Annotated in this window: 45 protein-coding genes (2 of these 45 only partly in view); 21 read left to right on the forward strand and 24 right to left on the reverse strand. The window is 48.8% G+C overall.

The window, feature by feature from the left end; translation table 11 throughout:
• Nucleotides 1–39, forward strand: the 3' portion of a protein-coding gene (gene sigZ / locus ACJJI0_RS05575; protein ID WP_444885041.1) for an RNA polymerase sigma factor SigZ. Its footprint begins 534 nt before the window's first position; only the last 39 of its 573 coding nucleotides appear in the window; the start codon falls outside the window, past its left edge; the stop codon is at nucleotides 37–39.
• A 63-nt stretch (nucleotides 40–102) separates the two neighbouring features.
• Nucleotides 103–804 (forward strand): glutathione S-transferase family protein, encoded by a 702-nt coding sequence (locus tag ACJJI0_RS05580; protein ID WP_444885042.1) that lies wholly within the window; start codon nucleotides 103–105, stop codon nucleotides 802–804.
• A 393-nt stretch (nucleotides 805–1197) separates the two neighbouring features.
• Here the strand turns inward: ACJJI0_RS05580 and ACJJI0_RS05585 are convergent, their stop codons facing one another.
• Nucleotides 1198–2370, reverse strand: a complete 1173-nt coding sequence (locus ACJJI0_RS05585; RefSeq protein WP_444885043.1) for a dipeptidase — start codon at nucleotides 2368–2370, stop codon at nucleotides 1198–1200.
• A 189-nt stretch (nucleotides 2371–2559) separates the two neighbouring features.
• On the opposite strand from ACJJI0_RS05585, the gene ACJJI0_RS05590 reads away from it, so the two are divergent.
• Nucleotides 2560–3033, forward strand: coding sequence for an LEA/WHy family protein (locus ACJJI0_RS05590; RefSeq protein ID WP_444885044.1), 474 nt, complete (start codon nucleotides 2560–2562; stop codon nucleotides 3031–3033).
• A gap of 70 nt (nucleotides 3034–3103) precedes the next feature.
• Here the strand turns inward: ACJJI0_RS05590 and ACJJI0_RS05595 are convergent, their stop codons facing one another.
• The 12 genes from ACJJI0_RS05595 to ACJJI0_RS05650 all read right to left on the reverse strand — a co-directional run bounded on the left by ACJJI0_RS05595 (nucleotide 3104) and on the right by ACJJI0_RS05650 (nucleotide 18216).
• A complete protein-coding gene (locus ACJJI0_RS05595) occupies nucleotides 3104–4060 on the reverse strand; it encodes a lipid A-modifier LpxR family protein (protein ID WP_444885045.1) in 957 nt (318 codons plus the stop codon).
• A 56-nt stretch (nucleotides 4061–4116) separates the two neighbouring features.
• Nucleotides 4117–5826 (reverse strand): sulfatase-like hydrolase/transferase, encoded by a 1710-nt coding sequence (locus tag ACJJI0_RS05600; RefSeq protein ID WP_444885046.1) that lies wholly within the window; start codon nucleotides 5824–5826, stop codon nucleotides 4117–4119.
• Nucleotides 5827–6090: 264 nt separating this feature from the next.
• Nucleotides 6091–6657, reverse strand: coding sequence for a CDP-diacylglycerol--glycerol-3-phosphate 3-phosphatidyltransferase (gene pgsA, locus ACJJI0_RS05605; protein WP_252085819.1), 567 nt, complete (start codon nucleotides 6655–6657; stop codon nucleotides 6091–6093).
• 106 nt (nucleotides 6658–6763) lie between these two features.
• Nucleotides 6764–8578 (reverse strand): excinuclease ABC subunit UvrC, encoded by a 1815-nt coding sequence (gene uvrC / locus ACJJI0_RS05610; protein ID WP_444885047.1) that lies wholly within the window; start codon nucleotides 8576–8578, stop codon nucleotides 6764–6766.
• Nucleotides 8579–8617: 39 nt separating this feature from the next.
• A complete protein-coding gene (locus tag ACJJI0_RS05615; RefSeq protein ID WP_252085817.1) occupies nucleotides 8618–9271 on the reverse strand; it encodes a response regulator in 654 nt (217 codons plus the stop codon).
• Between the two features lie 481 nt (nucleotides 9272–9752).
• The gene (murB, locus tag ACJJI0_RS05620; protein ID WP_444885048.1) at nucleotides 9753–10769 is read right to left on the reverse strand and encodes a UDP-N-acetylmuramate dehydrogenase; all 1017 of its coding nucleotides are present in this window, start codon (nucleotides 10767–10769) and stop codon (nucleotides 9753–9755) included.
• A gap of 10 nt (nucleotides 10770–10779) precedes the next feature.
• Entirely contained in the window at nucleotides 10780–11547 is a 768-nt protein-coding gene (gene kdsB, locus ACJJI0_RS05625) for a 3-deoxy-manno-octulosonate cytidylyltransferase (protein ID WP_444885049.1), read from the reverse strand.
• Entirely contained in the window at nucleotides 11537–12571 is a 1035-nt protein-coding gene (gene lpxK, locus ACJJI0_RS05630) for a tetraacyldisaccharide 4'-kinase (protein WP_444885050.1), read from the reverse strand. Before lpxK ends, kdsB begins: the two co-directional genes overlap by 11 nt.
• An 8-nt stretch (nucleotides 12572–12579) precedes the next feature.
• Nucleotides 12580–14394 carry a lipid A export permease/ATP-binding protein MsbA gene (msbA, locus tag ACJJI0_RS05635; protein ID WP_252085812.1) on the reverse strand — a complete coding sequence of 605 codons (1815 nt, stop codon included), beginning with the start codon at nucleotides 14392–14394 and terminating at the stop codon, nucleotides 12580–12582.
• Nucleotides 14395–14510: 116 nt separating this feature from the next.
• Nucleotides 14511–14930, reverse strand: coding sequence for an ExbD/TolR family protein (locus ACJJI0_RS05640; RefSeq protein ID WP_444885051.1), 420 nt, complete (start codon nucleotides 14928–14930; stop codon nucleotides 14511–14513).
• 15 nt (nucleotides 14931–14945) lie between these two features.
• The gene (locus ACJJI0_RS05645) at nucleotides 14946–15569 is read right to left on the reverse strand and encodes a MotA/TolQ/ExbB proton channel family protein (RefSeq protein WP_252085810.1); all 624 of its coding nucleotides are present in this window, start codon (nucleotides 15567–15569) and stop codon (nucleotides 14946–14948) included.
• 73 nt (nucleotides 15570–15642) lie between these two features.
• Entirely contained in the window at nucleotides 15643–18216 is a 2574-nt protein-coding gene (locus ACJJI0_RS05650; RefSeq protein ID WP_444885052.1) for a DNA internalization-related competence protein ComEC/Rec2, read from the reverse strand.
• Between the two features lie 285 nt (nucleotides 18217–18501).
• Between ACJJI0_RS05650 and ACJJI0_RS05655 the strand changes: the two genes are divergently transcribed.
• Nucleotides 18502–19479 (forward strand): porin, encoded by a 978-nt coding sequence (locus ACJJI0_RS05655; RefSeq protein ID WP_444885053.1) that lies wholly within the window; start codon nucleotides 18502–18504, stop codon nucleotides 19477–19479.
• A gap of 130 nt (nucleotides 19480–19609) precedes the next feature.
• Here ACJJI0_RS05655 and ACJJI0_RS05660 read toward each other — a convergent pair whose 3' ends face one another.
• Nucleotides 19610–21094 (reverse strand): bifunctional 2-methylcitrate dehydratase/aconitate hydratase, encoded by a 1485-nt coding sequence (locus ACJJI0_RS05660; RefSeq protein WP_444885054.1) that lies wholly within the window; start codon nucleotides 21092–21094, stop codon nucleotides 19610–19612.
• 281 nt (nucleotides 21095–21375) lie between these two features.
• On the opposite strand from ACJJI0_RS05660, the gene ACJJI0_RS05665 reads away from it, so the two are divergent.
• The 12 genes from ACJJI0_RS05665 to pbpC all read left to right on the forward strand — a co-directional run bounded on the left by ACJJI0_RS05665 (nucleotide 21376) and on the right by pbpC (nucleotide 40688).
• Nucleotides 21376–21942, forward strand: coding sequence for a Crp/Fnr family transcriptional regulator (locus ACJJI0_RS05665; RefSeq protein ID WP_444885055.1), 567 nt, complete (start codon nucleotides 21376–21378; stop codon nucleotides 21940–21942).
• Nucleotides 21943–22059: 117 nt separating this feature from the next.
• Complete coding sequence (locus tag ACJJI0_RS05670; protein WP_444885056.1) at nucleotides 22060–22620, forward strand: cytochrome P460 family protein; 561 nt, start codon at nucleotides 22060–22062, stop codon at nucleotides 22618–22620.
• A 168-nt stretch (nucleotides 22621–22788) separates the two neighbouring features.
• Entirely contained in the window at nucleotides 22789–24132 is a 1344-nt protein-coding gene (gene trhP, locus ACJJI0_RS05675) for a prephenate-dependent tRNA uridine(34) hydroxylase TrhP (RefSeq protein ID WP_444885057.1), read from the forward strand.
• 499 nt (nucleotides 24133–24631) lie between these two features.
• Nucleotides 24632–25882 carry an efflux RND transporter periplasmic adaptor subunit gene (locus tag ACJJI0_RS05680; protein WP_444885058.1) on the forward strand — a complete coding sequence of 417 codons (1251 nt, stop codon included), beginning with the start codon at nucleotides 24632–24634 and terminating at the stop codon, nucleotides 25880–25882.
• A 35-nt stretch (nucleotides 25883–25917) separates the two neighbouring features.
• Entirely contained in the window at nucleotides 25918–26634 is a 717-nt protein-coding gene (locus tag ACJJI0_RS05685; RefSeq protein WP_353376269.1) for an ABC transporter ATP-binding protein, read from the forward strand.
• Nucleotides 26631–29066 (forward strand): ABC transporter permease, encoded by a 2436-nt coding sequence (locus ACJJI0_RS05690; protein WP_444885059.1) that lies wholly within the window; start codon nucleotides 26631–26633, stop codon nucleotides 29064–29066. The genes ACJJI0_RS05685 and ACJJI0_RS05690 overlap by 4 nt, the downstream gene beginning before the upstream one ends.
• An 89-nt stretch (nucleotides 29067–29155) precedes the next feature.
• Nucleotides 29156–30052, forward strand: a complete 897-nt coding sequence (locus ACJJI0_RS05695) for an alpha/beta fold hydrolase (RefSeq protein WP_444885060.1) — start codon at nucleotides 29156–29158, stop codon at nucleotides 30050–30052.
• Nucleotides 30053–30243: 191 nt separating this feature from the next.
• On the forward strand, nucleotides 30244–30561 hold the full coding sequence (locus ACJJI0_RS05700) for a heavy metal-binding domain-containing protein (protein WP_252085798.1): 318 nt from the start codon (nucleotides 30244–30246) through the stop codon (nucleotides 30559–30561).
• A gap of 243 nt (nucleotides 30562–30804) precedes the next feature.
• Nucleotides 30805–31683, forward strand: a complete 879-nt coding sequence (locus tag ACJJI0_RS05705) for a S1 family peptidase (protein ID WP_444885061.1) — start codon at nucleotides 30805–30807, stop codon at nucleotides 31681–31683.
• A 1087-nt stretch (nucleotides 31684–32770) separates the two neighbouring features.
• Nucleotides 32771–32929, forward strand: a complete 159-nt coding sequence (locus ACJJI0_RS05710) for a hypothetical protein (protein WP_444885062.1) — start codon at nucleotides 32771–32773, stop codon at nucleotides 32927–32929.
• A gap of 269 nt (nucleotides 32930–33198) precedes the next feature.
• Nucleotides 33199–38325, forward strand: coding sequence for an alpha-2-macroglobulin family protein (locus ACJJI0_RS05715; RefSeq protein ID WP_444885063.1), 5127 nt, complete (start codon nucleotides 33199–33201; stop codon nucleotides 38323–38325).
• Nucleotides 38322–40688, forward strand: coding sequence for a penicillin-binding protein 1C (pbpC, locus tag ACJJI0_RS05720; protein ID WP_444885064.1), 2367 nt, complete (start codon nucleotides 38322–38324; stop codon nucleotides 40686–40688). Before ACJJI0_RS05715 ends, pbpC begins: the two co-directional genes overlap by 4 nt.
• 205 nt (nucleotides 40689–40893) lie before the next feature.
• Here the strand turns inward: pbpC and ACJJI0_RS05725 are convergent, their stop codons facing one another.
• Nucleotides 40894–41805, reverse strand: coding sequence for a right-handed parallel beta-helix repeat-containing protein (locus ACJJI0_RS05725; RefSeq protein ID WP_444885065.1), 912 nt, complete (start codon nucleotides 41803–41805; stop codon nucleotides 40894–40896).
• A 1108-nt stretch (nucleotides 41806–42913) separates the two neighbouring features.
• Nucleotides 42914–43345 (reverse strand): MarR family winged helix-turn-helix transcriptional regulator, encoded by a 432-nt coding sequence (locus tag ACJJI0_RS05730; protein WP_444885066.1) that lies wholly within the window; start codon nucleotides 43343–43345, stop codon nucleotides 42914–42916.
• A 121-nt stretch (nucleotides 43346–43466) separates the two neighbouring features.
• Between ACJJI0_RS05730 and ACJJI0_RS05735 the strand changes: the two genes are divergently transcribed.
• The 3 genes from ACJJI0_RS05735 (at nucleotide 43467) to ACJJI0_RS05745 (ending at nucleotide 45075) form a co-directional block, all read left to right on the forward strand.
• Entirely contained in the window at nucleotides 43467–43796 is a 330-nt protein-coding gene (locus tag ACJJI0_RS05735) for a cupin domain-containing protein (protein WP_444885067.1), read from the forward strand.
• Between the two features lie 188 nt (nucleotides 43797–43984).
• Entirely contained in the window at nucleotides 43985–44491 is a 507-nt protein-coding gene (locus tag ACJJI0_RS05740) for a GNAT family N-acetyltransferase (RefSeq protein WP_444885068.1), read from the forward strand.
• A 119-nt stretch (nucleotides 44492–44610) separates the two neighbouring features.
• Nucleotides 44611–45075 carry an AgmX/PglI C-terminal domain-containing protein gene (locus ACJJI0_RS05745; protein ID WP_444885069.1) on the forward strand — a complete coding sequence of 155 codons (465 nt, stop codon included), beginning with the start codon at nucleotides 44611–44613 and terminating at the stop codon, nucleotides 45073–45075.
• A 131-nt stretch (nucleotides 45076–45206) separates the two neighbouring features.
• On the opposite strand, the gene ACJJI0_RS05750 is transcribed toward ACJJI0_RS05745, so the two are convergent.
• Nucleotides 45207–45809 (reverse strand): nitroreductase family protein, encoded by a 603-nt coding sequence (locus ACJJI0_RS05750; RefSeq protein WP_444885070.1) that lies wholly within the window; start codon nucleotides 45807–45809, stop codon nucleotides 45207–45209.
• A gap of 117 nt (nucleotides 45810–45926) precedes the next feature.
• Nucleotides 45927–46832 (reverse strand): LysR family transcriptional regulator, encoded by a 906-nt coding sequence (locus ACJJI0_RS05755; protein ID WP_444885071.1) that lies wholly within the window; start codon nucleotides 46830–46832, stop codon nucleotides 45927–45929.
• 103 nt (nucleotides 46833–46935) lie between these two features.
• Here ACJJI0_RS05755 and ACJJI0_RS05760 point away from each other — a divergent pair, with 103 nt between their 5' ends.
• Complete coding sequence (locus ACJJI0_RS05760; RefSeq protein ID WP_444885072.1) at nucleotides 46936–47880, forward strand: DMT family transporter; 945 nt, start codon at nucleotides 46936–46938, stop codon at nucleotides 47878–47880.
• A gap of 49 nt (nucleotides 47881–47929) precedes the next feature.
• On the opposite strand, the gene ACJJI0_RS05765 is transcribed toward ACJJI0_RS05760, so the two are convergent.
• Nucleotides 47930–48175, reverse strand: a complete 246-nt coding sequence (locus ACJJI0_RS05765) for a DUF2164 domain-containing protein (RefSeq protein ID WP_152453703.1) — start codon at nucleotides 48173–48175, stop codon at nucleotides 47930–47932.
• A 197-nt stretch (nucleotides 48176–48372) separates the two neighbouring features.
• Here ACJJI0_RS05765 and ACJJI0_RS05770 point away from each other — a divergent pair, with 197 nt between their 5' ends.
• Entirely contained in the window at nucleotides 48373–49209 is an 837-nt protein-coding gene (locus tag ACJJI0_RS05770) for a DUF4349 domain-containing protein (RefSeq protein ID WP_444885073.1), read from the forward strand.
• Nucleotides 49210–49352: 143 nt separating this feature from the next.
• Here the strand turns inward: ACJJI0_RS05770 and ACJJI0_RS05775 are convergent, their stop codons facing one another.
• The 5 genes from ACJJI0_RS05775 to prpC all read right to left on the reverse strand — a co-directional run.
• A complete protein-coding gene (locus ACJJI0_RS05775; RefSeq protein WP_444885074.1) occupies nucleotides 49353–51980 on the reverse strand; it encodes a TonB-dependent receptor in 2628 nt (875 codons plus the stop codon).
• Nucleotides 51981–52264: 284 nt separating this feature from the next.
• A complete protein-coding gene (locus ACJJI0_RS05780) occupies nucleotides 52265–52939 on the reverse strand; it encodes a 2OG-Fe(II) oxygenase (RefSeq protein ID WP_444885075.1) in 675 nt (224 codons plus the stop codon).
• A gap of 296 nt (nucleotides 52940–53235) precedes the next feature.
• Entirely contained in the window at nucleotides 53236–54417 is a 1182-nt protein-coding gene (gene prpF / locus ACJJI0_RS05785) for a 2-methylaconitate cis-trans isomerase PrpF (RefSeq protein WP_444885076.1), read from the reverse strand.
• Nucleotides 54418–57015 (reverse strand): Fe/S-dependent 2-methylisocitrate dehydratase AcnD, encoded by a 2598-nt coding sequence (gene acnD, locus ACJJI0_RS05790; protein ID WP_444885077.1) that lies wholly within the window; start codon nucleotides 57013–57015, stop codon nucleotides 54418–54420. It abuts the gene before it with no gap.
• A 129-nt stretch (nucleotides 57016–57144) separates the two neighbouring features.
• A protein-coding gene (gene prpC / locus ACJJI0_RS05795; RefSeq protein ID WP_444885078.1) for a bifunctional 2-methylcitrate synthase/citrate synthase crosses the window boundary here: on the reverse strand, nucleotides 57145–57671 show its 3' end. 601 nt of this gene lie beyond the right edge of the window; only the last 527 of its 1128 coding nucleotides appear in the window; its start codon lies beyond the right edge, outside the window; the stop codon is at nucleotides 57145–57147.

Below are 57671 nucleotides of genomic sequence, written 5' to 3' on the forward strand. Positions count from 1 at the left end.
GATTATGTGCCGAAATCAAAACACCATAAAAATTGTTAAATAGTTTCGTCTTTTTCAAAAAGCCTCCGTCATATAAATACAAACCAATGACGAGGACGAATTATGATCAAGGTTGTCAGCTTTAAAATATGCCCTTTTGTTCAGCGAGTAACCGCCCTTCTTGAAGCAAAAGAGATTCCCTATGAAATTGAATACATTAGCTTGAATGATAAACCTCAGTGGTTCCTGGATATCTCGCCCACTGGCCAGGTACCAGTTCTGATCACCGATTCTGGGGAGGCCCTCTTTGAGTCCGATGCGATTGTTGAGTACTTAAATGAAATAGCCCCACCTCTAGAGTCAGGGCTCACTCCAGAACAACGTGCGCGCGACCGAGCCTGGAGTTACCAGGCAGCAAAGAACTATTTGCTACAGTGCTCTGCTCAACGTAGTAAAGATGAGCAAACACTGGCTGAGCGCAGCGAAAAACTGAGCAAAGTTTTTGAGCGAGCTGAAAAGGCTTTAGGACAGGGGCCATATTTTAAAGGCGCGACGCTAAGTAATGTCGATATTGCCTGGCTACCACTTCTTCACCGAGCTGCCATTATCAAAGCACGTTCCGGGTACGACTTCATTGTCGACTACCCAAAAGTAAAGGCATGGCAAACTGCCATTCTGAATACTGGATTGCCAGAAAAATCAGTACCTGAAGATTTTGAAAAGCTCTTTACAGATTTCTACCTATCAGAAAATACTTTTCTTGGAGGTAACAAGGCAAGCACCCACAATCTAGATAACTCTTGCGCCAATGGGAGTTGCTGCTAATTTTCTCTACCGCACGCCCCTTGAAAGAGGGGCGTACTAAGAGAAAGCGTCTCAATTTACCCAGCACAAACATACTACATAACTCGAATAAATCATTAGTCCTTGTCATTTTATTCACTGCAACTACTTCGGAGCTCATAGTAGTCAACAAGTCAAAGCAACCCTATTTACCCTTGATGTTACAATGTTATGCGAGATCAGATATTTCTAGATGTCTGGATTAATATCTAGATGAAGTTAAATTGTTAGGAGATTGTCAGGCTCGGAACAAATGGATAGTGATTCACATGCCCTTCAAGAATCACCATCTCCCGAATACATCCCAATAACTCTGATCCAGTTCTTACAGGTTGGAATGACAACTCTCTCTCGAATAACCTCAGAAAGTAAATTTCAATCCCCTTGGGGTAAGTTCTTCAGGAAAAAGTCTCGCATATTTTCACCCATGACCTTTCGAATTTCCTCTTCAGTGAACCCTTGACTTAGCATTTCTGCGGTCAAAATCCCCAAATCACCAGCATCAAAAGAAACTTCAACAGTGCCATCATAATCTGAACCAAGGGCAACATGATCAACCCCTAATAGATCTATGGCATAGCGGATTGTTTTAACAATATTGTGAGGGCTATTATCACATACCGCTTCTTCCCAAAATCCAATGCCGATCAAGCCCCCTTGATCGGCAATCTCCTTCATTAGGTCATCGCTAATATTCCGCGGTGAATCACACATACCTTTCAGGCCAGTATGAGAAATAATTACAGGCCTTTTGGTCAGAGCCAACACATCCCTCACAACAGGCTCTGAGGAGTGGGCTACGTCGATAACAATTGAACGTTTATCCATCTCCTGCACAGCTGACCGACCAAACTCTGTTAAACCAGCCCCACTTTGCCCATGCAAAGATCCACCCAGTTCATTGTCAAAAAAGTGCTGTAATCCCATCACTCGAAAACCGGCCTCATAAAGGCGGTCAATATTGGATAACTCACCCTCTAATGGGTGGGCCCCTTCAATACCAAGAATTGCTGCGAGGGTGCTAGCGCCTTGTTGCCGGGCCTGGAGGACTTGCCTCAGATCTTCCGCATTACGCACAATGCGAAATTTCTCGGGAGAAGATTCCTGTAGCTTAGTGGCCCTTTCAGAGTGAAAAAGTGCCCGCTCCAACAAGCTATTCCATGTTCGCGGCGGCCAACCTTGAGCAATTGCCAGTAAGGTTATATTGTCACCAGCACTAGCAGAGTTTTCATTTAAGTTCATGCCCCGGGGAGACTTAGTGACAGAGGTAAAAACCTGCATTCCCAAATTACCACGCCGTGCCCTGGGTAGATCCAGATGGCCATAGTTTACCTCCTTTGACAAATCACGAGACCAGAGGAAGCTATCTGCATGCAAATCACCAACAATGAGTGATCTATGCAAAGCTTCAGCTTGTTCGGGAATTTTAGGGGGCTCACCAACACTAATCTTGTTTAAACTTCGCTCAATTCCTGGCAGCAAAAGCCATTTCCAGCTCGCGAACAATATTAATGCCACTGCTGTCAAACTTATAAGCCAAGTCTTCATTATGATTTCCTGATGCCAGTAGTCTTGTACACGATTGGGGTTATAACCTGAGACGTTGCGGCATGTCAGGAGCCAGCTAGGTTTGGAAACACTCAACGATCAATTAAAAATCAATACGTTCAAAATATATGCACAATATCACCTTAATCTGATGTCCAGGCCAATAATTAGGAAAACCAAGGAATCATAGTGACAAATTATTATCGATTTATTCTGATATTATTGATTGCAGTACTATTTAGTGGCTGTGCGGCACTTTCACCGAGCTTCCAAAAACCTGAAGTAGAAGTGGTTGCCGTGGAACCTCTTCCTGCAAGAGATGGCAATAATCTCAGATTCCGAATCCACCTTCGTGTTTTCAACCCAAACAATAGTGAATTGACACTCTCCGGTCTTTTCTACACTCTGCGGCTAGGTGGGCATAAGGTTTTGACGGGAACCTCAAATAACCTGATGCCCATCGCCCCCTACGGCCAGGATGATATCGCTGTGGATGCAACAGCCAGCATAGTCGGCTCAATCTTTGCCGCTGTAAACCTCATTAACTTAAATCAGCACTCAATACCCTATGAACTAGAAGCAAAAATAGGCTTGCGTAGATCACTACTTCCCTCAATTAAGGTGAATAGAAGTGGGGTCATTCACTTGAACCAATATCGGTAACTCTTTAGCTTGATTTACTACTTGTCGGTCTGTGGAGGGCGGCCTGCTTGCCCTCCTCATTACTCACCCGCTAAATTTGCTTGGTAAGGATCAGGGACATTACAAAGTTACCCATTGGTGCACTGTTATGACTGAGGAACCCCTCGTCAGGGTGGGACTGGGACTCATAAATTTTTGTGTTATACATGATCTTCAAGCCGAATTCGTAAGAGTTTCGACCAAAGAAAGCGCCGATATTCGCAAACGTCACCTCCTTCTCAGGGGTGACACCGTAGCTGAAGATTTTTACTCCTCCCTTAGTCTTTGAATTGCCCTCCATCAATACATTCCTTTGCACAGTTCTATGCTCTAACCCAGCCTGTAAATACCAGTAACGCCCACCCTCAAGGGGGGAGGACGCGGCACTAAAGGCGGGTAAAGAGCTTCCCAATAAAACTCGCACCCCTGCACCAAAGTCCCTGACGATATTACCTGTTTTCCAACGAAGGTAAGGCACTAGTCGATAGCTTGTGCCCCATATGACATTCTGGAGTAAGTGATAATCTAACTTAAGCTCAGGCATCAGTCCCCATTCATTGAAGACCTGGGAATCCCATCCTTTGGGGGGAGAAGACGAGACAATCCAGTGCATAAATTTCTGTGTTTGGCGAGCGCCCGCTCTAGAGCCGACTGTTCCGGCATCAAGTGTTAAATCAATCATCCACTGATTTAAAATTTGATATTTGTATCTTATGCCTAAATAGCTCCAACCTGCATAGGGATGCTCTTCATTAATGGGTTCAGATCTACCAAGATGATCTGGAGTATAAATCTCCTGACCAAACCTCAAGGTGTAGGGCTTTCCTATAGGGCTCCAACGAACAAAGAAACCGCCTGTATAGTCTCTGTCTGTCTGGAAAAGTGCATCATTTACTAGTTCAAGCTGTAACTTCCCTTTTGGTGAGTCATCCGCACAAAGCATTGAGGCGTGGCAGACAGACAGCAAACCGACAATAGAAGCTGAAAGTTTTTTTCTATTAATAAGCACCCTTAACCTGCCCTCTCGAATGATTGAACCAGTTTGTCCAGATCAAAATCCGGTGATTAATGCCCCCAATCCCCAACCTTATCGGCCCCAGGGATTTGAAACTCCAGGTATTCCTCAATGCTAAATGGCATTTCTTCCACGACTGCTCGAACTCGTTGGCCAATGGCTTTGGTCTCAGGGCGCGCATTGGCAAGCCCGGTGTAGGGGATACCCTTTCCGCTTGGCACATCAGGATACTTTTTCTTAAAGAGCCGATGCCGTGCAACCATATGATTGAACTGCCCTTGGGTGTATATCAAAGGCACTAATTGCGGATATTCCTCACGCGGGTCCATGTAAAGATCGTAGTAGGCCTCTGGCATCCCTGAAGACGCAACCTCACCAGCGCCTATCCAGTGACGCTTATAGCGCCCTTTTACCGTAGCTCCTAGTTGGTTGCCGGTATAGATAAAGACATAATCCCGACGACTATGGGTATCGCCATTTAGCAGCAGTGCAGTCTGATCCAAACCATCCACCACTCTGTCGGTTGGAATATACTCAGAGGCGCCAGCAAGCCTGGCAAATGTGGTGTACAGGTCGGCGATATGAATAATATCTCCCACTACCTGGCCGGGTTGAACCATACCTGGCCACCAGGCAAAGGCTGGGACTCTTACCCCTCCTTCAGTGAAATCCCCTTTGCCTCCCCGATATAACATGGGGAGCATACCCCAACCCGCAGGGGGACTGTGCACCATGGGACCATTGTCTGCCATGGCTACAAAGAGAGTGTTTTCTGCGATACCCAGCGCTTGTAGCTCCGCCATTAACTGGCCGGCGAAGTCATCCACTGCGGGAAATGAATCCGCCACCATCAGACCAGAAACGGATGGCTTGGGCATAAAGGCGGCCATAAAATTCAAAAAATTAGGCCAGTAGGCCACAAAGAAAGGCTTGTTGGCTTCAGCGTTCTTACGAATGAACGCTATGGTACGACGCTCCGCCTCGGGGTCGAACTTGCTGAAACACTCATTGGAAGTCCCGCACCACTCCCTACCAGGCTGTCCTTTTTCACCTTCAATATTCATGACCCAACCGGTGGGAACCAAACCGGGGTTATCCAGGCGATAAGGGTCTGGAGGGTATATCTCAGGAAACATACCCAGCACCGCATTTACGGCATTAGCTTGAGGGTTAAAAAGAGAGGTTATCTGGTTCATTGGGGTAAATAACGCCTCATCAAACCCCTGGTTGTGCAAGTAGCTCTCCTCAATATCTCCTAAGTGGCCTTTCCCAAAGAACCCAGTGGCATACCCGGCTCTGGACAGCACCTCCGCAATGGTTACTTCCTCAGCACGAAGCCCAGAAAATTCATGGGGCATCCCCACAGCCCCCATGCCAAAGCGCACCGGATGGCGACCGGTAAGCACAGCAGCGCGGGTTGGAGTACAGGAAGGTTCAGAGTACATGCGAGTAAAGTTGATACCCTCTGCGGCCATCTTATTTAAGTTTGGTGTTGAGTAACCGAAATTTTTTTGTAATGCAGGAAATCCAACAGCACCAAAGGCCGTGTCATCCCAGAGAAGGAAAACAATATTGGGGGGCTGCCCATATTTATCCCGTAGAGCCTGTAACCGCCTGGTTATTTCTGAGTCTTCTTGCTGCCAGCGCTCACCATTTTGCATTTTCAACACATAGTATTCAGCGTCATGTACTATCTGTGCCTGCACAGGCATCCAGCTCAGAAACACCAGCAACCCGATCAAGATTTGCCTCACTGTCACAGTCCATCCTCCCTCAGTAAGTGTGGCTGGAAGTGCAATACTTTTATTAACTGTGTTACAACCCCAATGCATCACTCTAGAAGAAAGGTGTCATGGGAGCGCTATAAGTGGCGACAACTAGAAAGTTTTTATGAGTGGCCAGGCCCTACAAAGGCCCAGTGGTTCCGACAGGAAGGAAAGAATTTAAGTCATGGAGGGATAGGTGCCCCACAGCATACAGAAGGACACCTAAAATAACGAGATCGGCAATAACAGGGATCTAGGTTACAGAGACTTATGATTATCTGCCATCAATACAGGCCAGGCTGCGCGTAAGTACATCACCATGGTCCAAAGGGTCAGAGCCGCGGCAATATACAGCAGTAGATAGCCCAGAGTTTCCATTACAGGAAAGTCGCGGACATCAAAAGCGAGAAGAACTATGATTGCCGCCATTTGTGCAGTTGTTTTTATCTTCCCGACATAGGACACAGCAACACTACTGCGCTGCCCCAGTTCTGCCATCCACTCGCGCAAACCTGAGACCGCGATCTCACGGCAGATAATAATGGCTGCAGCCACCGTGAACCAGGCACTTTTGTGCAGGCCCACAAGTAATACAAGCGCAGTAGCCACCATTAACTTATCTGCAACAGGGTCAAGAAAGGCGCCAAAGGCAGTGCTCTGATTAAGTTTCCTTGCCAGGTAGCCATCAAGCCAGTCGGTAACCGCGGCAGCTGAAAAAATAACTGCAGAAGCAATGTAACTCCACTTATAAGGTAAATAGAAAACCAAAACCAGGACAGGTATCAGTGCGACGCGAAGCAGTGTAAGTTGGTTGGCGAGTGTCATACTTTTCTCTGTTCTTGCGGAGGGCGTACGTTATCAAGCTGTGGGACAAATTGAAACGCTCAATGAGAAACCCGGAGAAAAAATCCGCCGCCTGTGCCCTGCATTTTTACTCGTGATGTAGTGCCGAGTATATATCCTGCGCAAGCTTGCGACTGATGCCATCTACACTAGCAATTTCTGTCACTGTAGCCTTCTTAATTTCCTGAAGACCGCCAAAATGGCGAAGCAATGCGCGTCTACGTGCAGGGCCCACGCCAGCAATACCCTCCAGAGGGGACTCCCTTCGTTTTTTGTCACGCCGCGCGCGGTGCCCGGTAATTGCAAATCGATGGGCCTCATCTCTAACCTGTTGAATCAGGTGCAATGCCGGGGAGTCCGCCGAAAGTACCAGTTCCTGATTACTGGAAACGATATGTAAGGTCTCAAAACCTGCTTTACGGGTAGTGCCCTTGGCCACTCCGATTATCTGAACACCTACAACGCCCAGGCCATTGAGGGTATCCACCGCCTGACTGACCTGCCCCTTGCCACCGTCAATTAACAGGATATTAGGGAACTTCCCCTCACCTCCTGATAGGCGCGTATAGCGACGCTTAAGTGCCTGCCCCATTGCAGCGTAATCATCACCAGCCTGAATGCCATCAATATTAAAGAGACGATAATCTGACTTAACTGGACCGCCTGAATCAAAAACCACACAAGAAGCAACCGTGGCCTCACCCGAGGAGTGGCTGATGTCGAAACATTCCAGCCGCTCAGGCAACTGTTCCAGTCCAAGCACTTCTTGAAGGGCCTCAAAACGACTAAACAACTTCTGCTGCGCTGCAGTGCGGCTACTTAAATTCTGCTGAGCCGCTTGCTGGGCCATTTCCACCCAGGTAGCGCGCTTGCCTCGCAGTTTATGGGTAACTGAAATGTCTCGCCCTGCCTGAGCACCGAGTGCCTGCTGCAGCGGAACCACATCTTCTATAGATTCCGAGGCTAGAATTTCACGGGGAATTTCTCTTGGACTACCGAGATAAAATTGAGCCACAAAGGCCGAAAGTAATTCAGGGTGGCTTAAGCCCAATCGCTCACTGGGAAAAAAGCTGCGACTACCAAGAATCCTCCCCTGTCGGATAAAGAGTACATGCACACAGCAGCTACCACCCTCGGTGGCAACACCATGGACATCAACATCCCCCGTATCACCCTCTGCCACTTGATCCGCTTGAAGACGCCGTAGTGCGGATATTTGATCCCTGAAGCGCGCGGCCTTTTCAAACTCCAACGCTCTTGAGGCTTCATCCATTTCATCGGCCAGTTCACGAATAATATTATCGCTCTTGCCAGTGAGAAACATTTCTGCGTGGCGTACATCCTGGCGATACTCCTCGGGACTGATGAAGTCTACACAGGGTGCCGTACAGCGCTCAATCTGATATTGCAGGCAGGGCCTGGATCGATTGCGAAACACACTGTCTTCACAGGAGCGAATACGAAAGGTCTTTTGCAAAAAATTCAGGCTATCACGCACAGAAGAGGCGTTGGGAAAAGGACCAAAATAGCGGCCTTTCTTTCGCTTAGCTCCACGATGGAGTGCTATACGGGGAAAAGTGTCAACACTGGAAAGAAAGATGTAAGGATAGCCCTTATCATCTTTCAGCATCACATTGTAAGGCGGACTCTGGGATTTAATCAGGCTCTGTTCGAGTACTAATGCCTCGGTTTCACTACGAGTAACAGTTACTTCGATGTTGCCGATCTTCTGCACCAGCGCCATGGTCTTGGCTGTGAGCCCAGAGCTGCGAAAATAACTGGCAAGCCGATTGCGTAAATTTTTCGCCTTACCCACATAAAGTATATGGTTACTGGCATCGAACATTTGATAGACGCCAGGCTTACGGGTAACTGTAGAGAGAAAACGCTTGCTATCGAACATCTGACAACCGGTCTTGCCGCTTCAGTAAATACACGGATATTAGAGCGCTGCTTCGGGGTCGAGTATCTGGTACTTGACGGCAAGCAAGGTCAATTCCACATCGCTGTTAATATTCAGCTTTTCAAATATCCGATAACGGTAGCTATTTACGGTTTTAGGGCTGACCGAAAGGGACTTGGCAATCTCAGCAACCTTGGCTCCATTCACAATCATGTCCGCAGTTTGCAACTCACGTTTAGAAAGTTTTTCAAAGGGAGAAAGGTTATCCGATTGACCTGAGACATTGCGCAGAGCCATTTTGGTAGCCATGGAGTTGCTGATAAAAACTCCACCATTCATTACTGTATGAATTGCACGCACCATCTCTTCAAGATCTGCCCCCTTGGTCACATAGCCCATAGCACCGGCTTGCATTAGGCGGCCAGGAAACAGGTCGTCATCCAGGGCGCTAACAGCCACTACTTTGACTTCAGGACAGCGGTTTAACAGCTTGCGGGTCGCCTCCAAGCCACCCATTCCTGGCATTTTTACATCCATCAAGATGACATCAACCGCAGTCTCACGCACGAATTCCAGCGCTTCTTCGCCACAATTCGCATCGCCAACAACTTCAATATCCTCGACGTCACTCAACATGCGCGAAATCCCCATTCGCACAAGGTCGTGATCATCCACCACTAAGACTTTGATCAAGCTATCCCCAACTACGGATAAGTGCAGTGGCTACGCGGCGTACAATCCCCTCGCGCGTGCTCTTGAACTGCGTTCTTCTTTTTACTCACGGAGAAACTACTCCGCGCAGATCCTCCCCAAGAATCCAGTCGCAACATACCAGACAAAAACGCTACTGCAAAGCGCCACAACCGTCTCAAATGCTGTTTAACTGATGTTTCGCCGCAGGATCTTGGCTTGTATATAGCGATTAATTATAACCTAGAAACGTAACAGCTAATCATTCTGCACTCAAGCCGGCCTTTGCCCCATGACTTGAGGAAACGAAAATTCAAGAAATAAAAAAAAATTTTGTACTTTGCAATAGTCAATAGATTTTATATTTCTAACAGCTATAGCAGAATTCTTTATAGAAACCAGTATAAAGTCCTGTCATCAAAACCAGACAGGACTTGGGGCTCGCACTTTGCGAATACTCGAAAGGCAGGTTATTTACTGAGTTTTAAGGGTAAAAGCGTGGCTCCGGCTCGAGGGAAACACCAAATTTTGAATGTATATCGGCAGCAATATCCTGAGCAAGCTGTACTAATTCACGGCCTGCTCCCCTACCAGGATTAATCAGCACCAGTGCCTGGCGCTCATGGACTCCAACCGCACTGCGTCGTAAACCACGCCAGCCAGCGCGATCTATTAACCAACCAGCGGCAAGCTTCCAATCCTCGCCGGCCGCGAAAGCAACTAGATCGGGATGCTCTGCTTTTAGACTCTGATAGAGATCCGTATCTACCACCGGGTTTTTGAAAAAACTCCCAGCATTGGGGATCTCAGTAGGCAAAGGCAGTTTGTTACTCCGGATATCAATAACTGCTTGAGCAATCTGAGTAGGTGTCGGGTGGTTTGCATCCCAATTGTGCTGCGAAATATATTGGCGCAGTGCCGGGTAGTCAACGCGCGGCTGCCAGTCTTGTGGCAACTGCAAATTCACCTGGGTAATAATATACTGGTCGCGCAGACGCCCTTTAAAAACACTATCCCGATAGGCAAAACCACAATCGTCTTTAGTAAAGTCGTGCAGCTCACCTGTGGCCACTTCCATGGCCTGCAAGCTTGTAAAGCGATCACACAACTCGATACCGTAGGCACCTATATTTTGGATCGGTGCCGCACCAATCTTACCGGGAATCAGTGCAAGATTTTCAAGTCCACCTATGCCACTGTTGACAGTAGCCATAACCAGCTGGTGCCAATTTTCCCCAGCCGCAGCTTCAATAGTATGCCCCTGACTATTGGGCTCTATTAAAAGTCCTCGCAAGTCGACCTGGATAACAAGACCTGGGAAATCATCGGTCAACACAACATTGCTACCACCCCCCAAGGGTAAGATTGGTAGTTTCTGTGTTCTGGCAAAGGTCAATGCCTCTCGCAGCTGATCCAGGTTTTGCACCCTGGCAAAGTGGGCGCTACGAGCCGAAATTGCCAAGGTGTTGTGGGGCTGCAGATCAATATCAGTTTCTATCATGCAGGTAACTTTAACCGAGAAGCTCACGCATTCGCTGGAGATCCTGCTCGGTGTCTACACCACCGGGCACCTCCGCGCAGGCAACAGCCACATGAATATTCTCATCGTGATACAAAAAACGCAGCTGCTCTAGGGCTTCAAACTGCTCCAGCGGCGCCACTGGCCAAGTAACAAAACTTTGCAGCAGCGCTACACGATAAGCATAGATACCGATATGACGGCGCGGTTCCAACCCCTGCGGCAACTCATTTGCGTGCACAGCAAAGGCATCGCGCGGCCAAGGTATCGGCGCACGGGAGAAATAGCGGGCTAACCCGGATTGTGCAGCAACCACCTTAACAATATTAGGGTTGCGGAAATCTTCCACCGCAAGAATAGGTTCGCACAGGGTAGCCACACCGGCGCGGGTATTTTCCGCAAGGTTAGCGGCTACCTGATTAATTACCTGAGCGGGAATTAAGGGTTCATCCCCCTGTACATTCACCAGAATACGGTCATCGGCTAAACCCAGGTTAACAGCGACTTCCTGTAGGCGGTCAGTGCCCGATGCGTGATCCGCAGAGGTCATACACACCTCACCGCCAAAGCCTCGAACTGCCTCCGCTACTCGCATATCGTCGGTGGCGACGATGACGCTCTCTGCATCACTCTCGCAAGCCCTCTCAAAGACATGCTGAACCATGGGTTTGCCGGCAATATCTGCCAAGGGCTTGCCCGGTAAACGACTGGAGCCAAAGCGGGCGGGAATAATGACATCAAATGAGTGTTTATTTTTCATCTTTGGAGAACTGTTGCAGGTGCTGGTGCACCTTCTGATAAAAAAGATCTGGCAACTTGGCACGCACTTCCAGCGCCCACCAGTGACTCTCCCAGAAATCGCGACACTTCACCGCGTCTTTCATCGTCATAATCACTGGCGTCTCGCCATCGAAATGCAGCTCCTGGGGGCTGAACTGGTGATGATCCGCAAAGGGCTGCTCCATCACCTTGTAGCCCATACGTTGCAGTGCGCGGAAAAAACGTTTGGGGTTTCCTATCGCTGCCACCCCATGGCAGGGGCCTGGCTCAGGTCCTGAGGTCAGGCGCAGCGTAGAGGTCTGATCAAGGTTAAACTGGTGCCAGCAGGCAGGCTCCAGAGTCATCTGGTATTCCAGTAGCGCACCGCACTGCTGTTTCACACTGGCTTCAGGCTCGCCATTACTCACCACCAAATCGACACTTTGTAAACGACTAATGGGTTCCCGCAAAGGGCCACGAGGGAGCATATGCTCATTACCGAGACCGCGACTGCCATCCACCACGCAGATCTCAAAGCTTCGCCAGAGGCTGTAATGCTGTAAACCATCATCGGAGAGGATCACATCACACTGGTGGTAATCAACTAACGCCCTCGCCGCTTCGCTGCGATTGGGGGAAACCATCACCGGTACCCCGGTGATCAAATGCAACATCAGCGGCTCATCACCGGATTCCAGAGGGTGAGACTGAGCAGTTACCTGGTAGGGATATTGCTCTGCACGACCGCCATAGCCACGGCTAACAATCCCGGGATTTTTACCCCGCTCTTTTAGCCAGCGAGCCAACTCTGCCACCAATGGCGTCTTACCGGCACCACCGACGGTGATATTGCCTACAACAATAACAGGTACCGATAGTGGTTCCGGTGGGGTGCGGGAACTGATCACCCTGCGCCGATTACTCACTCCGCTATAGAGCAACTCCAAAGGCGTAAGAAGAGATAAGGCAGGGCTTGTACCGTCCTTCTTGTACCAGCGCTTGTTGAACCAGTCTTCCAGTGACATCCAGTGCCCTAACCCATTGTCTGCTGTTGTAATAATGTGGCATAGCGCCCACCGCGGGCGAGCAGTTCGCTGTGCTTGCCGCTCTCTACGATACGCCCTTTCTCCATAACCAGGATTCGATCGGCACTTTCAATCGTACTGAGACGGTGGGCTATCACAAAGGTGGTGCGATTTTTCATAACTTCTGTCAGAGCCGACTGGATATGGCGCTCTGATTCATTGTCCAGTGCTGAAGTTGCCTCATCGAGAATCAATACCGGTGCATCTTTTAATAGCGCCCGCGCAATAGACAATCGCTGTCTTTGGCCACCGGAAAGCATCTGGGCATTGTCTCCCAACACAGTTTCCAAACCTTGAGGTAGCTCCTCAATAAAGTTAGCCGCATGCGCCAACTCGATAGCCCGCAAGACATTCTCTTTCGGTGCCCCTTCCAAATCGCCATAGGCGATGTTGCGATAGACGCTGTCGTTAAATAGGACGATATTTTGGGACACCATGCTGATATGTCGGCGTAAATCTTGTAGGGGAACCGTTGAAATATCGACTCCATCAAGAAGGATGCGCCCGCCAGTAGGCTCGTAAAAACGCGCCAGCAGACTGGCAAGCGTTGTTTTACCGGAACCCGACGCCCCTACCAGCGCAACTGTTTCGCCCGGCTCCACCGAGAAGCTAATATTCGACAGCACCTGGGGAGCGGCCTCATCGTAACTAAAATCGAGAGACTCAAAGGTAACCGCACCACGCACCGGCTTGGGCAACACCTCGCGGCCGCCCTCTGGCTCACTGGGGGTATCCATTACTTCGAAAATACTTTCCGCGGCGGCAATTCCCTTCTGAATATCTGCAAAAACTTCTGAAAGGCTGCGAACCGGCTTGGCCAGAGAAGCTGCGGCACCAATATAAGCGGCAAAGACCCCCGCGGTCATGGATTCCACCATACCCGGAGCCAGGGCAAACCACACAATAGTGGCAGTAGATAGGCCAACCAGAATCTGAATCACCGACACGCTGGCATTGTTGGCCACCACCAGCTTCATAAATTGTCGGCGGTTATTATCACTGGCAGATTCAAAACGTGAATTCTCATATTCTTGGCCACCATACATCCGTACTACTTGATAGCCATTAATCGCCTCCTGGGTAACATGAGTGACATCACCCATGGAGTTTTGGATGCGATGGCTCAGTTTACGGAATCGTTTGCCCACAGTACGCACGATTAGAGCAATCAAGGGGGCAAAAAGGAAAAAGGTCAATGTCAGCTTCCAGTTCACCAACAACAAGTAAGCCAGCAGCGCAACGGTAGTAAAAGTCTCGCGAAATAAAACCTTAACCGCCTTGGTAATGGAATTGGTAACCTGCTCAACATTGTATGAGACTTTGGAAATCAGGTAGGCACCCGTGTAACGATCAAAATAGGCACTAGGCAGCTGGCCAATCTTCTCAAACAACTGCGAGCGCAACTGGTGAATAATTGCGCGCCCAACATAGGCGAGACCATAACTGCCAACAAAATTACCAATCGCACGCAGCAGAATAATGATGAGCATGGCCAGAGGTACCAGCCAACGCGCAGTCTCCTGTGGCATTACCCCATCGGGATAATAGGAGGCTACGTATTTCGAGAGAAAACCTCTGCTTTCTTGGATGCCAGCGCCCACCGCATCTAAAAGCAGCTCCGTAACGGCAATTAAGCTGACGCCCATGGTGGAAAACAGGAAAAATCCCAGCACTGCAACAGCAAAAATCGCTAGGTGCGGCCGAGCGTACGCGAGTAAACGACGATAGGTGTGCGCCCCGTGCTGTGGTTTACGGGGGGGCATGGTTACTTTCTTCATACAGACCAATGACTGGACTCGCCCCAAACCCTAAGGCAGTGGGGCGAGTACGCTCGCAAGGCTAATCGTCCATCCCTGGCATTAAAGCAAAGCCCAGCGCGCTAGTTCTCTTCTGGTTGCCGTGTAGTAATGCTTAGGTTGACAAAGCCTAGCTGTCCAGCGGCATCCATTGCCCGCACCACAGCCTGATGGTGAGCTGTAGCGTCGGCGGTTATCACAAGCGGGCGATTGTACTCGCCTGCAGAAACTTCCGACAGCGCAGATTTCAAAGTGGTCAACTTTTTGTTGATCAACCCCTGGCCATTTATCGAATAAGAACCATCGGCACTGATCAGAATTTCAACAGAACGTGGCTGCTCTTCTGCCTGAGGCCCAGCGGCCTCGGGCAAATTCAACTTTAAATGGCTCTCTTTGGTGAATGTGGTCGACACCATAAAGAAAATCAGCAGAAGAAAGACCACATCGATTAATGGCGTAAGGTTTACCCCATCCTGCTCTTTGGTTTGGCGGCGAAATTGCATCGATTGCTACCTCACTCAGGCCGCTTTTTCAATTTTGCGGTCACTGTGTAAGGCATCTACCAGCTTCACGGCTTCCTGTTCCATGGTTACCACAATAGTATCCACTCGGCGCTGGAAGTATCTGTGCGCCATTAGCGCTGGAATCGCCACAGTCAAACCCGCCGCCGTAGTAATCAGAGCCTGGCTGATACCACCGGCCAAAATACCCGCATTGCCGGTGCCCTCCAGCATAATTGCCGTGAAAACCTGGATCATACCGATGACAGTCCCAAGCAAACCGATCAATGGCGCAATCGCGGCGATGGTGCCGAGGGCATTGAGGAAACGCTCCAGCTCGTGTACTACCTGGCTTGCAGTTTCCTCAATACTGTCTCTCATTACTTCACGGCCGTGGCGGGAATTGGAAAGTCCTGCGGCAAAAATTCGTCCGAGTGGGCTGGAATCACGCAGCTCCTTAAGTTTCTCACTATTGACCTGGTTGCTTTTTAGCCACCCCCACACTTCTCCAAGTAAAGTGCGCGGTGCAATACGCTGGGGATTCAGCGTCCAAAAACGCTCAATGCTGATAGCAATAACAGCAACGGAACACAACAGGATCGGCAACATCAACCAGCCGCCAGATTTTATTATTTCAAACACTTTTCTTGGCCCTAAACAGCGAGAGGGATTTCAGGAATTTCTTCTGCATCTTAGACGCAGGAGTCGCACTTTATCACAGCTGCTCTCGGCGGCTAAGTCTTCCACTAGGCTCAGCCTCACCATTGTGATCCGCATACCAAAACCGTGGCGCTGAACGACCCCAGCTGATCACAGGCTCCGAGGTGCCTCTTTGCCAAGAAAGCTCGACAGCTCCACTTTGTGCTGTATTAAAAATTTGCGTATCCATCGCACGATAACGTGCGACTACATTCGCATGGGGATGGCCAAAATGATGACGATAGCCTGCGCTGAATATCACTCGCTCAGGCCTTGCCCAGCTCAGTAAAGTCTGGGATGAAGAAGTCTTAGAACCATGATGAGGCGCCACCAATAAATCTACTGGCTTTCCCATTGGATAAAGCTCCACAAGACGGCGTTCTACGGAGCTTGTGATATCCCCAGTAAGTAAAATACGCACTTGTTGCCATTCAATTAGAGCCACACAACTTTGATCATTTTCCTCTCCATCAATTTTTTTTTGCAGTGGCCATAACCAACGTACAGAGAGCTCACCGAAATAAAGCCTTTCACCCGCGACACAGGAGTCTGCTCGTATATCAAAATCCCCCACCAGTTTTTTTCCCAGTTGCCCTGGAGCATAGAAATTATTGACAGGCAGTGACTGCAATAGCGCCGCCACCCCACCCGCATGATCACTGTCACCATGGCTGACAACCAACACATCGAGTTCTCTCACCCCGACTCCACTCAAATAAGGAGCAACAATGGCCCCTCCAGCACTCCAACCCGATGACGAGAGAGGTCCGGTGTCAAAGACAAGGCGCGCTTCTTGGGAGCGGACCGAGAGAGCCAGACCCTGGCCAACATCCAAAGCGGTGAAAGTAAGCCCCTGACGACCTGGTGTCGAAACAGGCAGCATAGATTGGAGCAAAGGAAGCAGAAACAAGCAGCCCAGATATCGTCCCGGCACCCCCCTGGGTAAGATTAATAACAGGGCGCCCAGTGCGGATAAGACAAGCAGGGTTGTGCTTTGAGGCGTTATCAAAGGCTGCCAGGTAGGAACAAAATCCCGGGCATACTTCAGCATTTCCATGAGAAGAGTCAGTTGCCAGTCGGCAAATTTAAAGCACCAGATTCCAAGGCCAGTCCCTAACAGTAAGGTGCCAAGCATCAAGGCCGGCAGTATTAGCAAACCAAGCCAGGGAATTGCCATCAGGTTCAGCAGCATTCCGCCAGAGCTGTACCCAGAAAAATACACTACCGAGGGTAAAATCAAACCCAGCGCCACCAGCCATTGGCTGCGCAATAATTGTACAAAGGTGGAGAACCAGCGTAAAAACCAAGCTTCCACGTGCCTTTTCATCCCCACATGAGCACTCGTCTCACTTCCCTCCACACCGTTCTCCGTTGTCCTCTCTTGCCTAACAGAGCTACGTCCAGAAAACCCCAAGAGAAGCGCACCCACAGCGGCGAATGACAGCCAAAACCCGGCTCCGAAGAAAGCCAATGGCTGGATAAATAGCACTAATGCCAAAGCGAGAGAGAAAGCCAAGCCAGCGCCTACCCGTCGCCGCCAATGCCAAGCCAGCAGCAATACCCAGGTCATCACCAGGGCCCTTTGGGCGGAGAGAGGAGCGCCAGCCAACAAGGTATAGGTTAGAGTGCCAATGAGCGCCAACAACATCGGAATCCACCTGGGACAGGTCCCCATCAATACCCCGAGAGCCCTCGCCAATACCTGCCCCAACAGCAGTAAAAACCCAGCCACCATGCCCACATGCAGGCCCGATATTGCCAAAAGGTGTGCCGTCCCTGTCTGCTTTAACAAATCACTGTCGGCACGGGAAAGGCCGCTGCGATCCCCTAGTAACAGTGCTGTAACCAGGGCGCTTTGGTTTATCGGTAGCCTTTGAAGCTTCTGCCTAAAAGCATCTCGCAGGGCGGATAGCCCCATGCCCTGACTCAACCACTGTGGGTCGCCATTTTGCGGGCGCACATACCCCGTTGCATAAACACCCCGCCGTAAGAGCCAGCCCTCATAGTCAAAGGTATGGGGATTTACACTACCGCGTGGACGCTTTAACCGCACCGGCAAATCCCAGTGGCTATTACCTCGCAGCAGCTTTTGCACCTCAACATCTGCGCGGTACCAGGTGAGATAAAGAAGGCTACCTGAATGAACTTCCCCCGGCCCCGCCTCCAGTATTCTCGCCTGGAAGCGTATATCCCGGGTAGCGCCCCTCTGTGACGCTGGATTACTCCTGACCTCGGGGGGGGATACAACCTCAACCCTTAGGCGTTGATCAATGCCATGAGCCGATTCAGGTAAACGCTGCTCAAGCGCGGCTTTATTGCTCGATAAAGCCCAGAGAGCACCGAGCAACGAGATGACAAGTAATAGGCAGAGAGCGCGTGTTTGAGGGAGGGAAACCAACAATAGGAAGGCAATAATAGATACCCACAGTACTCCCCCTATTTCTGGTAGAGACGGCAACAAACCAATAGCAGCAACTGATAGAGAGAAGACCCAAAGGGCCAGCGTAGGGCTCCATAGCCACAGAGTAGTCTTAGGGTCCCAATCCACATCCAGCCTGCACTTTTTTTGTACAGGGTTTATGGTTCTCATCCTTGTCCGAAGCCCCGTGATAGCAATAGATCAGAAAATTTGACACCGCACACAAAACAGGCACCATAGAACCAAAACATGTCTATAACCGGCGCGCCATGCCGCATAGTGACTGCCTTAACTGCTATACATGGCACCCGCTGGTCATATTTTTTTAAGAAAAATGCCATGTTTAACATGTTTGTAATATTCAGGTCGCAGAATCCGCACCAAATCGAGGGGCAACCAACAGACTGAACGGAAGGCTTCCCCTCAACCCACAACCATAAACTGTGCGAGACGACTATGAATAAGACCGCTCTCTCTCTGGCCATTGTTGCCATGATCCCGACTCTGGCCAACGCCCAAGAAGAAGGCGATGTCCTCGACTTTTACGGCAAAGCCAATGTTACCTTCCAGTCTGCTGACGAAGGTGACGGCTCTGTAACCGATGTTCAAAGCAACGCTTCCCGCCTGGGCGTTAAGGGTGAGATCGCCCTGACCGACGGCATCAAAGGTATCTACCGTATGGAATACGAAGTAGATATGGACGGCGACGCTGATGACACTTTCTCTCAACGCAATATCTACGCTGGACTGGAAGGCGGCTTCGGTCAGGTAATCGCGGGTAAGTTCGACACCCCGTTGAAAGTTGCCCAGAAGAAAGTTGACCTGTTCAACGACCTGGAAGGCGATATTAAAAGCCTGATCACCAGCAGCGACAACCGCGAAGAAGACGCTCTGCAGTACACTACCCCGTCTTTCGCGGGCTTCAAAGCTTCTGCTGCTTATATCAGCAATAAAGATGAGGTAATTGGTTACGAGATCATTGGCCAAAATGATGATGGCAGTGACATCTTAGGCAAAGAAATCAAGCGCAATAACGGCATCTCCACTTCTATTGCTTACGATAACAACGGCGTTTACATGGCCTACGCTTTCGACCAAGACGTTGAAGGCCAGGACGTTGACGTTCAGCGCTTTGTAGCCCAGTACAACATCGGCCCTGTACAGGTTGGTGCCCTGTTTGAAGACCAGGAAAACGCTGACGGTGAAAACGCTGACGGCTGGATGAGCTCTGTAGCTTACAAAATCGAGCAGTGGACTCTGAAAGCACAGTACGGTCAGTCTGACATTAAGAAAGAAGACGGCGAAACTTACAGCCTGGGTGTTGACTACAAGTTCAACAGCGCCGCTAAAGTATTCGGCTTCTACACCGATGAAACAGCTGATGGCGATTACGACCGCAGCTATGCCGGTATCGGTGCTGAATACAAGTTCTAAGAGCGCTTTTAACGACGATCATCCGAATTGGGAAGAGCTGTTTGACCGTCGTATGATTTGAGAGCTTGAATTAGGCGGCCTATGGTCGCCTTTTTTATTGGAAGTTCCAAAGCCGCAATACGGCAGTCCATCAAATAACCAACTTATCCATAAAAAGATGTACTGGCATTGCCTGTAACTGTTGTTGATCAGCAAATAAAGCTAATATTTTCTCTGCTTGGCCTGAAGGGAAACGTGCAGCCAGATTGGAATGGAATTTCTTCAACAAAAGCGGTATCCCCTCTTTACGGCGTCGACGATGACCGAGCGGGTATTCCACCACTACATTCTCTGTTGCCTTGCCCCCCTTAAAAAAAACCTGCACACCATTCGCAATTGAACGCTTATCCGGATCAAGGTAATCCTTCGAGTAGCAGCCATCCTCAACAACGGTAATTTTCCCGCGCAGCTCATCAATTTCCGGATGGGACTGATGGAATTCATCCTCATAAAAACTAGCCTGCAAATCCCCAAATAAAAGAGCCACAGCCACGATATATTGCAGGCAGTGATCGCGGTCCGCCGGATTGTAGAGGGGACCGGTTTTACTAATAATTCGTATTGCAGATTCGTGAGTAGTCACGACAATTCTCTCTATGTCTTGCACCCTACCCCTCACCAATGGATGTAAAACTATCGCGGCTTCACAGGCTGTCTGGCCATGGAATTCTGCCGGGAAGGAAATCTTGAAAAGGATATTCTCCATTACATAGGTGCCGAATCGACGCGGAAACCGGAACTGCCGCTCCTCCAACGGTTTTATTACCTGATCAGCATTGGTTTTACTGAAAGCCACGTCATAAAAGCCCCACTGCTTCGCAGTAAGTACGGTTGGTATACCCATCTCACCACGCATGGCCATATCCGCCAGGCGAACTCCCCTTGCCGTGGCATCTCCTGCCGCCCAAGATTTACGCGAACCCGTATTGGGGAAGTGCCTGTAGGCACGCAGGGCGCTACCATCTACCCAGGCCTGGGAAATCGCCGCCAGTAATTCTTCCCTGCCTCCCCCCATCAACCAAGTAGCAATCGCTGTAGAAGCCACGCGAACCAACAATACATGGTCCAAGCCGACGCGGTTAAAGCTGTTTTGTAATGCCAGTACACCTTGGATCTCATAAGCCTTGATCATCGCCTCCATCACCTTTCCCATTGTCAGGGGCTCTTCCCCTGCACTCAGCCGCTTCTGAGAAAGGAAATCGCACACCGCCAAGATAGCGCCCAGATTGTCAGATGGATGCCCCCACTCTTCGGCCAGCCAAGTATCATTGAAATCCAGCCAGCGGATAGTACAGCCTATATCCCAGGCAGCTTTAACCGGATCCATGCAAAATTGGGTACCCGGCACACGGGCCCCATTGGGCACCACCGTCCCCTCAACTAGAGGGCCTAATAGTTTCGTACACTCGGGAAAACGCAGTGAAAGAAAAGCACAGCCCAAGGAATCCATCAGGCAGTAGCGCGCTGTTTGCCAGGCCTCATTGGAATAAACTTCAAAATTGAGAACGTAATCGGCAATATCCTGGATTACCTGATCATAAATTAGATGGCCAGTTTGGTCTGAGTCGGTGCGCATAGCAGAAGGCCTGATGGTACTGTGAAGAAATTAAATAAGCCTAGTAATTTTTTAGCTGTATCTTTCACTTTGTAAATGGATAACAAGATTTGAGCGCTACGACATTGATGGCTTGCTTTTTTGTGTATATTGTCATCCTGTGAATTTCACTAATATTCGACCAAGATTGAAAAGGTAAGAGGGTTTGTGACTAGTCTATACACTCCAACCTCCAATAAGAAAATACTAAATTGCAAACAATAGCGACTAAAACAAAAAGAGTATGCTGTACCACAGAAACAGTGTTATTTCGTCAGGGAGTGGCCTCCCGAAATATTTATTTTATACATGCCGGTTATGTTCTTATCCATAAAGTGGACTTTAATGGCAACCGGGGACTTGTAGACCTGCATGGGCCAGGCTCCTGGTTTGGCCCAGGTCTTGGCGGAAATTCACAAGAAATAGAAGCAATTGCCAAAATAGGTTGTGAGCTAGAAGTCGCTTTTCCAGAAAACCTCAATGACCTGTTACACTCACTGTCACAAACCCAGCAAGACCTTATAGAGCATCTAGCCAACAGGGAGTCTTTATTACAACAGCGTATATTTCAGCATATAACCGCGCCCCTAGCTGTTAGATTGGCAAGTTTATTATCCCAACTCTTTCATTTTCAGGGGCAACCTTGCGCTCACGGGCATGAATTAGATGTAAAGCTTTCCCAATCTGAGCTAGCGGCTATGGCCGGCGGCAGTAGACAAACCGTTAGCCAACTACTTAGCACCTGGAAACACAAAGGCATTATTGATTACACACGCCAACATATTTGCCTACTAAACAAAGGCGCCCTCGAAGGCTTAGCGCAAGGCTAAATTTGGCTTTAGTGTCAGCTAGCTGACAGTTGATCGCCCCTCTCCTCCCTATACTTCCAAAAAATGAGGGCTAGACCTAGTCCCCACCTCCATGGAATCAACATAGGAAGAGGCATTATGCGCACAATCTGCTTAGTTACACTGGGAATACTGTTTAGCCTACAGGCCATAGCTCAAGAGAATCTAAAGTCCACTTTCAGTCATTTCGTTGACGCACAGGGAAACATCACATTACCCAAGGATTACCGCCAAGAATGGACATTTCTCGGCTCCTACCAAGTAAAGTCATCCAGTGGCAAGGGCTGGGATACTCACATTGTTTACACTCAACCTGAAGCAGTTAAAGCCTTTCGCAAAAATGGAAAATTCCCGGATGGCGCAGTCCTGGTAAAAGATGTCAACAGCACCAAATCAGAACCATTAACCACAGGCTTGGCTTACTACTCTACTGATCTCCAGTTCACCTTTATGATGGTAAAGGACACAGAAGGGAGATTTCCTAAGAATGAGGCCTGGGCAGAAGGTTGGGGATGGGCTTTATTCAAGCCAGGGGTAGCAAAAAGTGAAACCAAAACCTGGAAGGGCAGCGGGCTTAACAACTGTTTTGGATGCCACTTACCAGCCAAGAATAATGACTGGGTCTATACACAAGGCTATCAACAGGTCCTACAGAACTAAAAAGTAAACAGCAAAAATTAGAGGTTAGAGGTCTTTTATTCGGCTAGAGTAACAGGCATAGATTCCCTCCAGATCAGCTTATCACCCCCACCCCAGCGCTAATTGATTTATATCAATTAGCGCGATCTTGAATGCCGTTAACATACGGCCGCGTCCGACTATTCCACTATGAGTTTTTCCGTGTTTAAACCTGAGTTACTGTCCCCCGCAGGGACTTTAAAAAATATGCGATATGCGTTTGCCTATGGTGCCGATGCCGTTTATGCAGGCCAGCCCCGCTACAGCTTGCGTGTGCGCAATAATGAATTTAAAAATATTGAAACCCTGCGCCTAGGTATAGAAGAAGCACACCAGCAAGGAAAACAGTTCTATATCGCTTCCAATATCGCCGCCCACAACGATAAAGTTCGCAGTTACCTGCGGGACCTGGAAGAAATTGTTGAAATGGGACCTGACGCCCTGATTATGTCCGACCCAGGCCTGATAATGATGGTAAGGGAGCGTTGGCCTGATCTGCCAGTCCACCTATCCGTACAGGCCAATGCGGTAAACTACGCGACCGTAAAGTTCTGGCATCGCCAGGGGTTATCTCGGGTGATACTTTCTCGAGAACTGTCCCTGGATGAGATTGAGGAAATTCGCCAGAAAGTGCCTGAGATGGAGCTGGAAGTCTTTGTCCACGGTGCACTCTGTATCGCCTATTCCGGGCGCTGCTTGCTATCCGGTTATATGACCCATAGAGATGCCAACCAGGGCGCCTGCACCAACTCCTGCCGCTGGCAATACCAAGCTCATGAAGCCAAAGAGAATGAAGTTGGCGAATTGATTCATGTGCAAAATCAGGAATCTATCCAGCAACCCACCTCCGCCAGTGACAGTACTTCCCAAGCCTTTTTACTACAGGAAGAAGGTCGCCCTGGAGAATATATGCCGGCTTACGAAGATGAGCACGGTACCTACATCATGAACTCCAAAGATCTGCGGGCCGTACAGCACGTCAAGCGCCTCACGGAAATGGGGGTCCACTCTTTAAAAATCGAAGGTCGCACCAAGTCCCACTATTATGTGGCTCGTACTGCTCAGATCTATCGTCGCGCCATAGACGACGCTGCGGCAGGAAAAGACTTCGACATGAAGATGATGGACGAATTGGAAACCCTCTCGAACAGGGGCTACACGGAAGGTTTCTACCGTCGCCATCCACCAGCAGAATACCAGCAATATGAAAAGGGGTTGATATCAACTCCGGGCCAACAGTTCGTAGGCGAGCTTATTGACGGCAGTCCTGAGTATTTGACGATTGATGTTAAAAATCGCTTTGAACGCGGTGATCAATTGGAGTTAATGACTCCCAGCGGTAGCTTGTTCTTCCCCTTGGAGCAAATGGAGAATACGGAAGGCAAAGCGATCGATGTAGCTCCGGGATCCGGGCATATCGTGCAAATACCTCGACCAGAAGGAGTCGATGACGATCAGCTTCAACAGGCGCTATTAGTCAAAGCTCTGGGATAACCCTGGGTTTGTAATTTGCACTAAGGCTGATCAAGCCTCTCGTTTTGCAAACATATTTTGTTAAAGGTGTAGTGGTTTACAAAATCTACCGGATTCACTAAGCCACGACACCTTTATTCCCACTACATCTCCACAATTTTACTTGTGAACCTATCCTCAAAATGTATTGGGTAATCGTTAAACTTCTCAAGTGACTGCCCGCCTCACAATATTCAAACCGTCCTGTATTTCCCCACCATTCACCGCAAGCAACTGGTTCTTGTGCCAATTTTCCTGCATTTTCAGCCTCACCTAAAACCCTTATACAGCCCTGAGTTTTGATCACAAAAATATGCTCGACAGTACTAATTACAAGATAAGAACCCGCTCTCCCTCGGAGTTCCAACAGGAATACACCCGTTTTAAATAGTTATGATTTTCCACCTCTAACTCGCCTCCGCATCAAGGTTTCACAGCAGAAAAGCGTGTAACGATTGCTTAACCAAGGAAATGCCGCAATATGGATATTATTAAACCTAAGAAACGCCCCCTGATTAAGCACCCTTTAATGCTGGGTGGTGCTGCCCTAGCTTTTGTGGCATTTACCAGCACCCTCCTGTTACTTCCTGACAGCGCCTACAAAGTTGAGCGGGAACAGCTGATGCTAGGTACCGTCCAACGGGGAGACCTGCAGGTTGTGGTAGATGGCTACGGTAGGCTGCGTTCAGACAAGCAGACTTTAATTACCGCCCTAACCGCAGCGAATGTTGAAAAAATCATGTTGCGTCCCGGTGCAGAAGTACAAAGTGATAGCGTCATTATGCAACTGAGCAATCCAGAGTTAATGCGCGATCTGGATGCAGCCGAAACCTCCCTGGAACAAGAGGAAGCTAATTTGCGCCGGCTTGTTCTGAACAACCAGCGCGATGTGCTCGCGGAGGAAGCCATACTCGCGGAACTGAACTCCAATTACCAAGTGATCAAGTTGCGTCGCGAAGCTGAGGACGAGCTGGTAAAAAGTGGAGTGGTTTCCCAGCTCACCTACCAAACAACCGTCTTACGCCAGGAACAGATGAAAAAACGCGTAGACCTGCAAAAACAGCGTATCAATCACCTGCGCAAAGTCGCCGTCGAATCAGAGTTAATCCAGCGCGAGCAAATCAACCAGGCCCAGACCCAACTACAGAGTATCCAACAGCGGACAGATCGCCTCACAGTACGCGCCGGCCTGGACGGCATACTACAACGGCTGCCAGTAGAGCTGGGGCAAGGTGTCGATCCCGGCCAGGAGCTGGCTCTGATCGGCAGCGAGACAGATCTACTCGCTCTGGTTCAAGTACCACAATCCAAAGCAGAGCAACTGGAGGTTGGCCAGCCCGCTGAAATTGATACCCGCAGGGAAAAAGTCGAGGGTGTGGTAACCCGTATTACTCCTGAGGTTCGGGACGGCAATATTGAAGTGGAAATTGCTTTTAGCGCGGGCGCCCCGGAGTCTGCCAGGCCACAACTCAACGTCGATGCCCGGATCTTCACCGCCACGATGGAAGATACACTGTTCGTCGAGAGACCTATCAATGTACAGAGGCACAGTGAGACCAACCTCTTCCTGATTAACGAAAATGGGGAGGAAGCGGCACTCCAACCCATCAGCTTCGGTGAGGAGTCAGGTCGATATATCCAGATCACCCAAGGCCTCAATGAAGCGGACCGCATCATCCTCTCGGATATGGCCAATTTTAATGAAGCTGAGCATATCCAGATTGTTGACTAAAGCCTGAAACCCAAAGCGAGAACAGGGAGTTCGCTATGTCCAAGCCAATCCTTCATATGGCCGGGATCACTAAGGTGTTCAGCACCGAAGAAATGGAAACTCACGCTCTGCGGGGCGTTGACCTGAGTATTTACTCGGGGGAATTTGTTTCTATCTGCGGCCCCTCGGGTTGCGGTAAATCCACACTTCTCTCGATTCTCGGCCTGCTGGACCTCCCCACCAGCGGCAGCTATCAGATTGAAGGCACTGAAGTCGCTCAATTGACGCTAAGTGAGGCGGCGACAATTCGCAACGAGAAAGTAGGCTTTATCTTCCAGTCCTTTAACCTGATTGACGAACTCTCAGTCTACGACAATATCGCCCTGCCCCTGCGATACCGACGCAATCCAATTGCCAAGTCTGAAGCCGACAAAAAAGTAAAACATTGCCTGGAGAAGGTAGGGATGGGTCACAGGGCCTCTCACAAACCTAACCAGTTGTCCGGTGGCCAACAGCAGCGAATCGCCATAGCCCGGGCGCTAGTTGGCAATCCGTCCCTGCTGCTGGTAGACGAGCCCACCGGCAATTTGGATTCCCACAATGGCGATGCGGTAATGGAAATGCTGCGGCAGCTCAACAATGAAGGGACCACCCTGTGCATGGTGACCCATGACCCTCGTTATGCAGACATGGCCAGCCGCCAATTGCATCTGCTGGATGGAAAAATCTCAACGCCGCAGCCCATAAAAGAGCCTCACGAGATGGCCCTATGATCACCACAAAGGACCTGTCCATTGCCCTCCAGTCCCTCAATCGGGCACGGAGCTACGCCACCACTATTATTCTGACCCTGGGTATCACCCTCGGCGCCCTGGTAACGCTATTTAATCTCAACTACCAACTGCTAGCCGCGCCCCTACCCTACCCGGACGAAGATCGGCTGTATGTCGTGAATGGTAATCTCTACCAGAACAAGCAGCTGCGGCTGGAAAACAACAGCCAATACCCCGCCCTGGTTGAAATCTATAAGAACGACAGTTTCTTCGAATCCAGCGCCCTGGTGTACTTCTGGGAAGATGTGGTTCGCAACTTATCCGGATCACCACGGGTTAATGTTTCCTATGTCTCTCCGGAATATCTCCAGCTGGCTGGAGCACCCCTGGCCTTGGGCAGACAATTCAATACCGATGAAGGGCTCGACAGCCGGGTTCCCGTGGCGGTTATCAGCTATCAAACCTGGGAGCAGATGTTCCGGCGCAGCCCAAATGTCTTGGAGCAAAGCCTGCAATTTGGGGAGGTGGACTTTCGTATTGTCGGCGTCACCGCCAAAGACTTCATTGAACCCCAGATCTATAAGCAGGGCCGACAAACGGCGGTCTGGCTGCCCTGGGACTTTAACGATACACAAGTAGAGCGCAGAAATAATTGGAGAGGCTTCCTGCCTTTTCGCATGCTCACAGGAAAGCTGAAGCCGGGCATTGACCCCGCCAGTGCGGGGCATGAATTAAGCACATTAATGGATGCCCAGTATCAAGCGGCCCTAGCGGGAAGATCCTCTTCGGTAGAAAGGTCCGTTGAATACCGACTCACCCCCTTCGCCAATAAAATACTTGGCGACAGTGCCACGCGAACTCTAATGGTAATGGGCGGTACACTGGTGCTTCTGTTAATTGCCTGCGCCAATGTTACCAACCTGATTCTTTCTCGCGCAGCCAAACAACAACGCAATATGGCGATACAGGTCGCGTTGGGCGCACACAAAAAACATATCTTTTTGGCCCTGCTGTGTGAAATCGGCCTACTTATGTTAGGGGCTGCATTGCTTTCTCTACTTTTAGCCCTGGGGTCGACGGAAGTATTAAAGGTGATGGCTACGGAACAAATTCCTCGCATTCAAGAGCTCACCTTAAACTGGCAGACACTGGTTTTTGCACTGTTGTGTGCCTTACTTCTCGCCCTGTTCTTCTCAGCCATAGTCAGTCGCCAGGTTAATTACCGCGCACTGAATCAAATGCTGCAGAGCAGCGGCAAAGGTTCCGGCGTACAGATCTCGCCTCTAATCCGCAAGGTACTCATCAGTAGCCAAGTGGCAATGACCAGCTTACTCATAGTCGCCAGTTTACAGATATTCCTGCAAGCCAATCGCCTGATTAACCAACCATTTGGTTTCCCTTTGGACAACGTTCAGGTAATGACTCTGAATATCGGCAATCTTAGGAGCGCCCCCACTACCGAGCGAGAGAGTTATCTGAAGGCCATCAGGCAAAGATTGCTGGAGCACCCTAAAGTACAAAATGCCAGCCTGAGCTTAAACACTCCTATCTCTATCAGCCGGCCACTCTGGACCACATCCCTGAGTCAGGATGCCAGCCGACAAAACCCGGTGATGGCCAAGACCACAGTCGTCGACGAAAACTACCTTTCCATTTTGCGTATGCCACTGGTAGCTGGCCGCCATATCAGTGCGGCTGAGTTTTCCGATAACAATCGCATGATGCTCGTTAACGAAACCCTGGCCCAGCAGCTGGAACCGGATGGAGAAGTATTAGGTAAGCGCTACTACTGGCGAGGTGATTTGCCCTACCAAGTGGTCGGCATAGTGCGCAACGCAAGCCTGCCCGGCAAAAAGGAACCCGCCCGCTTATTTGTGCGCGGTATCAATGTGAGCTATCCCCTACTCGTACTCAGACATAAGCCTCACCAACCACTCAGCACCACAGAAATCAATCGGGAATTTGCCGGAGTAAACAGGCAGTACAAAGTTTCCGAGCTATTCTCCCTGGAGCAGGCGCGAGACCTACTCCTAAGCAATGACCGGGTCTCAATTTGGGTAACCACCGCCCTAACATTACTGGCACTCAGCCTCGCTGCCATCGGTATCTTTGGAGTGCTCAGTTACAGTGTACAACTGCGGCGCACTGAGCTTGGCGTGCGCATGGCAATCGGCGCCCGCCCAGCGACGATTTTCTATCACACGCTGATCGATAGCTTGACTCCCGTAATTATCGGTATCGCTGTAGCAACTTTGGTAGTGGTCCCACTAGCACTTTGGCTTGAGCAAAGCGAGTTCAGCATTGAAACCAGCCTCTGGGGCTGGCTGCTGCCACCACTGTTTATTATCGGCCTGACGGCCTCGGTTACCCTGCTTTCTGTATGGAAAATAATCAACAAGCCCGCGATTTACGCATTGCAAGGAACAAGATAAATACTTTCCATCTGATAGCCGCTGCTTGAGGTTGCGCGCTCATCGTGCAATCTTTACAGCAAGTACAACAATAAGAAATGGAGCAGCCAATGCAACCTCAGCAATGGTTATCAAATGGAAAGATATTTGATTATCAAAACCACCAACTCTTCTATGTCGATAGCAACCCAAGCTGTCGACATAAACCAGTACTGCTTTTGATTCACGGTTTTCCAACCAGTAGTTATGACTGGCAAAAGGTATGGACCCAACTGACAGAACACTATCGCTGTATTGCTATGGATATGCTGGGCTTTGGCTATTCAGACAAACCCAAACAGCATAACTACAGTATCCACCAGCAAGCTGATTTACATGAAGCTCTTCTACAATATTTAAACATCAATAAGGTCCACCTGTTGGCCCATGACTATGGGGATTCCGTAGCACAGGAGTTACTCGCCAGAGCCAACAACGGCGGCACTACAGGGTATATCTCGGTGTGCCTGCTGAATGGCGGTCTATTCCCAGAAACTCATCAAGCTCGCCTCGTGCAGAAACTCCTGCTTTCTCCTATTGGCTCTCTAATCAATAAACTCATGCGCTACCAGCAGTTTTGCCGCAGCTTCAGTGCCATTTTCGGACCAGAGACAAAACCCTCCGACAGAGAATTGCGAGACTTGTGGCAAATTCTCCAATATAAGAATGGCAACCGGCTCCTCTATAAACTGATCACCTACATGTACGACAGGCGCAAACATCGTCAGCGTTGGATCGACGCGCTAAACCAATACCCTGGCCCCCTACTGCTAATCAATGGCTCGTTGGACCCAGTTTCAGGGAAGCATATGGTGGATCGATTTCGTCAATTGATAGATCGGGCAGCAGACATTATTGAGCTGGGAAAGATTGGGCACTATCCGCATTGGGAGGCGCCTGATCATGTGGTAAGTGCGTACTTAAATTTCGTAGAGGCGGAGAAAAAAGAGCATTTAATGCTTTCTTGAATATCCTAGATAGTTCTCTATTGCGATCATGATGGCAAGAAGCTGGGTGTCAAAATCCCAGTCTAATTCCAAGCATCCCCAATAATAAGGCGTATTTTTAGTTTCATCAAAATGTAATACTTTCTTCTTTTCAAGGCATGTCCCATGCAATCATAGTAAGAACCATACCAAGCAACATTAAGAAATGTATCATGATCTACTCAACCACTGAAACCGTACCAGGATATGAAATCAAAGAGATACTCGGAGTGGTTACCGGTAACGTTGTTCAATCCAAGCATATTGGTCGTGATGTTATGGCGGGCTTAAAGAGTATCGTTGGCGGTGAGATAAGAGGCTATACAGAAATGCTATCCGAAGCCAGAAATAAGGCCCTTCAACGGTTGATTGATAGTGCCCAGCAGAAAGGAGCCGATGCCGTAGTAGGTATCCGATTTTCAACAAGTGCCATTATGGAAGGGTCTTGTGAAATGATGGTCTTTGGGACTGCCGTCAAACTAAGGAAGTGATATCCCCTAACCTACAATTAGTGCCTATTTTGAAAGATTCCGTAAAATATAGCTTTTACTGCTAGTTAGCTTCAATTCAGGGATACGAGGTTCCGAAATTAAATTCAATGGAGCCTCTAATTTACAGCCCAATATCTGGCGATAGGATTCACTGGTGGCAACTAGGCCAAGGCCTCTACGTCAGATCTATTTTTTTCAGACATCAATGATCTATATAACCAATAACTTACAGAAAGATCGCTCATGATACGCACAATTAAATATCTTTTTCTTTCCTTCCAATTAGTATTAACACCTGTGGTAATAGCAATAACCATTCGCGATGATGTGAGTGACTCAAGATACCGTATCGATGCCTCTGAACTCCCCGCACTTGTAGATTTACCGGGAGAAGGACACGGTGTACTTATCTCCCCAGAGTGGATTGCGACAGCTGCGCATGCCGTTACTTGGCAACACTGTATTGAAGAGGTCACCATTAAAGGCACTTCCAGAAGGATCGATAAGCTGGTGATACACCCCGGCTACAAGAAGATACCTCAAAGGATGATTGATGAGGCACTAGAAACGGGAGATGCCAGTGAAATTGAAGCATTATTGGCCACATCCGATGATATTGCCTTAATTAAACTCTCTCAGCCTATGATTGGTGTTAATCCGGTAGGAATTTACCGTGAAAGTGATGAGCAAGGAAAAATAGTAAAACTGATCGGAAAAGGAGCAACGGGTACAGCTGACCTCGGCCATGACCCCAAAGGCCCCAATCGAACAGAACTCCGCAGAGCATTTAACATAATCTCATCAACTCAAAATCGTTGGCTTGGCTATGACTTTGATCAAGCCCCGAATGCGTTGCCACTTGAAGGCATGTCTACGAATGGCGACAGTGGCGGCCCGGTACTAATTGAAATTGATGGCCAGTGGTTACTCGCAGGTCTCACATCCTGGAAGCACGCGGAAAATGTTGATATACGAACCTTCCGCCCTGGCACCTATGGCCAGACTTCCTATTCCATTCGCTTAAGTCATTATGCAAGCTGGATTGACTCAATGATTTCTAATCACTCATCTATTCAGCAATCTGTCAAAGCAGAATCTGATAGCTCATTAACTAACCAATAAACCGTTATTCTACAAACCCCACAACAAGAGTTATCCAAGGAAATATGATGTACAAATTAATACCTTTAATCCTGTTAACTTTTTTAAATTCATATGTATATGCCAATTCCGCTGAGGACAACACCAAAATACGCAGAGCCGTACTCGATTACATTGAGTCACAACAAAAAGTTGAACCAAGCCTAATGGAAAGAGGTTTAGATACGAAACTAGCCAAGCGAACCTACTGGAAATCCAAAGACGGCTCAGAATTCATCATGGATGACAGACTATGAAACCATGGTTTGGTTGGCCGAAAACTACAATAAGGAAGGCGATAAATTTACAGAGTCCCCCAGGGTTGATATCAACATACTTGATATTGATAACCGGGTAGCCTCGGTAAAGCTTACAGTCGATGATTGGATTGATTATATGCACTTATATAAGAATTATAAAAATAACTGGAAAATCATTAACGTTCTCTGGCAGTACCATGATACGAAAAGACATATTAACAAGAAATGAACTAGATATTAAAAATACCTTGTGGGCTTCCCACACAAATAGATACTATTTCTTAAGAAGTTCTTATTTATAAAAAAATATCCCCATAAGTTTAACAGGCTAAGTGCTAGAAAAAGTAGCAGCGAATACCATAAAAAATGATGACTGTTTCAAAAATCTGTCTTTGCCTTATAGCAAGCTCAATATCAATTCTTATTGCCACTATGGAATACTGGCTAGGCCTAGATGGTAACGAGTTGTTTCTAGCCAGAAGTGTTTCAGCTATGGTATCTGTCGGGCAGAGTAACCTAATTTATCCAGAACCGACTTTAGTTGCTGGCAATGGCAGTATTACAGAAGTTCGAGTCATCTTCATGGCGCTGTGTCTATCGACTCTCCTGGCCTTAGGCTCATTCTTATTGGCCACGGTTAATAGAATCAAACATGGTTCCTACAAACTCTATCTACCTTTAGCATTCTGCTCTGTAGTTCTATGCTTAAGCATTATTTATGTTGGGTTTCGGTCTGGCATTCAGTATAGTCTTTGAAGTGTGCCAAGCTTGAGCCTGTGCCCACACACAAAACAAAAAGGAGCACCAAATTGAAGAGGATCACCGTCGCCCTACTATTCTTACTAGCAGCCATTGCCTGCTATGTATTTGGTGTGCCTGTTGGCGGGGCCTTTTTTCTCGCTTTGGGTGTTGTTTTTGAGGGGATCTTTTGGGTAAAACTGTTCAAACGCAAGAGAAAGTCAGCCTAATAATTAGTATCTTGTTATTTCTACCTAGGCAAAGACGTGTTGGCAGTTTAGTCGAGCCTAAGCGACCCTACTTGCGCGCCTTCTTTTAGCAATAACGAACCATATTCTCCTATTGCCGATATCTCCTTGGCTCCTTACCCAACCTTCGCTAATACTCATTACCAAGCTCAATACCCTTACTAACTCACATTGAGCAATACGAAAGCTTGAGACAACGTTCAAGACCAACTAAATTGTCCGCCACTTTCTTCACCAACTAGGAAATATCCATGTTCCCTCACCGCTTACCGTGTTGGATTGCGGTCATTCTTCTCTGTCTTGTTGCTATAGCCTGCACGCCTGAGAGGCCAGAAAAGCTGAGCGAGCCCTCTACTGAAAAGGCATCTACCCATGGGGCACTCAAAAGCGGTGATGAAAATTCAAAGGAAGAAACACCCCCATTAGTCTCTGCCCCAAGGGCTAGTGTTAAAGAGGCTAGTAGTGAGACTGGATCAACAACTTCCGATACCAAACCCCTAAGGAAGTCCAGTGAAGAAGCTCCTTCGCAGGCTGCTACTTCCAACAACGACACGATGCCGCTGGTTGCGGATTCAACGGAAAGTGCTCTTACGGTGCTCCATATAGGTGAGCGGGTCTACAAAGATGCGCGAGCTATTGCGGTGATCTTTTCTGAGCCACTGCTGGGGAATGCCCATTTTGGTTCCTACCTAACCCTCACCCAGGAAAATGGTGAAGATGTCGATGGGGGCTGGGTTTTATCTGACAACCAGAAGATCCTTTACTTCACCAACATCAAGCCGAATACACGCTACAGTGTAGCGATATACCCCGGCCTGCCCAGTAAGGATGGATTCGAGTTACGAAAGTTAAAGAAGGACACAGTTCACACTCGGCGTATCGAACCCAGTATCAGTTTCTCCAGTAATGGCAGTATATTTCCAGTTACGGTAACACCTGGCTTACCAGTGACTGCCGTCAGCATTGAAGCGGTGCAAATCCATTTTCACAGAGTGAAGCCTGAACACTATTCCGCCTTCCTTAGTCTGGTCAACAATCAGTCCCTGAGGTACTACTACCAGCTAAGAGCACTGAACAATGTTGCTGAGTTAGTCTACAGTGCACATTTTGATCTAACCCAAGAAAAATATGTTCAGCGAGACTTCGATCTCTCCATAGGCCATATTGAACCATTAAAGCAGCCAGGCATTTATGTTGCTGTCATGCAGCCGGCCGGTGTATACAACACCAATCTTTTCGATGTCACCCACTTTTCTATTTCCAACTTGGGCTTACATGCCCGTTACTACCCGGAAAGCATTGACCTCTATGTTTCCTCTCTGGATGAGGGTCAAGCATTGAAAGGCATCCAGGTGGAGCTACTGGATAGCAAAGGAGGACTGATCAAGCAGCAGACGACCTCCAAAGAAGGGCATGTTCGTTTTCTGCTCAGCCAGGAGCAGGAGGACTCCCAGCGCTTCTTTGTTGCGCGAGACCCAGATACAGGCCATTTCTCTCTGTTAGATTTGCGCGAACCGGCGCTGGACCTATCGGACTTCAAGCTGGGCCAACGCCCTTCCAGGCCGATGGAGTTCTTTATGTACGGTCCCCGGGATTTGTACCGTCCCACAGAATCCATACAAGTTAGCGGCCTGCTACGCAATTACGACGGGCGCTATTTAAAAGACTTACCGATCAAGGCGGACTTGATTAAACCCGATAACACCAGTGCCCGTACTTTCACTTGGCACGCCAGCGCGCCGGGATACTACGAGAAGCTGCTTCCCCTACCTCAAAATGCTCCGACGGGTGACTGGCGCCTGGAAGTCGAATTGGCCGATGGACGCAAAGTGCGCTACCCATTCAAGGTGGAGGAGTTTCTACCGGAACGTATGAAGCTGGTATTACAGGATGGTGAAGAGCGCAGCCTGGTTCAGGGGCACGATAAAGCCTTGGAACTGGAAGTTGAAGGTAGCTATCTGTACGGTGCTCCGGCCGCCAACAACCGCTTGGAAACTCTGGTACAAGTCAGCCACTACCGGGAACCCTTCCCTCAATGGGAAGGGTTTTTGTTTGGGGACGCCACTGAGCGATTGCCCGCGCGCCAGTTTAATGCGTCCACCATTGAGCTGGATGCTGAAGGGCTTGGCAAATTACCGCTGCGATCCCGTTGGAATCACGCGAAGAGCCCGCTGAAAATTAATCTGGTTTCGAGCCTGTTCGAGTCCGGCGGCCGCCCCGTAACCCGGCAACACCCCGTTCTGGTTTGGCCCGAGCATCCAGTAGTCGGCATTCGCCCTAACTTTGGCAAGGAGAATCCCTCGGCCAATAGCCGACCGGAATTCGAAATTGTTGTAGCCGATGCACTAGGTGAACCGGTCACAGGCCGCAATCTCAGTGCGGTATTAATCTCAGAGGATCGCCAATATTTTTGGGAGTACTCCGCTAGCCAGGGTTGGCACTATGAATACTCCACTGCCGAGTTCGAATCTTTCAGCCGCCAACTGCAATTTAATGAAGAGACTCCCCTGAAACTCACGGTGCCTGTGGAATATGGCCACTACCGTTTGGAAATTACCGATACTAATAGCGGAGCCACCAGCAGCCTGCGCTTCCATGCTGGGCGCGACTGGTATTACTGGTGGCGTAAGGACCAAGTAGCGAAAGGCCAGGCGGCCCGCCCGGATACCGTGGCTTTATCTTTAGATAAACCCAAATACTCACCTGGAGATTTAGCACAACTCACTATAGTGCCGCCGGCAGACGGTGAAGCGCTGGTGTTGGTAGAGAGCGATCGATTGCTGTGGTCCGAGCGTGTATCGGTAGAGAAATCGGGCACCAAAGTTGAAATTCCCATTTCAGCAGACTGGGACAGTCACGATACTTATATTTCCGTAACCGCACTGCGCCCGGCCGATAAGAATGAGCGTATCGCCCCTAATCGCGCTTTCGGACTGGCTCATTTGCCACTGGACCGGGAAGCCCGACGCTTGCCTGTGCGCCTGGAAGCCCCGGCACGCGCCCTGCCCGGCTCAGAGATAGAAGCCACCGTAATCACGGACCTGGACTCCATCGGTAAAAATGGCGGCGCAGCCTGGACCACCTTGGCAGCGGTAGATGTGGGCGTGCTCAATATCACCCGCTTTGAAACACCAGATCCCTTTGAAGCCTTTTTCGGCCAGCGCCGCTACAGTGTTGATGTCCGCGATATCTATCACCGAATTATTGAGTCTGGTAATGGCAAGCTGTTGGAGCAACGTTTCGGTGGAGATGCTGAACTGGCGCGTGGTGGAGAAGAACCCAATTCCGATGTGCAGATCGTTTCGCTATTTTCCGGGCCAGTGGAATTCGATCAGCAAGGCAAAGCCAAAATTTCCCTTCAGCTGCCGGAATTCAATGGCAGCCTGCGCCTAATGGCGGTGTCATTCAGTAAAGAGGGGTTTGGCAGTACTGAAGGAGAACTGATAGTAGCCTCCCCATTAGTCACCCAAGCTGCCCTACCCCGTTTTATGTCTCCCGGAGATCGCAGCACACTGGCGCTTGACCTGAATAACCTGAGCGGCCGCACGCAGAAACTGACTGTGGAAATGCGGTCTGTGGGCGCTGTGGATATGGAAATGGGAGAGCGTCTGTTAGAGCTGGCCGATGGCGAGCGCAAGACTTTGCGCTTCCCCATTACCGCAAAAGAGGCCACTGGTGAAGCCGAATTCCAACTGAGAGTAAATGGTGCGTTAGATGAAGATAGCCAGGATATCACCATCGAACGCCAGTGGCGCCTGGGTGTTCGCCCAGCCTGGCCCGCCACCACGCATACCCAGCGCCGTCTTCTAGAGCAGGATGAGAGTTTCAGCCCGGATAAGGCTTTTCTGGATTCCCTGATGCCGGACACGGTACAAACATTAGTATCCCTGGATAGCCGCCCGCAATTGCAACTTCAGGACCACCTAGCAAATTTGCTTCGCTATCCCTATGGCTGCCTGGAGCAAACTTCCAGCCGTGTTTATCCACTGGTGATGGCAACGCCACTACAGCAACAAAAATTGGGCATCGAACCCCTGGACGAAATCGAGCGTGCGAGACGTATCGATGCAGGTATCGAACGTATCTTCAGCATGCAAAAAAGCAACGGCGGTTTTGGCCTGTGGAGTGCGGAATCAGCAGAGAACCAATGGCTCACCGCTTATGTGGCCGACTTACTTCTGCGCGCTCGTGATCAAGGTATTGTGTTCGATAACACACGCCTGGAGTCCACCCTCAAGCGTCTGCAGGAATATGCCCGCGAGCGTGGTAGCTTTTATCAACAGCGCTACAGTAGTGACCCTGACTTTTACGCTTATGCTGCCCGCTCCTATGCCGCCTATGTGCTATCCCGTGTGCAAAAAATCTCGCTCGGCCAATTACGCAGCCTTTACGAAAGCGGTGCTGACTTAACCCGATCCCCTCTACCACAGTTACATATGGCAATTGCTCTCCAGGCCATGGGCGATAACACCCTGTCTCAAGAGGCCTTACAAAAAGCCCTTTCCACTGAGCGCAAGCGCCTTAGTTACTACGGCGATTATGGCTCTAACCTGCGCGATACTGCACAGATGATCTCCCTATTGCTGGAGCATAATTTGGCTACCGACAAAGCCGAAGAGATGCTGTTTGAAATGGTGAATCTGCTCCGTGAACGGGAGTACCTAAGCACGCAGGAACGAGGCAGTATATTTATGGCCGGCGTTCAGTTACAGCTTAATGGCGGTGAAAATTGGTCTGCTTTACTAAAAACCATTGATGGTTTACGGGAAGTGAATGATGATAATCCGCACAATACTCTCTTCCGTGGTCGTGAAGCTGCAGAGGTATTTGAGGTAACCAGTCAAATAGAAAAACTCTTCGCTGCTATTACCATTAATGGCTACAGCAAACAGGCACCTACAGCGGTGATGGATAAAGGCGTTAAAATCACGCGCAGCTACCATAATCTGGATGGTTCAAGTGTAGTACCAACTCAGGTGCGGGAAGGTGAACTCTATCTGGTGCGCCTGCAAATCGACTCGGACCGACGCCTGCCCGATCTTCTCGCAGTAGACCTGCTACCCGCAGGGTTTGAGCTGGAAAACCAGAACCTCGCCGATAGTGTCAAAGTGGATGAGCTTGAATTCGACGGTAAGAGTATCGCCCAATGGCAGGACGACCAGGACAATATACAACACATGGAATTCCGCGATGATCGATTTGTGGCAGCCTTGGATCAATCTGAGTGGAAACCCACCAACCTCTTTTATATCGCCCGAGCAGTAACTCCCGGTCACTACCAGGTACCACCTCCCTTTGTGGAGGATATGTATAACCCTGAACGCTTTTCCATTGGCAAGAACCCAATGGCGCAAGTACGGGTAATCGGCAAGCATTGAAACTGTTAGCCACACTGATAGCTCGATGGAAAAACAGCAGCCGTATGTTTCGCGTGCTGCTGATCTCACCTTTCTTTCTTTTAGTCACATTGTTGGCCCTGGATACTATTTTCCCCCCACCTTTGCCTGAAACACATGGTTTTGCGCGGGTAGTGGCTGATCGCCATGGTAAGCCACTGCGTTTCTTCGCTGATAATCGCGGCGTGTGGCGTTACCCCATCACGCAAGATGAAGTAGCGCCACGATTTATCGAGGCACTACTCACCTATGAGGATCGCCATTTTTATCAGCACCCAGGTATCAATCCCTTTGCGCTCGTTCGGGCGGCCAGCCAATACCTTCGCAATGGACATGTGGTCTCCGGTGGCTCCACCCTGACCATGCAGGTAGCGCGCCTGCTAGATCCACATCACAGGACTTTAATCGGTAAGGCCAAACAAATGTTGCGCGCCCTGCAATTGGAAAGGCATTTCAGCAAGCAGGAAATTCTCGATCTCTACCTCAATCTGGCACCTTACGGCGGCAATATTGAAGGCGTGGAAGCCGCCAGCCGTTTATACCTGCGTAAATCCTCCGCCGATCTCACCCACGCCGAAGCGGCACTCCTGGCAGTATTACCCCAAGCGCCCAGTCGCTTGCGACCGGACAGGTACCCAAATCGAGCACAAAAAGCTCGGGACAAAGTTCTGACCCGGTTACAGGCCTACGGCGTTTGGAGCAAAGACGAAGTCGAGCGCGCGCGGCTAGAAAACGTCTATGCGGAGCGTCTGGAATTTCCACAGAATGCCCCTCATTTATCCCGCTGGCTGGTAGAAAGCATCGGTGATCAAGAGGTGATTATCACCACCATTGACGGCAATATTCAGCGTGGACTGGAGGACTATCTGCGCGATTATATGGAGAGCTATCCGCAGAAAACTTCTGCCGCCGTTATAGTACTGGAGAATTCCGACTTATCTGTACGCGCCTATGTGGGAGCCTCCCATTTCGGTGACAAACGTCGATATGGCTATGTAGATATGGCGAGAGCCACGCGCTCGCCCGGTTCCACTCTCAAACCATTTCTGTATGGGCTGGCAATCGATGGAGACCTGATCCACAGCGCTTCCTTACTCAGTGATGCACCGCGCATTTATGGAGATTACCGCCCAGAGAATTTCCACCGTGGTTTTTCCGGCCCGGTCAGTGCTACCGCCGCTTTGCAGCGCTCTCTCAATGTCCCAGCCGTACAATTGCTGGAGCACTACGGCCCCGGCCGATTCGCAGCAACACTGGAAAATGCCGGCCTCTCACTGCAATTCCCCAGCGGCGGCAAACCTAATCTAGCCATGATTTTAGGTGGCGTAGGCACCCGCCTGGACCAACTCACCGGACTTTATGCAGCCCTAGCGCGCGGTGGGCTATCCGCAGCACCCCGCTATTTACCCGAAACTCCACTGCGAGAGCGGTACCTGATGTCTGCAGAGGCCGCCTGGATCACATTCGAAATGCTGGCTTCCAACAGTGGTGGCTCACGACGCTGGCGCAATCTGGTAAGGCAAAGCAAAGCAGATATTGCCTGGAAAACAGGCACTAGTTACGGCTACCGCGATGCTTGGGCGATCGGTGTAACCCCCAGCTATACCGTAGGAATTTGGGTAGGTCGCCCAGACGGCACCCCCCTCCCCGGCTACTATGGCTCCATCAGTGCAACGCCATTGTTAAATGCAGTGATTTCATCTCTACCAGGTAACAAGCAGCAACACCTGGCAAGACCCGAATCAATAATCCAAACAGAAATCTGCTGGCCGTTAGGAGGCCAGAAGTCGTTAACCGAAGATGAACTCTGCCACCAACAGCGCAATGCCTGGCTTATCCAGGGCCGGGCGCCCCGAACCCTCCCCCCAAAAGGAGAACCTTTACGTGCTGCACAAACTTATCACTTCTTTGCCAACCAACAGGGCTTGCGGGTAAAACCCAGTTGTATGGACTCCTCTGCTACAAAGAGAAGCCTTGCCCTGTGGCCAAAGGAGCTGGAGTCCTGGTTGCCCACCAACCAAACTCGGAACCAACAAATCCCACCGACAGCGCCCGAATGTAACGCCCCAACCGCAACTACGGGTACCCCACTGAAAATTGTCGGTGCCAGCAATGGTAACCAATACCTTCCTACCGGTAACAGCGCTCCTTTACCACGTATAAATCTCAGCGCGATAGGAGGACAAGGGAAACGCTACTGGTTTATCAACGGCGAACCCAAGGATGAAACATTGGGCACTCAAAATTTTGCACTCTCACCACAGAGTGGGCAGCATCAAATTGCAGTGTTGGATGAGAGCGGGAATGTGGATCGGATTGAAATATATGTAGGAGCAAATGATTGAAGAGAGAACTTTTTCTAATAGTGAATCAGATACCCTTAAACTGGGAGCTATATTTTAGAGACCAAGGCAAGTTCTAAGGGAATAGTGATAAAAGACATGTCTTTTTAACACATCAACATGTACAAGCCTGAACGAAGTAGAAATAATATATAAAGTTTAACAGAAAACTATAAAGCTTCCCCCCAACTTAAAAGCGTCCCCGGTCTCAGTCCAAACAGGCAGGCTCTGCTGTAACGTGTGTATTACCAATCCAAATATTACTTCCACTACAAGTTGGATCGGTAGGATCGCGTAAATCGAATGCAGAATTATTAAGGGAAGTATTCCCTACGACCACATTATTCTCATTATTGAATCCAGCGATATTGATACCGGCTACATCCGGCGCGCCATTTGTCCCATTCCCCATTACTAAATTTTGCATTACAGAAGTACTCGATACACCCACACTGAGCTCAATCCCATTAGCAGCGTTACCAGTGACAAAGTTCGCAATAACTGTTGTATTGCTTTCATTAACATCAATGCCATTATCTCCATCACTACTACCGACAACTGTATTCAGATGAACAAATGTAAACATGCCATTTACTGTAATCCCTTGATCACCAGCTGATTCAATATAGTTGTTTACAATTTGATTTCGATCTCCTCTAACATCTATACCATCATCATTTCCAGTATCTATGATTTTATTTCCAATAATATTATTGGAGTCACTGTCAATAACAATTCCCTCTCGTGGGGAGTCTAAAATCATAATTCCAACAATAGTATGAAATCCATCTCCCTCAAGATTTAAACCATCTGGGCAGTCAGTTATCACCCCATCGTAGACGGCACCGGAAAACCCATTAACCAAAATCCCAGCTATACCCTCTTGGTTCGGGTTATCACAAACAATTTCCCCGCCCTCTACCATCGTAAGGCTCCCATTGGGGCCTGTAACCTTCACCGCATAGGGATTCGCCTGGCTCAGTTCACAGTTCAGTGTCTCAGATAAAGTTTCAGGTGATGTAATAACATCACCACAATCAACAGCCACAGCTAATGGTGATGAGACTAAAGTAGCAGCTGTGATGAAGGGTATAATTAACTTGTAGTAATAAACGCTCACATCAAATTCCTCTCATTGATACAGGCAAATTGTAGGCATGATCCGTCCTTTATGTATCCAATATTAATGGAAAACTGACTCTTAAATTTGGGGACTTTCAATAAGTGGCGTAATATTGCTATATCTCGCATCTATTATTTCGGGCAGACGTGAAAAATGAAATTTCTAAAGCGCCAGTAAATAGCGCTGTAATTGCCATTACGCTTCATCCGATTAATCCTTAAAATTTTTAAGGATCTCGCTATCCCAATCCAACCCCATTTAATACTTCCTTAAGAGCTATTCTCAAAGAAGATCTCATCTATCGGCAGCTGTCGACCACGCTCATTCGCAACCTTCATCGTTTTTCCAATCACTATCATCATCCCGATTAAGTAACCATCGGGTAAATTGATTAACTCAGTGACGCTCTCTGAATCAAATCCAACCATTGCACCAGTGCCATACCCTGAGATTTTGCAGCTAAATCATAGTTTGGCCGCCAAAATGGCCACATCCCACTTTAGATGGTGTTTACCCTTGTAAAACTCAGCCAGCATTGGCATGAGTAAACCCCAACCCTCTTTCAGCGCATCAGCCCAGTCCCGCTCCGGCCGGTCACACCAAGCATTAACGTCTGCACAAAGTATGATCAACTTAGAGGTGTGCTCTCTTTCTTATGCCTCCAAGCTGCTTCTTTAAGCTGACCGCGAAGGGCCATATCAATACTGAATTCAGCGTAACGCTTCAGGAGTACAGGGATTATAAAGCCCAAAGCTTTCAGCCCAAAAACATAGGAGCGTTTATCTATAATCGTTCGATTGCCACCGCCCAGTAACACCATAACTGCGCCTTAAACATCTTTGTCCGTTTTATGGGCAATACCAGCGTGGTAATAAAGATGCTTCCCAGTCTTGATCAGACTCAACTTGTGGGTGGTTTGATACAATAGTTTTACCCCAAACTGCTCCTCTAGCTGGCTGACCTTCTGAGTTGGCGATTGAGTTGCTTATGTACAAGGCTAAATTGCTAATATAAATGATATGCAGCCTATTCTCCCTACTCCCTGACAATCAATAAGGGCTTTAACCATAAGAGAATATTCTTATAACTAACAAAATATAAATAGTTATTTTTGTAATCGGGTTTGGATTTTATGACACAGTGCGGTCAAGTCCTGTTGCTCTTCAGCCGTTAATCTGACCTTGCAGGCCATATCTTCAAGTATATGAGAGGTTTTCTGCTTTAGATCGCGCCCTTTTCGGGTGAGGACAATCACTTTTGCCCGCTCGTCCATGCTGGACTTTTGCCTCTCGATAAACCCTTTAGCCTCTAGGCGTTTCAGAACTTGAGTCAAGGTGCCTGCATCCAGGTAAGTCTGATGGCTTAGCTCTTTGATAAAAACAGAGTCTTCATTCCAAAGGCTCATCATCACCAGAAACTGCGGGTAGGTAAGATCAAACTGATCAAGCTCCGGCCTGTATTCACGCACCATAGAGTTCGCTGTCGAATATAAGGCAAAACACACCAACTCTTGGAGATTGAACTCTTTTGGAGTCATCTTGATTACTCACTGAACAGATCTATATATTATGCGCGCAAAGTACTTGACGGTAAACCCGAACTTAAACAACAATACTTTGCGCGCAAAATATTGTTGTTTAAGATGGAAGAGTACTGCTATGAATCAAGTGAATTTTTCTGGCATCACGTCTAGTCACTGGAAGAAGATTGAAGCCAGGGAGGTTGCTCCCGGCATATTCGAGAGAAGTCTTTGGAGAGAGGAAGCAGGAAGCTGGGTGTCTGTCTTCGAGTTTCTACCTGGAGCCAGATACCCAGGTGTGGAAACACATATTGACGGTGCAGAACAAATTTTTGTGATTTCAGGGATCTTTAATGATGGCAGAGACGATCATCCCGAGGGATCATTTATTCACAACCCCATTGGCTCAGCACATATTCCCCAGTCAGAAACAGGATGTACTGTCTTGTTGAAATTTCAGGCAGCTTAATATTTTCCTACCGTCTTGGGGTCCTATTCCTGGCATAGGGCGCCCAAGATGCAGTCATTTACAGCCGTCCCTTTATCTCCTTCTGCCAACTCAAATGTTTTAACAATTCTTTAGAGATTACACAGCTAATTTTTATAGGCTAAATTTTGCTTTCACCCTATTCATTACTCGAATTCCCAGGCATTGCTTTGAAATTAGTACCTCCTTCAGCAATCTATGAGGGTAGTTATCAGCAATATATAGAAGAGCTGGGTGATGAAGAGCGCTATCCCTTTCCTATGGATTTTGATCATGCGGACTTCGAAGCTCTCATCCAAAAGCTCATTAACTTTGCACAGGGTAAAAACCTACCGGAAGGCTTTGTCCCAAGTTCTACACTATGGCTTATTGATGAAACTGAAATCGTAGGTGTCACCAATATTCGCCACTACCTGAACGATAGAATTACCCACTGCGGTGGGCACATTGGTTTGGGGATCAGACCCAAGTATAGAGGTAAAGGGTACGGTAAACGCCTGATGGATCTCTCGATCCAGTGGCTTCAGGAAATGAAAGCCGGGACAATTCACATTCACTGTCACAAAGACAACCCCGCCTCTGCCAATACAATTAAGGCATGTGGTGGATTATTGGATTCTGAGATCGAAGCAGATGAGAAAATTGTACAAAGATACCTTGTAAAGCCTGGCGATTAATTGTTACAGAAAATTCACGAACCTTAGGTTTAACCAATCAATACGCTAATCTCCCCCTAGAGGTAGCACTTAAAGTAGACTAAGTACTTGGTCAAGATTATCGAAGTATAAATGGAAAAATGAACCGATTTACTTATCAAAGCTTATTCTGTATCAGTCTCACACTCTCCAGTAATCTTGCAAGCGCGGAAATTTATCAGTGGGTCGATCAAAGCGGAAACGCCAGCTCCTCTGATAAAAAACCACCAGCCATAGCAGATGCCACCCTTAAAAAAACCGTTAAGAAAAAGCGAGAGCGTAGCAGAGTAGAAATTCAGCAGGTATTTGATAAACACAAGGGCCAGCTTTATCGTTTATACTTGAGTGCGCGCAAACAAGACCCTGACCTTGAAGGCGGCGCGGAATTTATTATCGATATTGAACCTAGTGGCGAAGTCGCCAATATCGCATTGGCCAGCTCCAGCCTCGATTCCAAGCCGTTTACCGATCAGTTAATGGCAAAGATTCAGGAATTTAACTTCGGTGCCAGCGACACACGAAGAACAACAATTCACTACCCGATTCATTTTTTACCCACCCAATAACCGCCAATTGACTTTGTGCTCTAATCCACTTGTGATCAATTATCCCACTAGCGGAGATATGGATAATTGATCACAAGAACAGCCCTACAGATTGCAAGCATAAATACTAAACTACGGTATGTAAGTTATGCTCAAAATTGGTTTTCAAATAACACTTCACCCAATGCTAACTGGCCACCACGTCCATTCGCTGCCTTGCTAGCCTTACCCACGACTATCATCATTCCGATCAGATAACCTTCTGGCAGGTTTATAAGCTCGGCCACTTTATCTGAGTCAAACCCAACCAGTGCGCCGGTGTCATAGCCCAGTGCTTTTGCCGCAAGCATCATGGTTTGCGCCGCTAAGCCACAACTCCTTATTGCTTCATCTCGCTGTAATTGGGGTTTATCTCTATAGAAGTCAGTTAGCATCGGGACTAAAAGTTTCCTCGCCTCTCTGGGCGCATCAGCCCAATAGCGTTCTGGTCGATCTTTCCAAGCGTTTATATCTGCACAAAGAATAATCAGCTCAGACGCATCTTCCACTTGCTGTTGACCCCAGGCAGCATCCTTAAGTCTGCTTCGAAGCCTGGAATCTGTTACTCGCAGGAATCTCCAATGCTGAATGTTATAGGATGTTGGCGATAACATTGTGGCTTGGATAAGCTGGTTAAACTCACTTGATGTCATCTTTTCAGATACATCGTAATGCTTTACCGAACGGCGAGTTTCAACAGCAGTGAACAGGTCCATAATTTCCCTCTGACAATTAATCATCTTGTGAATGTCGATGAGAGAAAGCTTATTGGGTTTCTCCTGGCTTGATAATGGGCTCTTTTGTTAAAAGATTGTTGAGAAAAAGTTTACAAACTAACAATCCCAATAGGGAATGTCGCCACCAAAGTACTCAATGGCAAAGTCTATAAAGGCCCGTACTTTGGCAGGCATATACTGCCGCTCCGGAAATACGGCATAAATAGTCTTGGCCGGCATTTGATATTCTTCAAACAAAGGCACCAGGAGACCACTCTTGATATCCGCTCCTGCGACAAAAGTCGGCAGGCGGCCGATGCCAAGCCCCTGGAGAATGGCTTCCCGCAGCGCTTCACTGTTATTGACCTGGTAGTTACCCCTGACTTCTATGGTGTGCAGATGGTTATCCTGAATAAAATTCCACTCTTTTACATCCCTGGAATAAGTAAACATCAAACAATTGTGCTCTGTTAACTGCTCAAGCTCGATCGGTTTGCCGAACTCTTCCAAGTACGCGGGAGAGGCACAGAGCACGCTTTGCAGAGGCGCCAGCTTGCGGGCAATCAAACTGGTATCAGGCAGGTCACCACCACGGATAGCGATATCAAACCCCTCTCCAATCAGGTCTACCACCTTATCGTCCATCACCAGATCAATCGTGATTTTTGGATAGCGCTTGAGAAACACTGGGATAAGCGGTGCCAAATGCAACCTGCCAAAGGACATTGGGGCATTGATTCGCAAGCGCCCCTGAGGCTCACCTTGAAGCTGAGTCACTGCATCCTGAGCGTCCTGTGCGGCCTGATAAGCGATTCGGGCATGCTGAAAAAAATGCTCGCCCGCCTCTGTCAAGCTCAGCTTGCGGGTGGTGCGATGCAATAGTTTTACCCCAAGTTGCTCTTCCAGCTGACTGACCCGTTTACTAACTGCAGACTTGGATATCCCCAGCAACTTGGCGGCCGGGGAAAAGCCACCGGTTTCGGCCACTGTGACAAATACCGGTATGGCTGCAAAACTTTCCATAAACTACTGTTTCCTTTTTCTCAACAGTATGTATCTTAATTGATGGATTATCAGTTTATCAGAAACGAGTTACTCTGATCTCGCTTTTATTGAGGGAAGAGTCATGCGTGAACTTTCAAGGGGTATCAACCCTACAGCAACGGCAAGCAGCGGCACATCATTGTGGTGGGTTCACGGCTTGATGATAGCCTGCACATTACTTGTCGCTGGCTCATTTCCTGTTGGTGCGTTAATCGCCGATTCGTTACCGGCAGATTGCTTGATGATGATTCGGTTCTTAATTGCAACAGGGCTATTTGCGCCCTTCATATTCTTAAAGCATGGATTTCAGCTTCCACACCCCAAAAAGCTACTGGGTTATGCGCTACTCAGCATCCCATTGGTTATCTTTTTCTGGTGTATGTTTGAAGCGCTCAAATACACCACAGCAGTAAATACCGGCGCCCTTTTTACAACCGTTCCTGCAATGACTGCCGTCTTTGCCTTGATCATCAATGGTGAGCGTAGCAGCGCCCGCAAAGTCATCGGTCTTACCCTTGGAACATTGGGTGCGGCCTGGATTGTATTTGAAGGGAGTATTACAACAGCGATAACGCTGGATCTAAATAGAGGGGATTGGATATTCACCTTAGGTGCTATATCGCTCAGCTTGTATAATCCACTGATCAAGAGAGTCCACTCAGGGGAGCCTACAGAGGTTATGACATTCTGGGTTATTCTATTTGGCGCCCTCTGGTTATTACTGCTTTCATTCCCAAGTTTAAGCCAAATAGAATGGCGGAATATACCTGTCGAAACTTACGGAGGGCTATTCTATTTAGCCTTATTCACAACATTAATCAGTTTTTTCCTACTGCAATTTAGCACAATAAGAATCGGGGCGACCAAAGTTGCAGCATACAGCTTCTTGAATCCGGTATTTGTGCTGGCATTGGCTACAGCATTGGAAATGACGAAATTCTCTATCAACTTTATACCTGGAATAATCTTAGTATTTGCAGCCATGTTATTTATCCAGGCAGAAAAACCCAAGAAAAAACACCCCTGAACAACTCAAGAACAATAGAATCAAATTGCCATCAATAGGGGCAATATTTCTAGTCGACAGTCTTTTCTATTTCATAAATTGCATCAGAAATATCTTCCAACTTAGAGGACACTATTACCTGAGCATCATGTAGACCTTGATTATAAAACCCTGCCCCCATCTCCTTTGCAAGAAAATCAATAAAGAACTCCGCTTCAAAACTGCCAATCTCCAACTCAAATTCTTTAGATAAATACCCCCTAATCTTTTCGATTAGCTCTAACTTTCGCCTTTCTTCCAGTTCTATTGTCGACATCACCTATTTTCCATCAATACACAAATTTAGAACAAACACTCAGCCCCATATGAGAATAACACAAATGTTGAGACCCTTAATGAATCCCAAATGCATGACTCCAAGTAAACAACATGTACAGCGACGCATATCTTTATAAGCAAACCGGACAATGTTAGATTCGAATCTATTCGGATTAACTAAAAAACGGGATCAAAATGAGACTCTTTAACTACGTCTTTGCCCTGCTTATATTGGGCAGTAGCTCTGGCTGCTCAGAATCAAGCAGTGATAGATCAACAACTTCATATAGTCCCAATGCCCATACCACCAGCAACAGGGTTGCAGATATCCGGTTCCCGGAACCTATCACAGAGGGCAATCGAGGTGGACAAGATCAGTATATTGCTTACGAACATTTCCTGACAGCTGAACTACCTGCTGAAGAAGTTGAACCTGTATTCCACAGACTCCAATTACTTTGCCAACAGGAGATGGAGAAAAAATGCACTATATTGCATTCTAGTCTCCGCAATGATGAAAAGCCCTACGGAAGGATTCACCTTAGAATACACCCCACCGGAGTCGATAAAATCATTGATCTGGCATCAAAGCAAGGAGGAGTGATACAGCGGGAAACCAAAGCAGAAGATTTACAGGATGTCATTATCGACGGCCAAAAACGACTTGAAATGTTACTCCAGTATCAATCGAGACTTATAGAACTGGAACAAAAATCTGCGAGTGACATTGATACTCTAATAAAGGTTGCTGAAAAGTTAGCATCGGTACAATCTGATATTGAGTATTCACAAGGTAAAAAAGCTAAACTGCTCAAGCGAACTCAGATGGATGTGGTTGAAATTGAGTTACACTCAAAATCTTATACTTCTTTCTGGAGTCCCATATTAGACTCCCTATCTCATTTTGGTGAAAATTTGTCTGATGGGCTATCTGAAGCAATCACTGCAATCGCCTACCTTTTACCCTGGATGCTTATCGCCCTATTTGTATTTTATCTGATTCGCATAATTTGGCGTAAAACCAGAACCTAGCAGTTTACATAGCCCCAAGATACACGCATGTCTTGATATGGGCTAAAGTACTCGTGAGAAGTTTTGACTTCACTCACAAGCCATAAAAAAAGCCGGACCATCTAAATTGACCCGGCTTTTTACTATGGAGTAACAGTAGCTACTTAGAAGTTGTAGTTAAAGCGTACACCGTAGCTCATTGGAGTGGAGAATGGCCCAGATACGAGGCCATCACTTCCATCAGCGTAGTAGGGAACAATCTCATCAGTCAGGTTATTACCAAAGGCTTCAACGTTCCACTGATCGTCCGGGCTTACATACTTCACGGAAGCATTTACCATCCAGAAGGAATCACGACTGTCATCAAAAGCAGAAGTATCACCAGTGGGGAAGTCGTGCTTGTCAACATTCCAGTAGGTCAGATAAGACTCATCTTCCCAGTGGATGCCTATAAACGGAATAATTGCACCGCCGTGGACCAACTCAAAGGTGTGATCATAATTGATTGTGAAGCTGAATTCAGGTGATACAGGCAGCTCATTACCCTTCAAATTTCGGAAGAGCTCTTCATTAGTATTGTCATGAGCTAAACCGTAATCCGAAATTTCGAATAACGCTTGGTTATTGAAATTCCAGCGGTTCTGAAAATCAGAGGTGATTTCTGTTTGCATCCAGGTAGCAAAACCACTGATTCGGCCATTCGGATAGGGGGCCCAGTCAAACTCTAACTCTAGCCCCATAATCTCTGCGCTAGCAGCATTCTTAGTAAGGTAAATGACGACGGGCTCGGTTGTAATTTCACCTGCGTTCTCACCTTCTCGCTCTACCGCATAGTACGAGTATGCAGTATCAGGTGCAGCTAGCTGCATATCTTTATAGTCGGAGAAAAAGAAGGTACTAGCCAGATTTAGTCGACCATCCAAGAAGGTACCTTTTGCTCCTAGCTCCCAAGTAATGACCTTCTCCTCATCATAGCTAGTGTCAATTACCTGTTGAACAACCCGATTGCCCTCATCATCGTAGATGTACTCAGCCGTGTCCGGGTCTTGCTCATATTGGATGACAACATCACCCAAACCACCGGACTTAAATCCACTTGCAACATATGCATACAGCATGACTTCATCTGTCAGGTCATAATCGAGACCAATTCTAAAGTCGGATGAATCCCAGCTCTTGCTGGCATCATTGTAAGTATCAATTGTATAAATTGAGCTGTCAGCAAAGTGGTTGGTAGAGAAGCTATTAAAGGTGCCCTGTAAATAGGCAGGGAAGCAGCCATACTCTTCATCTGATTCAGTAGACCAGTCTCGAGTGCAACTCAGGTTGTTACCACCTACATCACTCTTCTCATCTTCCGTATATCGACCACCAACAGTTAGGTGGAGGGTATCAGTAAGGTCATAGGTAGCCTGAGCAAATACTGCGCTGGCTTCTATAGTTCTATCTGGCTGCCTCCAGAATACGGCATTATCTAATGAGGCCAGGAAGTAACCATTCAGATCAGTGGTCTCATGGAAATAAAACAAACCTGTAATCCACTGTAGGGGACCATCACCTGTAGATTGCAACTGTAACTCATGGGAGTAAGAGACATTTTCTGAGTCTGTAATGCTCATACTCATATCCCAGGTATTGCGACCAGCATCAATATCAATCAGGTTGCTTCGTTCCTGAACTGCATACCCGGTGTTATACACAAACGCCATGGTATCGCTGAAATCCCAGCGGAAGTTAGAACGGAATGAAGTCATGGTGAGATCAAGTTCACCTGGTACATTCACCGCTACGGTGTACTCATCAGCACCGGAGCCGTAGTAGGTTTCACAAGTTGTTCCATCTTCGCGCTGCTCAGCCTTTTCACAGTCAATAGTGTTGATGCCGCCTGCACTACTATCCTGATAGTGTTCCGCTACGGTATACCAAGAAATATCGACAGTCGGCTCCCATAACGCACCTATACGCACCGCTTGCTGATCAACATTCCCATAAAAATCTTCAGCATCCGCCCTAACCAGCTGATAGTCTGTGGCTCCTTCAGCGTTATTCGCTTGAATAAAGGTTCTGGAAGCGTCATCAGATAAAACACTCGCACCTACAGAGTCAGCATCAATATAGCGATTATCCCACTGGTTAACGTCATAAAACCCGATAAGGTAGGAATCCCGTGTCTCATCCATAAAGGACGCACGCAGAGCAAAGGTATCTGAAACCGGAATATTGATAACGCCTTTGACCAGCTCTTGATTCCAGCGACCAAACTCAACGCCCACGGAACCTTCAAACTCGTCAATTACCGGCCTCTTGGAGATAACATTAATGGCACCAACGGTAGAGTTACGTCCATAAAGGGTACCCTGCGGCCCACGCATGGCTTCTACCCTTTCAGAGTCAAACATCATTGCCATAGCAGACTGGGGGCGCGAAGAATAAATACCGTCGAAGTGTAAGCCAACAGCTGGATCACCAAACTCGGTAGTATTGGTAGAGCGAACACCACGCATAGAAATCACTGGTGAAGACTGAGAAACATCATAGCCGATATCCACATTGGGAATTGTACTGCCCAGATCTTTTACATTCTTAATACCCTGACGATCTAACTCTTCCTGGGTGAAAGCGGAAATGGCCACTGGAGTTTCCATCAGGTTGGTTTCGCGCTTCGTCGCAGTAACAGTGACTTCTTCCAACGCCCAGTCATCTTCTTGATTACTAGCTTCCTGTGCCCAGGCTGAGGCTACCGCTATATTGACCATTGCAATCGCAAGGGTAAGTGGTTTTTTAATTGTCATTGATGTCTCTCCAATCTGCTGCAACAGGAAAGCCGGTTTGATTGTTATGCGTGGCTTACCTACGGGCCGTCGGCTGTATGTCGGCTAGGTTAAAATCTCAAAAAGGAGAGTTCTGTGAAACTGAGATACGATGGGGCGGATCGCGATTAGGATCAATCGGATCTCTAAATCAATCGAAAGGTGATTTAGTACCCTATAAACCCTGCGGTTACCGCAGGGCACTAATAGGTTTACCTAGGTAGGTGGCTCACTAGAGGTTAATTTTAAGCGGGTAACTCATTAATTTAACGGGGCGGATCAACCCGATCGGTTACTGAAGTATTTACCCGAAACCAGCCTGCAATGGAGTAGCGATCCCGATTAGCTGGTAGAACTTCGTGGGGAAACTCCTCACTTAAGAAAGTCACTACCGTTCCCATTAACGGCGTTACTTTGGTGCCGATCCTATCCTGCTCATCTTTGTAGAGCACAAGCTCACCAGCATCCGCAGTGCTCCAGCCTGGATTAAGATAGACGACCAATGAGAGCACCCGGTTCGCCTCTCCGCGAAATGCATCGTAGTGCCTTTTGTAGTAGTCCCCAGGCCGGTAATGGGCAAAATGGCTTTCAAATGAGAAGAGCCCCAGAAAAAGATGCCTGTTGAGATAAACCTGAAGCTGGCCCGCCCAGCTGAGCCAATCTCTTCCTGTAGCAGATTCCCCGGTAATCCAACAAATTTCATCCGTTCGCACGAATTCATTCCGTAGGTAATCGTCACCTCGCCCGACCCCTGCATCAATAAATTTCTCTCCGTTCATTTCCTGCTGATAGGTAAAAAGCGCACTGGAGAGTGATTCGGGTAGTGCGGCATGGCGAATACTATAGCCCTGCTCGGTAAGATCCCTAGCGATGTGTGCAAATAGAGTTTCATCGATAGTGTTATCGCCACCGAGCGACATTAACGATTTGGCTGCTACCAAGTTTATTTCCTGCTAACAATAAGAGGCACGGCGATGTGTAATTTCGCCAAGAGCACTACCTAATAATCAAACTGTATTCTTATAGAAACAGCGTAAGACCCGAGTGAGATTGCGGCCGAGGATAAGCCAGGGACTGGAATGGGTGGCTCGGGGTGCAGGGAAAGGTAGCCCAAAGCTGTATGAGAGTCTACGAAAGTATTGTGTGAGCCGGCTAATAAAATAGAAACCCTTCAAGAGTACAAGCCGACCACTAAAAAGGGGCGTATCACGCCCCTAAAGATGTGATTATACCAAGACTAGAAACTATCGCCTGGCACTCGCACCCAGCCTTCCATCAGGATGCGCGCACTACGGCTCATAATGGCTTTGGTGGCAACCCACTGGCCATCAACCACTTTCGCATGGGCTCCAACCCGCAATGTGCCTGAAGGGTGGCCAAAGCAGATGGAATTGCGATCACCCCCACCGGCGGCAAGGTTTACCAGGGTGCCAGGAATAGCCGCTGCAGTTCCTATAGCCACGGCGGCAGTACCCATCATGGCGTGGTGCAGCTTACCCATGGAGAGGGCTCGCACGAGCAAATCAATATCTTGCGCCGCTACCTTTTTTCCACTGGAGGCAATGTAGTCCTGCGGCTTGGCGACAAAGGCAATCTTCGGCGTGTGCTGCCGGGAAGCGGCTTCCTCCACAGAGGAAATCAGGCCCATCTTCACCGCACCGTAGGCACGGATGGTCTCGAACATGGCGAGCGCCTTGCTATCGCCATTAATGGCATCCTGCAGCTCGGTGCCGGTATAGCCAATATCTTCCGCATTGACGAAGATCGTGGGGATACCGGCATTGATCATGGTCGCCTTCAGCACACCAATCCCGGGCACTTCGAGATCATCGACTGGATTACCGGTGGGAAGCATGGCACCCTCGCCGTCCGAGGGGTCCATAAACTCAATTTCCACTTCGGCTGCCGGGAAAGTTACACCATCCAGCTCGAAATCTCCGATTTCCTGCACTTCACCGTTGGTAATAGGCACACGGGCAATAATGGTTTGGCCAATATTGGCCTGCCAAATGCGCACTGTACAAATACCATTTTCTGGAATCCGCGCAGCATCCACAAAACCGCTATTAATCGCAAAGGCTCCAACAGCCGCAGTGAGATTACCGCAGTTACCACTCCAATCGACCATGGGCTTATCGATGGAAACCTGGCCAAACAGGTAGTTCACATCGTGATCGGACTTATCACAGGCAGACAGGATCACCGTTTTGCTGGTGCTCGAAGTGGCTCCACCCATCCCATCGGTATGCTTTCCGTAAGGGTCCGGGCTGCCAATTACCCGCAACAGCAAATTATCACGGGCCTCTCCTGGAACCTGCGCAACTTCGGGTAGATCCTGTAAACGGAAGAAAACGCCCTTACTGGTGCCCCCGCGCATATAAGTCGCGGGGATTTTGACTTGAGGAGCAAATTTCAACATTTAAGCCGTCGCCTCTGCTTCGAGGAAGTCTTTCGCAAAGCGCTGCAAAACACCCCCAGCCTCATAAATGGAAACCTCTTCTGCAGTATCCAAGCGGCAGGTTACCGGCGCTTCAACTGTCTCACCGTTGGCGCGGTGGATCAGTAGAGTCAGCGTGGCATGGGGGGTACGCTCACCGATTACGTCGAAACTTTCGGTACCGTCGATACCCAGGGTTTCGCGAGTAGTTCCCGGCTTAAACTCTAGCGGCAACACGCCCATACCGATCAGGTTAGTGCGGTGAATACGTTCAAAGCCTTCGGCCACAATCGCTTCTACGCCGGCCAGGCGCACACCTTTCGCGGCCCAATCACGGGAAGAGCCCTGCCCATAGTCGGCACCAGCAATGATAATCAGCGGCTGCTTGCGATCCATATAAGTCTCGATCGCCTCCCACATACGGGTAACCTGCCCTTCCGGCTCGACACGAGCCAGAGAGCCCTGGCGAATCTCGCCCTTATCATCGCATACCATTTCGTTGAGCAGCTTCGGGTTGGCGAAAGTTGCACGCTGGGCAGTGAGGTGGTCACCACGGTGGGTTGCGTAGGAGTTAAAGTCCTCTTCCGGCAATCCCATCTTCGCCAGGTATTCACCGGCAGCACTGCTGGCCAGAATGGCATTGGACGGCGACAAGTGGTCGGTAGTGATATTGTCACCCAGCACCGCCAGCGGGCGCATGCCCTTCAAGCTGCGCTCGCCTGCCAGGGCACCTTCCCAATAAGGTGGGCGGCGGATATAGGTACTCATCGGGCGCCAGTCGTAGAGTGCGTGACCTTGCTCTTCTGCGGCATCCCGCTCTTCGAACATGGGAATATACACATCGCGGAACTGCTGCGGCTTCACGCTCTGACGTACAATCGCATCAATCTCTTCGTCGCTGGGCCAGATGTCTTTCAGGGTAATCGGGTTGCCATCGGCATCGTATCCCAGCGCATCTTTTTCGATGTCGAAACGGATGGTACCGGCAATAGCGTAGGCAACGACCAGCGGCGGTGAAGCCAGGAAAGCCTGCTTGGCATAGGGGTGGATACGACCATCGAAGTTGCGGTTTCCGGACAGGACTGCAGTAGCATACAGATCGCGGTCGATCACTTCCTGCTGGATTTTCGGATCCAGGGCGCCGCTCATGCCATTACAGGTGGTACAGGCGAAAGCCACTACGCCGAAGCCCATCTGCTCCAGATCCGGTAGCAGGTCGGCCTCTTCCAGATACATTTTTACCGTTTTGGAGCCCGGCGCCAGGGAGGATTTCACCCAGGGCTTGCGGGTCAGGCCGAGCTTGTTCGCATTACGGGCAATCAGGCCTGCGGCAATCATATTGCGTGGGTTACTGGTATTGGTGCAGCTGGTAATCGCCGCGATAATCACAGCACCATCGGGCATCTCACCAGCTTTCTCTTCCCAGGCCTTGGCGATACCGCGATTGGCCAGTTCCGAGGCCGGCAGCAGCGCGTGAGGGTTGGAGGGGCCAGCAAGGTTACGACCTACTGTGTCCAGATCGAACTTCAGTACGCGCTCGTATTCGGCATCCTTCAAGGTATCGGACCAGAGGCCCGTTTCCTTGGCAAACTTCTCTACCAAAGCTACCTGCTCATCATCGCGGCCGGTGAGTTTGAGGTAGTCGATGGTTTGCTCATCGACGGAGAACATGGCCGCAGTAGCGCCATACTCTGGAGTCATATTGGAAATAGTGGCGCGATCGCCCAGGGTCAGGTTGGAAGCCCCCTCACCATAAAACTCCAGGTAGGCTCCGACCACGCGCTCGCGGCGCAGGAATTCAGTGAGAGCCAATACCAAGTCGGTACCAGTAATACCCGGCTGCAACTTTCCGGTGAGTTCCACTCCAACAATATGCGGCAGACGCATATAAGAGGCGCGGCCAAGCATCACGCTCTCAGCTTCCAGGCCGCCAACACCCACAGAAATCACACCCAGAGCGTCCACCATCGGCGTGTGGCTATCGGTACCGACACAGGTATCCGGGAAGGCCACGCCCTCGCGCACCTGCACCACCGGAGACATTTTCTCCAGATTGATCTGGTGCATGATGCCGTTACCGGGGGGAATCACATCGACGTTTTCAAATGCGGTTTTGGTCCAGTTGATAAAGTGGAAGCGATCTTCGTTACGACGCTCCTCTACCGCACGATTTTTTTCAAAAGCATCCTTCTCAAACCCGGGGTGCTCTACCGCGAGGGAGTGATCCACAATCAACTGGGTGGGAACAACTGGATTTACCTTGGCGGGATCACCGCCTTTATCGGCAATGGCATCGCGCAGACCGGCCAGGTCTACCAATGCGGTTTGACCGAGGATATCATGGCACACCACTCGCGCCGGGAACCAGGGAAAATCCAGCTCGCGTTTACGCTCGATAATCTGCTTCAGGGAGTCGGTCAGTTTTTCCGGCTCACAGCGACGCACCAGGTTTTCCGCCAGAATACGTGAGGTATACGGCAGTTTGGCATAGGCTCCGGGCTGGATCGCGTCAACGGCGGCGCGGGTATCGAAATAATCGAGGTCGGTACCGGGCAGTGATTTGCGGTAATCAGTATTCATAGCTAGGTAAATCAGTTCAGTCGAATCTTTTTAAAATCGTGTCTCTTCTGAGAGAGGCTCCAGATCACCCCAAAAGGCAACCTGAAGCCGGCACACTGGGTGTGCCTCATTTCAATAGTGAAATGAAAATTAACCGCGCTCGGCGATAGGCGGTACTTCGCGCGGCTCAACACCTACATATTCAGCGCTCGGGCGAATAATGCGGTTGTCTGCACGCTGTTCAAATACGTGGGCAGCCCAACCAGTAACACGCGACATTACAAAAATCGGCGTGAACAATTTGGTGGGAATTCCCATAAAGTGATAAGCGGATGCATGGAAAAAGTCGGCATTACAGAACAACTTTTTCTCGCGCCACATGACTTCTTCGCAGCGTACGGAAACCGGGTACAAGACCTTATCGCCCACATCTTCAGACAGTTTCTCAGACCAGGCTTTGATGATCTCGTTGCGCGGATCGGATTCGCGATAAATCGCGTGGCCGAAGCCCATGATTTTCTCTTTGCGCTCCAGCATACCCAGCAGTTCTTTCTCTGCTTCATCCGGGTTGGCAAAACGCTCGATCATTTCCATTGCCGCCTCGTTGGCGCCGCCATGCAACGGGCCACGCAGAGTGCCGATGGCACCGGTAATGCAGCTAAACAGATCAGACAGAG

Source organism: Microbulbifer mixtoriginis (SeqCode) (assembly GCF_052466695.1).

Coding starts and splice junctions, on each gene's coding strand:
- ACJJI0_RS05580 (WP_444885042.1), top strand. CDS start 103: ATGATCAAGGTTGTCAGCTTTAAAATATGCCCTTTTGTTCAGCGAGTA.
- ACJJI0_RS05585 (WP_444885043.1), bottom strand. CDS start 2,370: ATGAAGACTTGGCTTATAAGTTTGACAGCAGTGGCATTAATATTGTTC.
- pgsA (WP_252085819.1), bottom strand. CDS start 6,657: ATGACACTCGCCAACCAACTTACACTGCTTCGCGTCGCACTGATACCT.
- uvrC (WP_444885047.1), bottom strand. CDS start 8,578: ATGTTCGATAGCAAGCGTTTTCTCTCTACAGTTACCCGTAAGCCTGGC.
- murB (WP_444885048.1), bottom strand. CDS start 10,769: ATGATAGAAACTGATATTGATCTGCAGCCCCACAACACCTTGGCAATT.
- kdsB (WP_444885049.1), bottom strand. CDS start 11,547: ATGAAAAATAAACACTCATTTGATGTCATTATTCCCGCCCGCTTTGGC.
- lpxK (WP_444885050.1), bottom strand. CDS start 12,571: ATGTCACTGGAAGACTGGTTCAACAAGCGCTGGTACAAGAAGGACGGT.
- msbA (WP_252085812.1), bottom strand. CDS start 14,394: ATGCCCCCCCGTAAACCACAGCACGGGGCGCACACCTATCGTCGTTTA.
- ACJJI0_RS05640 (WP_444885051.1), bottom strand. CDS start 14,930: ATGCAATTTCGCCGCCAAACCAAAGAGCAGGATGGGGTAAACCTTACG.
- ACJJI0_RS05650 (WP_444885052.1), bottom strand. CDS start 18,216: ATGAGAACCATAAACCCTGTACAAAAAAAGTGCAGGCTGGATGTGGAT.
- ACJJI0_RS05655 (WP_444885053.1), top strand. CDS start 18,502: ATGAATAAGACCGCTCTCTCTCTGGCCATTGTTGCCATGATCCCGACT.
- ACJJI0_RS05660 (WP_444885054.1), bottom strand. CDS start 21,094: ATGCGCACCGACTCAGACCAAACTGGCCATCTAATTTATGATCAGGTA.
- ACJJI0_RS05670 (WP_444885056.1), top strand. CDS start 22,060: ATGCGCACAATCTGCTTAGTTACACTGGGAATACTGTTTAGCCTACAG.
- trhP (WP_444885057.1), top strand. CDS start 22,789: ATGAGTTTTTCCGTGTTTAAACCTGAGTTACTGTCCCCCGCAGGGACT.
- ACJJI0_RS05680 (WP_444885058.1), top strand. CDS start 24,632: ATGGATATTATTAAACCTAAGAAACGCCCCCTGATTAAGCACCCTTTA.
- ACJJI0_RS05685 (WP_353376269.1), top strand. CDS start 25,918: ATGTCCAAGCCAATCCTTCATATGGCCGGGATCACTAAGGTGTTCAGC.
- ACJJI0_RS05690 (WP_444885059.1), top strand. CDS start 26,631: ATGATCACCACAAAGGACCTGTCCATTGCCCTCCAGTCCCTCAATCGG.
- ACJJI0_RS05695 (WP_444885060.1), top strand. CDS start 29,156: ATGCAACCTCAGCAATGGTTATCAAATGGAAAGATATTTGATTATCAA.
- ACJJI0_RS05700 (WP_252085798.1), top strand. CDS start 30,244: ATGATCTACTCAACCACTGAAACCGTACCAGGATATGAAATCAAAGAG.
- ACJJI0_RS05705 (WP_444885061.1), top strand. CDS start 30,805: ATGATACGCACAATTAAATATCTTTTTCTTTCCTTCCAATTAGTATTA.
- ACJJI0_RS05715 (WP_444885063.1), top strand. CDS start 33,199: ATGTTCCCTCACCGCTTACCGTGTTGGATTGCGGTCATTCTTCTCTGT.
- ACJJI0_RS05730 (WP_444885066.1), bottom strand. CDS start 43,345: ATGACTCCAAAAGAGTTCAATCTCCAAGAGTTGGTGTGTTTTGCCTTA.
- ACJJI0_RS05735 (WP_444885067.1), top strand. CDS start 43,467: ATGAATCAAGTGAATTTTTCTGGCATCACGTCTAGTCACTGGAAGAAG.
- ACJJI0_RS05745 (WP_444885069.1), top strand. CDS start 44,611: ATGAACCGATTTACTTATCAAAGCTTATTCTGTATCAGTCTCACACTC.
- ACJJI0_RS05750 (WP_444885070.1), bottom strand. CDS start 45,809: ATGGACCTGTTCACTGCTGTTGAAACTCGCCGTTCGGTAAAGCATTAC.
- ACJJI0_RS05755 (WP_444885071.1), bottom strand. CDS start 46,832: ATGGAAAGTTTTGCAGCCATACCGGTATTTGTCACAGTGGCCGAAACC.
- ACJJI0_RS05760 (WP_444885072.1), top strand. CDS start 46,936: ATGCGTGAACTTTCAAGGGGTATCAACCCTACAGCAACGGCAAGCAGC.
- ACJJI0_RS05765 (WP_152453703.1), bottom strand. CDS start 48,175: ATGTCGACAATAGAACTGGAAGAAAGGCGAAAGTTAGAGCTAATCGAA.
- ACJJI0_RS05770 (WP_444885073.1), top strand. CDS start 48,373: ATGAGACTCTTTAACTACGTCTTTGCCCTGCTTATATTGGGCAGTAGC.
- ACJJI0_RS05775 (WP_444885074.1), bottom strand. CDS start 51,980: ATGACAATTAAAAAACCACTTACCCTTGCGATTGCAATGGTCAATATA.
- prpF (WP_444885076.1), bottom strand. CDS start 54,417: ATGTTGAAATTTGCTCCTCAAGTCAAAATCCCCGCGACTTATATGCGC.
- acnD (WP_444885077.1), bottom strand. CDS start 57,015: ATGAATACTGATTACCGCAAATCACTGCCCGGTACCGACCTCGATTAT.